This is a genomic window from Streptomyces sp. NPDC054849 (assembly GCF_053610945.1).
In genome coordinates, this window is record NZ_JBSGZI010000014.1 from 57,672 (window position 1) to 110,809 (window position 53,138).

Annotated in this window: 48 protein-coding genes (1 of these 48 only partly in view); 19 read left to right on the plus strand and 29 right to left on the minus strand. The window is 71.8% G+C overall.

All coding sequences use genetic code 11. From position 1 onward, the window contains the following. The 6 genes from ACWGIF_RS09255 to ACWGIF_RS09280 all read right to left on the minus strand — a co-directional run. A protein-coding gene (locus tag ACWGIF_RS09255; RefSeq protein WP_453493373.1) for an enoyl-CoA hydratase family protein crosses the window boundary here: on the minus strand, window positions 1-223 show its beginning. The gene continues 605 nt to the left of window position 1, outside the view; 223 of the gene's 828 nt are visible here — the first part of the coding sequence; the start codon lies at window positions 221-223; its stop codon lies beyond the left edge, outside the window. A 139-nt stretch (window positions 224-362) separates the two neighbouring features. Then, window positions 363-1,367 (minus strand): ornithine carbamoyltransferase, encoded by a 1,005-nt coding sequence (gene argF / locus ACWGIF_RS09260; RefSeq protein WP_453493376.1) that lies wholly within the window; start codon window positions 1,365-1,367, stop codon window positions 363-365. Between the two features lie 106 nt (window positions 1,368-1,473). Further along, window positions 1,474-2,703 (minus strand): arginine deiminase, encoded by a 1,230-nt coding sequence (locus ACWGIF_RS09265; RefSeq protein WP_453493379.1) that lies wholly within the window; start codon window positions 2,701-2,703, stop codon window positions 1,474-1,476. 46 nt (window positions 2,704-2,749) lie between these two features. Next, entirely contained in the window at window positions 2,750-3,256 is a 507-nt protein-coding gene (locus tag ACWGIF_RS09270) for a hypothetical protein (RefSeq protein ID WP_453493382.1), read from the minus strand. 156 nt (window positions 3,257-3,412) lie between these two features. Continuing rightward, window positions 3,413-5,986 carry a polynucleotide kinase-phosphatase gene (locus tag ACWGIF_RS09275; protein ID WP_453493385.1) on the minus strand — a complete coding sequence of 858 codons (2,574 nt, stop codon included), beginning with the start codon at window positions 5,984-5,986 and terminating at the stop codon, window positions 3,413-3,415. Next, on the minus strand, window positions 5,983-7,512 hold the full coding sequence (locus tag ACWGIF_RS09280; protein WP_453493388.1) for a 3' terminal RNA ribose 2'-O-methyltransferase Hen1: 1,530 nt from the start codon (window positions 7,510-7,512) through the stop codon (window positions 5,983-5,985). Before ACWGIF_RS09280 ends, ACWGIF_RS09275 begins: the two co-directional genes overlap by 4 nt. A gap of 118 nt (window positions 7,513-7,630) precedes the next feature. Here ACWGIF_RS09280 and ACWGIF_RS09285 point away from each other — a divergent pair, with 118 nt between their 5' ends. Continuing rightward, entirely contained in the window at window positions 7,631-8,200 is a 570-nt protein-coding gene (locus ACWGIF_RS09285) for a hypothetical protein (RefSeq protein WP_453493391.1), read from the plus strand. A 3-nt stretch (window positions 8,201-8,203) separates the two neighbouring features. Here the strand turns inward: ACWGIF_RS09285 and mmuM are convergent, their stop codons facing one another. Continuing rightward, complete coding sequence (gene mmuM / locus ACWGIF_RS09290) at window positions 8,204-9,112, minus strand: homocysteine S-methyltransferase (RefSeq protein ID WP_453493394.1); 909 nt, start codon at window positions 9,110-9,112, stop codon at window positions 8,204-8,206. A gap of 15 nt (window positions 9,113-9,127) precedes the next feature. Next, window positions 9,128-10,051: an LLM class F420-dependent oxidoreductase gene (locus tag ACWGIF_RS09295; protein WP_453493397.1), complete on the minus strand. Its 924-nt coding sequence runs from the start codon at window positions 10,049-10,051 to the stop codon at window positions 9,128-9,130. Window positions 10,052-10,251: 200 nt separating this feature from the next. Here ACWGIF_RS09295 and ACWGIF_RS09300 point away from each other — a divergent pair, with 200 nt between their 5' ends. Beyond that, entirely contained in the window at window positions 10,252-10,395 is a 144-nt protein-coding gene (locus ACWGIF_RS09300; RefSeq protein ID WP_453493400.1) for a hypothetical protein, read from the plus strand. A gap of 157 nt (window positions 10,396-10,552) precedes the next feature. Here ACWGIF_RS09300 and ACWGIF_RS09305 read toward each other — a convergent pair whose 3' ends face one another. The 4 genes from ACWGIF_RS09305 to ACWGIF_RS09320 form a co-directional block, all read right to left on the minus strand. Beyond that, on the minus strand, window positions 10,553-11,038 hold the full coding sequence (locus ACWGIF_RS09305; protein ID WP_453493402.1) for a DUF6099 family protein: 486 nt from the start codon (window positions 11,036-11,038) through the stop codon (window positions 10,553-10,555). A gap of 118 nt (window positions 11,039-11,156) precedes the next feature. Then, window positions 11,157-11,543 (minus strand): nucleotide pyrophosphohydrolase, encoded by a 387-nt coding sequence (locus tag ACWGIF_RS09310; protein WP_453493405.1) that lies wholly within the window; start codon window positions 11,541-11,543, stop codon window positions 11,157-11,159. Next, window positions 11,540-12,787: an ATP-binding protein gene (locus tag ACWGIF_RS09315; RefSeq protein ID WP_453493516.1), complete on the minus strand. Its 1,248-nt coding sequence runs from the start codon at window positions 12,785-12,787 to the stop codon at window positions 11,540-11,542. Before ACWGIF_RS09315 ends, ACWGIF_RS09310 begins: the two co-directional genes overlap by 4 nt. Before the next feature lie 415 nt (window positions 12,788-13,202). Further along, entirely contained in the window at window positions 13,203-13,598 is a 396-nt protein-coding gene (locus tag ACWGIF_RS09320; RefSeq protein ID WP_453493408.1) for a cell division protein SepF, read from the minus strand. Window positions 13,599-13,754: 156 nt separating this feature from the next. Between ACWGIF_RS09320 and ACWGIF_RS09325 the strand changes: the two genes are divergently transcribed. Together ACWGIF_RS09325 and ACWGIF_RS09330 are read left to right on the plus strand one after the other, a co-directional pair. Next, window positions 13,755-14,477 carry a DUF2470 domain-containing protein gene (locus ACWGIF_RS09325; RefSeq protein ID WP_453493411.1) on the plus strand — a complete coding sequence of 241 codons (723 nt, stop codon included), beginning with the start codon at window positions 13,755-13,757 and terminating at the stop codon, window positions 14,475-14,477. A gap of 130 nt (window positions 14,478-14,607) precedes the next feature. Next, window positions 14,608-15,528, plus strand: coding sequence for an NADP-dependent oxidoreductase (locus tag ACWGIF_RS09330; RefSeq protein WP_453493414.1), 921 nt, complete (start codon window positions 14,608-14,610; stop codon window positions 15,526-15,528). Window positions 15,529-15,635: 107 nt separating this feature from the next. On the opposite strand, the gene ACWGIF_RS09335 is transcribed toward ACWGIF_RS09330, so the two are convergent. The 6 genes from ACWGIF_RS09335 to ACWGIF_RS09360 form a co-directional block, all read right to left on the minus strand. After that, window positions 15,636-17,033: an LLM class flavin-dependent oxidoreductase gene (locus ACWGIF_RS09335; protein WP_453493417.1), complete on the minus strand. Its 1,398-nt coding sequence runs from the start codon at window positions 17,031-17,033 to the stop codon at window positions 15,636-15,638. Window positions 17,034-17,090: 57 nt separating this feature from the next. Beyond that, on the minus strand, window positions 17,091-18,140 hold the full coding sequence (locus ACWGIF_RS09340; protein WP_453493420.1) for an ABC transporter permease subunit: 1,050 nt from the start codon (window positions 18,138-18,140) through the stop codon (window positions 17,091-17,093). After that, entirely contained in the window at window positions 18,137-18,967 is an 831-nt protein-coding gene (locus tag ACWGIF_RS09345) for an ABC transporter ATP-binding protein (protein WP_453493423.1), read from the minus strand. Before ACWGIF_RS09345 ends, ACWGIF_RS09340 begins: the two co-directional genes overlap by 4 nt. Window positions 18,968-18,975: 8 nt before the next feature. Beyond that, the gene (locus tag ACWGIF_RS09350) at window positions 18,976-20,010 is read right to left on the minus strand and encodes an ABC transporter substrate-binding protein (protein ID WP_453493426.1); all 1,035 of its coding nucleotides are present in this window, start codon (window positions 20,008-20,010) and stop codon (window positions 18,976-18,978) included. 73 nt (window positions 20,011-20,083) lie between these two features. Then, window positions 20,084-20,641 (minus strand): NADPH-dependent FMN reductase, encoded by a 558-nt coding sequence (ssuE, locus tag ACWGIF_RS09355; protein WP_453493429.1) that lies wholly within the window; start codon window positions 20,639-20,641, stop codon window positions 20,084-20,086. 251 nt (window positions 20,642-20,892) lie between these two features. Further along, window positions 20,893-21,828, minus strand: a complete 936-nt coding sequence (locus tag ACWGIF_RS09360; protein WP_453493432.1) for a TauD/TfdA dioxygenase family protein — start codon at window positions 21,826-21,828, stop codon at window positions 20,893-20,895. 1,112 nt (window positions 21,829-22,940) lie between these two features. On the opposite strand from ACWGIF_RS09360, the gene ACWGIF_RS09365 reads away from it, so the two are divergent. The 4 genes from ACWGIF_RS09365 (at window position 22,941) to meaB (ending at window position 28,263) form a co-directional block, all read left to right on the plus strand. Then, entirely contained in the window at window positions 22,941-23,162 is a 222-nt protein-coding gene (locus tag ACWGIF_RS09365; protein ID WP_453493435.1) for a hypothetical protein, read from the plus strand. A gap of 61 nt (window positions 23,163-23,223) precedes the next feature. After that, window positions 23,224-25,089: a methylmalonyl-CoA mutase family protein gene (locus tag ACWGIF_RS09370; RefSeq protein ID WP_453493438.1), complete on the plus strand. Its 1,866-nt coding sequence runs from the start codon at window positions 23,224-23,226 to the stop codon at window positions 25,087-25,089. Then, a complete protein-coding gene (gene scpA, locus ACWGIF_RS09375) occupies window positions 25,086-27,269 on the plus strand; it encodes a methylmalonyl-CoA mutase (protein WP_453493441.1) in 2,184 nt (727 codons plus the stop codon). Before ACWGIF_RS09370 ends, scpA begins: the two co-directional genes overlap by 4 nt. Before the next feature lie 10 nt (window positions 27,270-27,279). Beyond that, the gene (meaB, locus tag ACWGIF_RS09380) at window positions 27,280-28,263 is read left to right on the plus strand and encodes a methylmalonyl Co-A mutase-associated GTPase MeaB (protein WP_453493444.1); all 984 of its coding nucleotides are present in this window, start codon (window positions 27,280-27,282) and stop codon (window positions 28,261-28,263) included. Window positions 28,264-28,350: 87 nt separating this feature from the next. Here meaB and ACWGIF_RS09385 read toward each other — a convergent pair whose 3' ends face one another. After that, window positions 28,351-29,352, minus strand: a complete 1,002-nt coding sequence (locus ACWGIF_RS09385) for an asparaginase (RefSeq protein WP_453493447.1) — start codon at window positions 29,350-29,352, stop codon at window positions 28,351-28,353. 127 nt (window positions 29,353-29,479) lie between these two features. Between ACWGIF_RS09385 and ACWGIF_RS09390 the strand changes: the two genes are divergently transcribed. From ACWGIF_RS09390 to ACWGIF_RS09405, 4 genes are all read left to right on the plus strand, one after another. Beyond that, the gene (locus tag ACWGIF_RS09390) at window positions 29,480-29,935 is read left to right on the plus strand and encodes an Lrp/AsnC family transcriptional regulator (RefSeq protein ID WP_355409708.1); all 456 of its coding nucleotides are present in this window, start codon (window positions 29,480-29,482) and stop codon (window positions 29,933-29,935) included. 56 nt (window positions 29,936-29,991) lie between these two features. Beyond that, window positions 29,992-32,088 carry a protein kinase domain-containing protein gene (locus ACWGIF_RS09395; protein ID WP_453493451.1) on the plus strand — a complete coding sequence of 699 codons (2,097 nt, stop codon included), beginning with the start codon at window positions 29,992-29,994 and terminating at the stop codon, window positions 32,086-32,088. Window positions 32,089-32,195: 107 nt separating this feature from the next. Next, window positions 32,196-33,131, plus strand: a complete 936-nt coding sequence (locus tag ACWGIF_RS09400) for a serine/threonine protein kinase (protein WP_453493454.1) — start codon at window positions 32,196-32,198, stop codon at window positions 33,129-33,131. A 4-nt stretch (window positions 33,132-33,135) separates the two neighbouring features. After that, on the plus strand, window positions 33,136-35,340 hold the full coding sequence (locus tag ACWGIF_RS09405) for a protein kinase domain-containing protein (protein WP_453493457.1): 2,205 nt from the start codon (window positions 33,136-33,138) through the stop codon (window positions 35,338-35,340). A 39-nt stretch (window positions 35,341-35,379) separates the two neighbouring features. Here the strand turns inward: ACWGIF_RS09405 and ACWGIF_RS09410 are convergent, their stop codons facing one another. Continuing rightward, window positions 35,380-35,880: an FBP domain-containing protein gene (locus ACWGIF_RS09410; RefSeq protein WP_453493460.1), complete on the minus strand. Its 501-nt coding sequence runs from the start codon at window positions 35,878-35,880 to the stop codon at window positions 35,380-35,382. Window positions 35,881-35,955: 75 nt separating this feature from the next. Between ACWGIF_RS09410 and ACWGIF_RS09415 the strand changes: the two genes are divergently transcribed. From ACWGIF_RS09415 to ACWGIF_RS09430, 4 genes are all read left to right on the plus strand, one after another. Further along, window positions 35,956-36,525 carry a TetR/AcrR family transcriptional regulator gene (locus tag ACWGIF_RS09415; RefSeq protein WP_453493463.1) on the plus strand — a complete coding sequence of 190 codons (570 nt, stop codon included), beginning with the start codon at window positions 35,956-35,958 and terminating at the stop codon, window positions 36,523-36,525. A 294-nt stretch (window positions 36,526-36,819) separates the two neighbouring features. Beyond that, the gene (locus tag ACWGIF_RS09420; protein ID WP_453493466.1) at window positions 36,820-37,971 is read left to right on the plus strand and encodes a sulfotransferase family protein; all 1,152 of its coding nucleotides are present in this window, start codon (window positions 36,820-36,822) and stop codon (window positions 37,969-37,971) included. A gap of 73 nt (window positions 37,972-38,044) precedes the next feature. Beyond that, entirely contained in the window at window positions 38,045-38,521 is a 477-nt protein-coding gene (locus tag ACWGIF_RS09425; protein WP_453493469.1) for a MarR family winged helix-turn-helix transcriptional regulator, read from the plus strand. A gap of 40 nt (window positions 38,522-38,561) precedes the next feature. Next, on the plus strand, window positions 38,562-39,797 hold the full coding sequence (locus ACWGIF_RS09430; protein ID WP_453493472.1) for a cytochrome P450 family protein: 1,236 nt from the start codon (window positions 38,562-38,564) through the stop codon (window positions 39,795-39,797). Between the two features lie 71 nt (window positions 39,798-39,868). On the opposite strand, the gene ACWGIF_RS09435 is transcribed toward ACWGIF_RS09430, so the two are convergent. Beyond that, entirely contained in the window at window positions 39,869-40,834 is a 966-nt protein-coding gene (locus tag ACWGIF_RS09435; protein WP_453493475.1) for an NAD-dependent epimerase/dehydratase family protein, read from the minus strand. A 34-nt stretch (window positions 40,835-40,868) separates the two neighbouring features. Then, a complete protein-coding gene (locus ACWGIF_RS09440) occupies window positions 40,869-41,915 on the minus strand; it encodes a ScbA/BarX family gamma-butyrolactone biosynthesis protein (RefSeq protein WP_453493478.1) in 1,047 nt (348 codons plus the stop codon). A gap of 59 nt (window positions 41,916-41,974) precedes the next feature. On the opposite strand from ACWGIF_RS09440, the gene ACWGIF_RS09445 reads away from it, so the two are divergent. Both ACWGIF_RS09445 and ACWGIF_RS09450 read left to right on the plus strand, forming a co-directional pair. Further along, window positions 41,975-42,676 (plus strand): ScbR family autoregulator-binding transcription factor, encoded by a 702-nt coding sequence (locus tag ACWGIF_RS09445; RefSeq protein WP_453493481.1) that lies wholly within the window; start codon window positions 41,975-41,977, stop codon window positions 42,674-42,676. 197 nt (window positions 42,677-42,873) lie between these two features. Then, on the plus strand, window positions 42,874-43,332 hold the full coding sequence (locus tag ACWGIF_RS09450; RefSeq protein WP_453493484.1) for a MarR family winged helix-turn-helix transcriptional regulator: 459 nt from the start codon (window positions 42,874-42,876) through the stop codon (window positions 43,330-43,332). A 65-nt stretch (window positions 43,333-43,397) separates the two neighbouring features. Here the strand turns inward: ACWGIF_RS09450 and ACWGIF_RS09455 are convergent, their stop codons facing one another. The 7 genes from ACWGIF_RS09455 to ACWGIF_RS09485 all read right to left on the minus strand — a co-directional run bounded on the left by ACWGIF_RS09455 (window position 43,398) and on the right by ACWGIF_RS09485 (window position 52,035). Further along, window positions 43,398-44,249, minus strand: coding sequence for a 3-hydroxybutyryl-CoA dehydrogenase (locus ACWGIF_RS09455; protein ID WP_453493487.1), 852 nt, complete (start codon window positions 44,247-44,249; stop codon window positions 43,398-43,400). A gap of 29 nt (window positions 44,250-44,278) precedes the next feature. Beyond that, complete coding sequence (ccrA, locus tag ACWGIF_RS09460; protein WP_453493489.1) at window positions 44,279-45,640, minus strand: crotonyl-CoA carboxylase/reductase; 1,362 nt, start codon at window positions 45,638-45,640, stop codon at window positions 44,279-44,281. Window positions 45,641-45,754: 114 nt separating this feature from the next. Then, complete coding sequence (locus ACWGIF_RS09465; RefSeq protein WP_453493492.1) at window positions 45,755-46,501, minus strand: 3-oxoacyl-ACP reductase family protein; 747 nt, start codon at window positions 46,499-46,501, stop codon at window positions 45,755-45,757. A gap of 80 nt (window positions 46,502-46,581) precedes the next feature. Continuing rightward, on the minus strand, window positions 46,582-48,222 hold the full coding sequence (locus ACWGIF_RS09470) for an FAD-binding oxidoreductase (RefSeq protein WP_453493495.1): 1,641 nt from the start codon (window positions 48,220-48,222) through the stop codon (window positions 46,582-46,584). A gap of 1 nt (window position 48,223) precedes the next feature. Then, window positions 48,224-49,459, minus strand: a complete 1,236-nt coding sequence (locus ACWGIF_RS09475; protein ID WP_453493498.1) for an MFS transporter — start codon at window positions 49,457-49,459, stop codon at window positions 48,224-48,226. A 66-nt stretch (window positions 49,460-49,525) separates the two neighbouring features. Continuing rightward, window positions 49,526-50,752, minus strand: a complete 1,227-nt coding sequence (locus tag ACWGIF_RS09480) for a cytochrome P450 family protein (protein WP_453493501.1) — start codon at window positions 50,750-50,752, stop codon at window positions 49,526-49,528. A gap of 65 nt (window positions 50,753-50,817) precedes the next feature. Beyond that, the gene (locus ACWGIF_RS09485; protein ID WP_453493504.1) at window positions 50,818-52,035 is read right to left on the minus strand and encodes an acyltransferase family protein; all 1,218 of its coding nucleotides are present in this window, start codon (window positions 52,033-52,035) and stop codon (window positions 50,818-50,820) included. 128 nt (window positions 52,036-52,163) lie between these two features. On the opposite strand from ACWGIF_RS09485, the gene ACWGIF_RS09490 reads away from it, so the two are divergent. Continuing rightward, complete coding sequence (locus tag ACWGIF_RS09490; RefSeq protein ID WP_453493507.1) at window positions 52,164-53,072, plus strand: NADP-dependent oxidoreductase; 909 nt, start codon at window positions 52,164-52,166, stop codon at window positions 53,070-53,072. Window positions 53,073-53,138: the final 66 nt, after the last annotated feature.

Sequence of the window (53,138 nt, forward strand, 5' to 3'; positions counted from 1 at the left end):
CGGAGCAGAAGCCGCGCCCCTCACCGCCCAGCACGAGGGCGCGCACGGAACGCTCGCGGGACAGCTCGGTGAGCAGATCGCGCAGGTCGGCGTAGGCGCCGAAGGTGAGCGCGTTCAGCTTCTGGGGTCGGTCGAAGGTGACGGTGGCGACGCCGTCCTGCCGGGTGATCCGGAGGTGGTGCCACCGTTCGGTCGCTGGTGTGGAACCGGTGAAGGGGCTCACACGATCGACGGTATCACCAGATCGTGACTACCGTCACAGAAACGCGACACGTTGAGCCGGTCGGCCGCCCCACGGGCCGGAGGCTCACCCCGCCCGCGTAGAGACCTCTGCGGTCGGCGTATGACCATGCGTCACTCCGTCAGGGCCTGCGGAGCGTGGCGACGAGCACGGCCTTGATCGTGTGCAGCCGGTTCTCGGCCTCGTCGAAGACGATGGAGTGCTCAGACTCGAACACCTCGTCCGTCACCTCCAGCGATTCGAGCCCGTGCCGCTCGTAGATCTCCCGGGCCACCTTGGTGCCGAGGTCGTGGAAGGCCGGCAGACAGTGCATGAACTTCACGTCCGGGTTCCCGGTGGCGCGCAGCACGTCCATGGTCACGGCGTACGGGGACAGCACCGCGATCCGGTCGTCCCAGACCTCCTTGGGCTCGCCCATGGACACCCAGACGTCGGTCACGACGAAGTCCGCCTGGGCGACGCCCTCGGCGACGTCCTCGGTCAGGGTGATCCGGGCGCCGCTCTCCGCCGCGAGCCGCCGCGCCGCGGCCACCACCGAGTCGGCCGGCCAGTAGGCGCTGGGCGCGACGATCCGTACGTCCATGCCCAGCAGCGCGCCGGTCACGAGGTAGGAGTTGCCCATGTTGAAGCGGGCGTCGCCGAGGTAGGCGAAGGCGATCCGGTTCAGCGGTTTGGCGCTGTGCTCGGTCATCGTGAGGACGTCGGCCAGCATCTGGGTGGGGTGCCAGTCGTCGGTGAGCCCGTTGAAGACGGGAACGCCGGAGTGGGCGGCGAGTTGCTCGACGGCCTCCTGACTGTCCCCCCGGTACTCGATCCCGTCGAACATCCGGCCGAGCACCCGGGCGGTGTCCCGGACCGACTCCTTGTGGCCCATCTGGGAGCCTGCGGGGTCGAGGTAGGTGGTGTGGGCGCCCTGGTCGGCGGCGGCGACCTCGAAGGCGCAGCGGGTCCGCGTCGAGGTCTTCTCGAAGATCAGCGCGATGTTCCTGCCCTGGAGCAGGCGCTGCTCGACCCCGGCCTTCTTGGCCGCCTTCAAATCGGCGGCGAGCTCGATCAGGCCGCGGAACTCGGCGGCCGTGAAGTCGAGCTCCTTGAGAAAACTGCGGCCTGTGAGGTCGGTGGCCATGGGGTCGCTCCAGCGTCACGGTGACAGGGGATGATGGAAGTCTATACGATCCTCCGTATTGATATACAGACCGGCTGCGGGATCTCCCGAAACCCCGACACCGCCGTCACGACACGGCGTCCCGCTCGACCGGACAGCTCATACAGCGCGGCCCGCCCCGGCCCCGCCCCAGCTCGCTGCCCGGGATCTCGATCACCTCGATGCCCTGCTTGCGCAGATGGGTGTTGGTCGTCACGTTCCGCTCGTACGCGACCACCACCCCCGGCTCCACGGCGAGCACGTTGCACCCGTCGTCCCACTGCTCGCGCTGCGCGGAGTGCACGTCCTGCGTCGCGGTCAGCACCCGGATCGAGTCCAGACCGAGCGCCGCCGCGACGGCCCGGTGCATGTGCTCCGCCGGGTGGTCGGTCACCTTCAGGTCGTGCGCCCCGTCGCCCGGCTCGATCGTGTAGGAGGGGAGCATCCCGAGCCCGGCGTACTGAGTGAACGTATCTCCGTCGACCATCGTCATCACCGTGTCCAGGTGCATGAAGGCCCGGTGCTTGGGCATGTCCAGCGCCACGATGGAGGTCGCCGAACCGGCGGCGAACAGGCCGCGCGCCAGCATCTCCACCGCCTGCGGCGTGGTCCGCTCGCTCATCCCGATCAGCACCGCGCCGTTGCCGATGACGAGCACGTCCCCGCCCTCGATGGTCGAGGGGTAGTCCACCTGACCCTGCGACCAGTAGTGGAAGGCGCCGGAACTGGTGAAGAGCGGGTGGTGCTTGTAGATCGCCTCGAAGTGGACGGTCTCACGCTGCCGGGCCGGCCAGCGCATCGCGTTGATGGACACCCCGTCGTAGATCCAGGCGGAGGTGTCGCGGGTGAAGAGGTGGTTGGGCAGCGGGCCGAGCAGGAAGTCGTCCGGATCCAGGGCGTGGAAGCGCACGGACACCGGCTCCGCGTGCCGGTCCAGGTACTCCCGCTTGGTCATCCCGCCGACCAGCGCCTCCGCCAGGTCGGCGGAGGGCAGTCCGTCGAAGACCGACCGCAGATGGTCGGTGGCGAGCGGCCCGTACTCCTTCTCGTCGAACACCCGGTCCAGTACGAGGTGTCTCGCCTCCGGGATGTCGAGGGCCTCGCACAGCAGGTCCCCGAAGAGGTGGACCGCGACGCCCCGGTCCCGCAGCACGTCCGCGAAGCCGTCGTGCTCCTGGCGCGCCCGGCGCACCCACAGCACGTCGTCGAAGAGGAGCGCGTCCTTGTTTTTCGGTGTGAGCCGCTTCAGCTCCAGGTCGGGCCGGTGGAGGATGACGCGGCGAAGCCGCCCGGTCTCGGAGTCGACATGGAATCCCATGCCGTACACGTTCCCAGACCGAACGGCCTTTTGACGTGGCGTCGGCTCAGCGGGGGGTGGCGAGGCCGAGAAGCGCCGAAGGGGCGCCGACGAGTTCCGGGGTGGTCAGGCCCAGTTCGGGCGCAGCCAGGTTCGGAACCCCGGAGTTGGAGGCGTCCGGCATCGTCAGGAGACCACCGGCGACCAGGCCGGGGGTCCGGGCCACCAGGTCGGTGGCCGGTGCCTCCACGGAACCCTCGCCGTCCGTCTCGGGCTTGCCCAGCAGGTTCGGCACCGGGGAGGTGACGAGGGTGCTGCCGAGCTCGGTGCCGATCGGGACCACAGGGAGCAGTGGGTTCGGGAGCATGTCCCCCTTGTGGAAGCGGGGCGCCTCGGGCGCTCCCACGACCGGCATCGGCACGCCCGTGCCCACGCGCGGGGTGTCCACGCCCAGCGTGGTCTTCACGGCGTCCAGCGGGACACCGACCGGCACCGACTGGGCCACGGCCGGGGTGGCCGCGCCGGCCGCAGCCATACAGGTCATGAGCGCCGCAATGCTTCCGCGCGCGGTCATCTTCATAGGTGACGTTCCGTCCTTCCAGGGTCGCGGACATTCCGCTGCCCTGGTTGAACGATCCCGCCGGTGGGTTTCCCGGAGTTCTCCGCGAAAGTTCCCCCATACGACCTAATTAGCGGCCGTACGGGGGTGTCGCCTTTACGTCGTGCTCCCTCAGAGCCGGGGGTCGACCGGCTCCGACTCCAGCGCGAGCACCGCGAACACGGCCTCGTGGACCCGCCACAGCGGTTCCTCGGCCGCCAGCCGGTCCAGCGCCTCCAGCCCCAGCGCGTACTCGCGCAGGGCGAGCGAGCGCTTGTGCCCGAGGAAGCGCTCGCGCAGCCGCTCCAGGTGGTCGGGGCGGGTGTACTCCGGACCGTAGATGATCCGCAGGTACTCGCGCCCGCGCACCTTGACCCCGGGCTGGACCAGGCGGCCCTTCCCGTCCCGGGCGTACGCCTGGAGCGGCTTGACGACCATGCCCTCGCCGCCGGCGGCCGTCAGCTCCAGCCACCAGTCGGTCCCCGCCCGTACCGAGTCCTCGTCCGCGGTGTCCACCAGGATCCGGCCGGTGCGGCGCAACAGCCCGGTACCGGCCGCCTCGTCCGCGGCGACCAGCCGGTCCAGCCAGAACAGCTGCTCGTCGTGGGGTACCGCGGCCAGCGACCGCCCGGCCGCCGCCAGCAACTGGAACGGCGCGAACCGTACGCCGTCCAGCCCGTCGGTGGTCCAGCAGTAGCGCCGGTAGGCGTCGGTGAAGGCCGCCGCGTCGGCCGCCCGGCCGCGCTGGCGCTCCAGCAGCTCGCCGGTCTCGACGCCCCGGGCGGCGGCCGCCTCCAGGGCGGCGACGGCGCCCGGGAAGACGGCGCCGGAGGCGGCGCCCACGGCGGCGTACTGGTTGCGCAGGAGACCGGTGGACTTCAGGGACCAGGGCAGCAGTTCCCCGTCGAGCAGCAGCCAGTCGGTGCCGAGCTCCTCCCAGAGGCCGGCGCCGGTGACCGCCGAGCGGAGCCGGGTGAGGACCTCCTCCGTGACCTCCGGATCCTTGAAGAAGGGCCGCCCGGTGCGGGTGTAGACGGATCCGGTCGGGCCGTCGACGCCGAACCGCTCACGCGCCGCGTCGGCGTCCTTGCAGACCAGGACGGTGGCGCGGGAGCCCATGTGCTTCTCCTCGCAGACCACTTGGGCGATGCCGTCCGTGCGGTACTGGGCGAAGGCCTCGGCGGGGTGCTCCAGGTAGCCGTCCTCCCGCGAGGTCGCGGTCGGCGCCATGGTCGGCGGCAGGTACGGGACCAGCCGGGGGTCCACCGCGAAGCGGCTCATGACCTCCAGGGCCGCCGCCGCGTTCTCCTCGCGCACGGTGACGTTGCCCAGGTGCCGGGTCTCCACGATCCGGCGCCCGTGGACGTCGGCCAGGTCGAGCGGCCGGCCGTCGTGGCCGCCGGGGGCCTCGGCGACGAGCGGCTTCACCGGCTCGTACCAGACCTTCTCGGCCGGGACGTCGACCAGTTCGCGCTCGGGCCAGCGCAGGGCGGTCATCTTCCCGCCGAAGACCGCGCCGGTGTCGAGGCAGATGGTGTTGTTGATCCAGGCGGTGTTCGGCACCGGGGTGTGGCCGTAGACCACGACGGCCTTGCCGCGGTAGTCCTCGGCCCACGGGTAGCGCACGGGCAGGCCGAACTCGTCCGTCTCGCCGGTGGTGTCCCCGTACAGGGCGTGCGAGCGGACCCGGCCGGAGGTGCGGCCGTGGTACTTCTCGGGCAGGCCGGCGTGGCACACCACCAGCTTGCCGCCGTCGAGGACGTAGTGGCTGACGAGGCCGCGGATGAACTCCCGTACCTCCTCGACGAACTCCGGCGGCTCCTTCTCCAGCTGCTCGATGGTCTCGGCCAGACCGTGGGTCCGCTGGACCTTGGAGCCGTTCAGGAAACGGCCGAGCTTGTTCTCGTGGTTCCCGGGCACGCACAGGGCGTTGCCGGACTTCACCATGCCCATGACGCGGCGCAGGACGCCCGGGCTGTCGGGCCCGCGGTCGACGAGGTCACCGACGAAGACGGCGGTGCGTCCCTCGGGGTGGACGCCGTCCTCGTAACCCAGCTTGGCGAGCAGGGTCTCCAGCTCGGAGGAGCAGCCGTGGATGTCGCCGACGATGTCGAAGGGGCCGGTGAGGTGAGTGAGGTCGTTGAACCGCTTCTCCAGGACGACCTCGGCGGTCTCGGCCTCCTCGACGGAACGCAGCACGTGGACCTTGCGGAAGCCCTCGCGCTCCAGGCCGCGCAGCGAGCGCCGCAGGTCGCGGCGGTGCCGCTGGATCACCGCGCGGGGCAGGCCGGCCCGGTCGGGGCGGGCCGCGTTGCGCTCGGCGCAGACCTCCTCGGGCATGTCCAGGACGATGGCGATGGGCAGGACGTCGTGCTCGCGGGCGAGCTGGACCAATGTGCGGCGGGCGTCGGCCTGGACGCTGGTGGCGTCGACGACGGTCAGACGGCCGGAGGCGAGGCGCTTGCCGGCGATGTAGTGCAGCACGTCGAAGGCGTCCCGGCTGGCGCTCTGGTCGTTCTCGTCGTCGCAGACCAGGCCCCGGCAGTAGTCGGAGGAGATGACCTCGGTGGGCTTGAAGTGCTTGCGGGCGAAGGTGGACTTGCCCGAGCCGGTGGCCCCGATCAGGACGACGAGGGACAGGTCGGTGACGGGAAGTACACGTGTGCGGTGGGTCTCGGTGCTGGTGGTGTCCGTGGAGCTGGTCATGCTGCCTCGCCCTCCTTCGGGGTGTCGGTGGTGCCGATGGTGTCGGTGGTGTCGGTCGGGGCGGTGGTGCCGGCGGTGTCGGCCTGGGTGAAGACGGCCATCTGGGTCGGCGGCCCGACCTCGGGGTCGTCGTCCCCGACGGGGACGTACGCGACCCCGTAGCCGTAGCGCCGCGCGACCTGGCCGGCCCAGGCGCGGAACTCCTCGCGGGTCCACTCGAAGCGGTGGTCGCCGTGCCGGACGTGCCCGGCGGGCAGGGTCTCCCAGCGGACGTTGTACTCGACGTTCGGTGTGGTGACGAGGACCGTGCGGGGGCGGGCCGAGCCGAACACCGCGTACTCGAGCGCGGGCAGCCGCTCCAGGTCCAGGTGCTCGATGACCTCGCTGAGCACGGCCGCGTCGTAGCCGGCCAGCCGCTTGTCGGTGTACGCCAGCGAGCCCTGCAGGAGGGTGACCCGCGCGCTCTGCCGCTCGCCCATCCGCTCCAGCCGCAGCCGCTTGGCCGCGATGTTCAGGGCCCGCACGGACACGTCCATACCGATGATCTCGGTGAAGGACACGTCCTTGAACAGGGCCTGGACCAGCTGGCCCTGGCCGCATCCGAGATCGAGGACCCGGGCGGCGCCCGCGCCCCGCAGCGCGGAGAGGATCGCCTCGCGCCGCTGCACGGCGAGCGGCACGGGCCGCTCCGCGGCCTCGTCGATGTCATCGCTCTCTGCGACCGCGTCGTCGATCTCCTCGACCTCGCTGCCGTCGGCCTCGGCGAGGCGGACCAGCTCCAGGCGCTCGATGGCGTCCTGGGTCAGCCGCTTGTGGCGGGCCAGGTAGCGCGAGCTGATCAGCCCGTTCTCGGGGTGGGCGGCGAGCCAGCCGTCTCCGGCACGGAGCAGCTTGTCGACCTCGTCGGGGGCGATCCAGTAGTGCTTGGCGTCGTCGAGCACCGGCAGCAGCACGTAGAGCTGGCGCAGGGCGTCCGCCAGGCGCAGTTCCCCCTCCAGCACGAGCCGTACGTAGCGGGAGTCCCCCCACTCGGGGAACCGCTCGTCGAGCGGTACGGCCTCGGCCTGTACGAGGTCCCAGCCGAGGGGCCCGAACAGCCGGTGCACCAGCTCCGCCCCACCGCGGGCCGGCATGACCGGGATCTCGATGCGCAGCGGCAGGGCCTGCTCCGGCAGCTCCGGGCGCAGGGCGCACTGCCCCTTGAGCGCGGTGCGGAACACCCCGCTCAGCGCGACGGCGAGCAGCGAGGACGCGGCGTACGGGCGGTCGTTGACGTACTGCGCGAGCGCCGCGTCGGGCGCCCCGCCCCGGCCCTTGCCCCGCCCGCGCCGCACGAGCGCGACGGGGTCCACCTCCAGCAGCAGGGCCGCCGTGCACCGCTGGGCCGTGGCCTCGGGGTAGAACACATGGGCGGTGCCGTGGGAGGTGGAGAACGCCTGCGTCTTCCCGGGATGCTTGTGCAGCAGGTAGCCCAGGTCGGTCGCGGGTCGTTCAGGGGAGCCGGTGGTGGAGATCGTCAGGAACACACGACCGAGTATCGTCCGCGCCCATGCCCGCCGACCAGGGATTTATCCCCGGCCTCACCCGGGTGCCGCCTGCGCGACATGTGCTGAGCTGACGTGCAATCAACAGCTGGGGGCTCCTTTGACCATATCTCTCGGTGAGCGACTCACCCTCGTGCCCGCCCGGCGGACACCGATCGACCCGGCCGAGACCTGCTCGGGCAGCTTCTCCGAGGGCACCGCCTCGGACTGGACGCTTTCGGTCCGGGGCCGCCCCGAGCTGACCGTCCGCGACATCCGCTGGCAGAACGGCGAACGGGACGTGCGGATGCATCTGCCGGACGTGCTGCCGGAGATGCCCAGGGCGCTGGCGAAGCTCCACGACCGGCGGCGGGCCGGCGTTCACCGCACCGACGCCGGTCGCTTGTGGATGACCGCCTGGTCCGTGCTGCCGGGCGCCGGCGACTGGCCGGCGTGGCGCAGGCCGACCGCGATCGGCGAGCTCGACGCGCTGTGCGGGGCCGATCGGCTGCAGGCCGTGCACGAGCACGGGGTCATCGAGATCGGCAGCAAGGAGGCTCTTCTGCAGGACGCGGGGCGGACGAGGAGGCAGCTGTGCGCCGTGCTGGACGGCGGTGTGGAGGCGGCGCCGGCCGCGCTCTACACCGTGACCCGTCTGGTGCCCGTGCTGGGCCACATCGGCTGGCTGTAGCCGTCAGACGCCGCGCAGCCTCCGGTCCAGGGCCGCGATCCGGTCGGGGCCGATGCGGCAGCAGCCGCCGATGAGGCGGGCGCCCGTGTGGTGCCAGGTGGGGGCGGGCCAGGGGGCTGCGTGTGCGGGGGCGTGCCAGGTGCGGGTGGCGGGATCCCAGACGGAGCCGTCGTTGGGATAGGCCAGGAGCGGCTTGCGGGTGGTGGTGGCGGCCGCTTCGAGGGCGGGCTGGACCTCCGCCGGGTCGCAGCAGTTGACGCCGAGCGCGATGATCTCCGGGGACTGCGCGGCGAGGGCGAAGGCCGCCGGGAGGGCCGCACCGGAGCGGGTGCGGCCCTCGGCGACGGTGTAGCTGAGCCAGGCACGGGCGCCCGTTTCCGCAAGGACGGCGAGCACGGCCTCGGCCTCGTCCGGGTCGGGGAGGGTCTCCACGGCCAGGACGTCTGGGCCGGCGTCGAGCAGCGCCTCGATGCGGGGGCGGTGGAAGGCGGCGAGCTCGCGCACGCTCAGGCCGTACCGGCCGCGGTACTCGGATCCGTCCGCGAGCACCGCCCCGTACGGGCCCACCGAGGCGGCCACCCACACGTCGTGGTCGGCGGCCTCGGCTGCCCGGGCGGCCAGGGCGACGCTGCGGTGCAGCAGGGCGGTGGTCTCGGCGCGGTCGTGGCCGTGGGCGGCGAAGGCCTCGTAGCCGACCTGATAGCTCGCGGTGATCAGCACCTCGGCGCCGGCCCGCGCGTACGCCGTGTGGGCGGCCTCCACCTGGTCCGGCCGCTCGGCGAGCACCCGCCCCGACCAGAGGCCGCCGGACAGGTCGCAGCCCTGGGCGGCGAGCTGGTTGCTCAGCCCGCCGTCCAGGAGCACGGTCCTGCGGCTCAGGGCTTCGGCGAGCGGACCGGACGCGCGCGGCATCGGTTCCCGTCCTCCCTAACGGAGCTGGGAGAGCACCTGGGCGGAGATCAGCTCCAGGTGGTCCAGGTCGTCGAGGTCGAGCAGCTGGAGGTAGACGCGGGAGGAGCCGGTGGCGCCGTAGGCTCCGATCTTCTCCACGACTTCGGCCGGGGAGCCTGCCAGGCCGTTGGCCTTGAGTTCGTCCACGTCCCGGCCGATGGCGGCGGCCCGGCGGGCCACCTCGGCGTCGTCCCTGCCCACGCACACCACGAGGGCGTTGGAGTAGACGAGGTCGTCGGGCTTGCGCCCGGCCTCCTCGGCCGCCTCGCGGACCCGGTCGAACTGCCGCTCGCTGTCCGCGATCGACGCGAACGGCATGTTGAACTCGTCCGCGTACCGTGCGGCGAGCCGCGGGGTGCGCTTGGCCCCGTGGCCGCCGACGAGGACGGGGACCTTGGCCTGGGCGGGCTTGGGGAGCGCGGGCGAGTCCTCCACCCGGTAATGCCGGCCGGCGTAGTCGAAGGTGGCGCCGGGCTCGGTGGCCCACATGCCGGTGACGATGGCCAGCTGCTCCTCCAGCCGGGACATCCGGTCCGCCGGGAAGGGGATCCCGTACGCCTTGTGCTCCTCCTCGAACCAGCCCGCGCCCAGGCCCAGTTCGATGCGGCCGCCGGACATCTGGTCGACCTGGGCCACCTGGATGGCGAGCACGCCGGGCAGCCGGAAGGTACCGGCCGTCATCAGGGTGCCGAGGCGGATCCGCCGGGTTTCGCGGGCCAGGCCGGCCAGGGTGATCCAGGCGTCAGTGGGTCCGGGCAGGCCGTCGGCGGAGCCCATCCGCAGATAGTGGTCGGAGCGGAAGAACGCGTCGAAGCCCAGGTCTTCGGTGGCCTTGGCGACGGTCAGGAGGGTGTCGTAGCTCGCGCCCTGCTGGGGTTCGGTGAAAATGCGGAGATCCATGTACCCATCCTGCACTTCCCGCCCCGGCAGGGTGAATCTTGGTCAACGGGACGCGCCGCCCCCGGACCCGCCAGTGACCACCACGGAGGGGGATCGTCGGCTCGGACGGAGCCGGACCGCCCGGCCCGCGCCGGCGGCCCTTCGCCGGTGAGTCCACGCCCCCTTCCGCCTCGGAAGGGCCAGGGCCCGAGGAGGCCGCCATGTCCCACGAGGCCGTGCCGCAGACCCCCCACCAGACCGGACAGACCGGGCAGGCAGCACACGACCGAGCAGGCCAGGAGTCCGCGGTACCCGCCCAGGGCGACGGCGCACCGAAGGGACTGCTGCAGCAGATGGAGAGCTGATGGCGGCGCTGAACGCCGACCTCTCGCAGCTCGACGCCGATCTCCAGTCCTCCTCGGACCGCACCCCCGAGGGCGAGCGCCCGTCCTACCGGTCGTCCTGACCGTGCGGGTCCCGCCGTGCACGGCGGGACCCACTCGAACCGCCTTCGCCGCCGCTTCAGGCCACGCCCGAGGCGGACCCCCGCTCGCGGACCGCCATGCGGCGAAGGATCCCCCGCACCCGGTCGCTCGACTCGTCGGCCGCGTCGATCGACTCTATGCACTGCCAGTACAGAGCCTCGTCGTCCGTCCCGCAGGCCACCCCGACCAGGGCTATGCCCACTTCGCCCAGCAGTGCCTGGAGCCCGAGCAGCGCCTGCCGGACATCCGACACCTCGCTCAACTGTGCCGCCCGCGGCGGATACTCGGGCGCACTGCCCTCGCCGCGCAGGGCCGCCCGGTCGAGCACCCCGCACCCTCTTCCTCCCGCTTCCCCCAGTCCCCGTGCCTCCGATCTCAGCTCCGGCGGCCCGGTGACCGCCAGAAGGCTCCCGATTCCCTGCGCGAGCGCCTGGGCCTGCCAGGCCTCGCCCACGATGTCCCACGCAGCCCCGCTCTGTGCCAGCGCGTGCCGGCCGACCGCGATGAGCCGTACCGCATCCATATGCCGTCCCCCGTCCGCACGACATTCCGTCACCCTCACCACTACCCAGAGTGAGGGCAACGAGTCAGCCAGGGGTATTCGGAAAATGTGGACACAAATGTGATTGTGGACGAGTCCATCACTCCGAAGAGTGACGATTCGGTGTCGGTGGCCCCGCCACGGGAAAGCGGAGTTCGTTCCTCTCGATCTTCGCGGTGAGCGCATCCAGCACATCCACCCCGAGAACCTCACAGAACTGCAGCAGATACGCGAGCACGTCGGCCACCTCATCGGCCACGCGGTGGGCGGACTCCGGCTTCTCCATGACCTTCGCCGACTGTTCCGGCGTCAGCCACTGGAAGATCTCGACCAGTTCGGCCGCCTCCACGCTCAGCGCCACCGCCAGGTTCTTGGGCGTGTGGTACGGCTCCCAGCCGCGCGCCGCCGCGAACTCCGCGAGCCGGCGCTGCAGTCGGTCCAGCCGTTCGTCGGGCCGCTGCTCGGGCGGCTTCTGCGTCTCGTTCATGCCGTCAGGTCTACCACCGCGACGCCTGGGAGGCGGCGGGCGGTGGCCGCCGTCTCCTCCCCCACCGCCGCGACGAGCCGGATGTGGCCGCGGCTGCCGGACAGCAGCGCGAGGCGCAGCAGCTCGGCGCTCTGCCGCCGGTCCAGGCCGCGGTCGAAGCCGTCGGCCAGCACCGTCAGGGCCTGCTGCGCGGAGAGCAGTTCGGCGGCCGGGTCCATGGCCAGCACGCCCGGCCCGGTCAGCAGGACCAGCGCGAGCGCGAGGAAGCGGAGTTCTCCCGCGCCGAGGCAGGCCAGTTCCGTGGCGGGCCGGGCGGGGCCTCGGTCCAGTACCGCCGTGACGGGGCCGCCCGCCGGAGCCCGTACGTCCAGCCCCGTGACGGGCCCCGCGCAGCCGGTGCGGGCGGCCCCGGCCAGCAGCGCGTGCCGGGTGCCGCATTCGTGGCGGGTCCGGCGCAGTACGTCGGCCAGGTTGGCGCAGTCGCCGAGCAGCCGGCCCTCCCCCTGCGGGACGGCCCCGCGCATCCGGTCCGGGCGCGGATCGCACGGGAACACCGAGCGCAGGGCCACCACCGCCTGCTCGGCGGCGGCCAGCACCTGCCGCTGCCCGGCGGTGGATCCGGCGACGCGGAGCGGGAGCAGCGCCGTACCGAGCCGGTCGTCGGGCAGCGGCGCCCTGGTGACGCCGATGGCGCCGCCGGTCAGCCAGGCGGCCTGCACCGAGCGGCGGCCGGGGTCGCGCAGGGCGGTGGCGAGCAGGATCTGCCCGTCCTGCGAAAGCCGTTCGCCGACGATCCGCAGCGTCGGCTCGGCCTGGACGGCGAGGTCGAGCCGGACCGGCCCGGCGGGTCCGTCGACCGTGCAGCCGAGGCGGAATCCGCGTCGCCGCTGCGCGTCGGGGAGGGCGCGGTCCGGGATGCGGGCACCCGCGTCAGGAAAGGCCTCCTCCAGCGTGGCGCCGGATCCCAGCGCGGCGAGGGCCTCGTAGGCGGCCAGGGCCTGGGATTTGCCGCTGCCGCTCGGCCCGGCGAAGAGGGTGACGGGCGCGAGCGGGAAGGCCGCCGACCGGTGCGAACCGAAGGCGGAGAGCCTCAACTCGGTGAGCACCGGCCGCCGGTGCGGCTGCTGCTGCTGCGCAGGCTCGACAGGACGCACGGAGCCGCCGGGGCCCGCCTGCGCCGGCACGGAGGGGGCGTCGGCCGATCCGGCGTCCACGGTCTCCTCGGCGGGCGGCCCGCCGTTCACCGCCTCCTCGGCCGGCCGGGCGTACCGGGCATGCGCGGAGGCCGGGCCCCGGCCCGCCGAAGAGGCCGGTGCCGTGGGAGGGCCAGGGGCGGGGGCAGGCCGCGCCGGGGGACCGGTCACCGCGGCGGCGGCACCGGCCCGTACGGAGACGGCGGAGGCGGCGGAGGAGAGTTCATCGGCCGGCCCCCCTCGGGCGGGAAAGGCGAAGGGGTCGGCTGACGAGGCGGCGGCGGCCCCGTCGGCCGGTCCCGCCTGTGCGGGAACGGTGAGGGGGGCGGCTAACTCGGCGGCGGCGGCGGTGGCGGTGGCGGTGGTGCGCCCCACCGCCGCGTCCAGGGTGGCGTCCATGCGCGGGACGGTACGGGCCGCCGGACCCCCCGCGGCCCCGGCGAACCGTTCCCTCGCGGGGACCTTCCTACGATCGGGGGACGGCCGCGGCCGCGATCCCCTCGACCTCGGTCCCCACCGGCGCCAGCAGGAAGACGTTCCGGTCCACCCGGTGCATCCCACTGCCCAGTCCGAAGACCACGCCGCTGCTGAAGTCCAGGATCCGCTTGGCCACTTCGCTGTCCGCGCCGGTGAGGTCGAGCAGCACCGGGATCTGCGCGATCAGGTACTCCGCCACCTCCCGCGCGTCCGCGAAGATCTGAACCCTGATCACCACGAAGCGCCGCTGCTCCGCCGCAGACGCGCCGGGCGTCTTCGGGATCGTGCGGTGGTCCACCCGGGAGGGCCATTCGTTGCGGCTGCGCAGGGGGACCACCTGCGCGAGCCCCTCCCACTGTTCGTCGGTGACGTCGTACCTGCTCACCGGGCCGCCTCGGCCGCGTGCTTCATGTGCATCCCCCCATCCTCTCGCGTTTCACCCGTTCAGCCCAACAACGACACGAACCACGCCGGGTACTCTCGAAGACCGAGATGAGTTAGGTTAGGCATACCTAAGTTATCGGACGATGGAGAGGTCCTCATGCGCATGTCCGGTGCCCCCGCCACCCCGGCCGCCCGGCCCACCGATGCCGAGCGCATCCGGTCGATCCTGACCGCCGCCCACTCCATGACCGTGGTCACCGACGGGCTGCGCACCGAGGTCCGGCACCTCGACGGCGCGGACCCGATGGGCCGGCTGCACCTGCACCCCGCCGAGCCCGGCGGCGACGCCGAGTACCGGCCCGCGATCCGGCTGGAGTTCACCGACGTCGCCCCCACCCCGGTACGGGACCGGGTGCGCGCCCGCGTCACCGTGCTGGGCCGCCTGCTGACCCCCTACTCCGACGCGGCCGCCGACTCCGGCGCCGACACCACCTGCATGGAATTCGACCGGGCCGTCCTCGAAACCCCGGAGGGCCGCTCGCACGTCGGCCTGGAAGAGCTGGACGCGGCCTGCCCCGACCCGCTCGCCGCGTACGAGGCGGGGATGCTCACCCACCTCCTCGACGACCACCACGACCTCGTCACCCTGCTGCTGCGCCTGGTCCAGCCGCCGCCCACCCCGGCCACGGTCGTCCGCGCGCTGCCGGTCGCCATGGACCGGTACGGGATCACCCTGCGGCTGGAGGAGCGGCGCGGGCACCGTGACGTGCGGCTGCCCTTCCCCTCGCCCCTCGACGACGTCGAGCAGGCGGGCGCGCAGATCCAGGCACTCTTCAGCGCGGCCCGGCGCCGCTCGCACCGCAACACCCTGCCGGCCTGACGGTCCGGAGAAGGAGGTCCGGAGAAAGGGGTCCCGAAAGGGGTCCCGAAAGGAGGTCCCGAGACGGACGACAGGAGGAGGACCGGAAAGCACCGGAATACGCCGCCGCGGACCCGCGTTGGAGGCGATCATGAAGGCCATCACGTACAGCGCATACGGAACTCCCGGCAGCCTCACGCTCGTTGACGTACCGCAGCCCAAGGTGGGGCCGGGCGAGGTACTCGTCCGCGTCAGGGCCGCGGGCGTCAACCCGGTGGACTGGAAGCTCGCCGCCGGATATCTCGATCCGATTCTCGAAGTCCGCTACCCGGTCATACCCGGCTGGGACGTCGCCGGCGTCGTCGAGGCGGTCGGTCCGGACACCTTCGACTTCGCCGTCGGCGACGAGGTGTACGGGTACGTCCGCAAGGAGTGGGTGGAGCTCGGCACCTACGCCGAACTGGTCAGCGCCCCGGTGCGCACCCTCGCCCGCAAGCCCCGCGGGCTGACCTTCGAGCAGGCCGCGGGTCTCCCGCTGGCCGGTCTGACCGCCTACCAGGCGCTGACCCGCGCGGGCCTCAAGGCCGGAGAAAGCGTGGTCATCCACTCCGCGGCGGGCGGCACGGGCTCCTTCGGTGTGCAGATCGCGGTCGCCCTCGGCCTGCGCGTCATCGGCACGGCCGGCGCGCACAACCACGACTACCTGCGCTCGCTCGGCGCCGAGCCGGTGCTGTACGGGGAGGGGCTGGCGGACCGGGTCCGCGCGCTGGTGCCCGAAGGCGTCGACGCGGGACTGGACTTCTACGGCGACGGCGTCATCGAGACGCTCCAGTCGCTGGTCAGGGAGCGCGACCGGGTGGTCTCCATCGCCGACTACGAGGCCGCGGCCAAGGGCGCCCACCAGCTGTGGGTGCGCCCCGACACCGCCGACCTGACCTTCTTGGCGGAACTGGCCGACGCGGGCAGGCTTACCGTCAACGTGGAGCACGCCCTGCCCCTCGCCGAGGCGGCCAGGGCCTGGGAGCTGAGCGCCGCGGGCCGCACCCGCGGCAAGATCGTCCTGACGGTCTGAGACCGCACGCGGGCGGGCCCGCCGGAACACCTCGGATCCGGCGGCCCCGATCCCGGTCCCGGCCGCGAGGGCGGGCGCGCGCGGCCCTGGTGCTCCGCTCCCGGGCCTTACGCGCCCTCAGCCCGGCCGGGCCGGGGCAGGGCGGTGTTGCGGTTGGCCGGGCGGGGCAGGCCGTAGTGGTCGCGGAGGGTGCGGCCCGTGTACTCGGTGCGGAAGAGACCGCGCCGCTGGAGGATCGGCACGACCTGGTCGACGAAGTCGGTCAGGCCCGTGGGCAGGACGGGCGCCATGATGTTGAATCCGTCGGCGGCGCCCCGCGTGAACCACTCCTCCAGCTGGTCGGCGATCTGCTCGGGGGTGCCGGCGAAGACGCGGTGGCCTCGGCCGGCGCCGAGGCGGGCGATCAGCTCGCGCAGGGTGAGGCCGTCGCGGCGGGCCAGTTCGGCGACGAGCGTGAAGCGGCTCTTGTTGCCGTTGATGTCCCGCTCCTCGGGCAGGTCGGGGAGCGGGCCGTCGAGGGGCAGACCGGTCAGGTCCACGCCCAGCATGCCGGAGAGCTGGGCGAGCCCGTACTCCGGCACCTGGAGGTCTGTGAGCTGCTGCTCCAGGGCCTTCGCCTCGGCCTCGGTGGACCCGATGACGGGGGCGATGCCGGGCAGGACCAGCAGGTCGTTCTCGGCCCGGCCGTACCTGGCCAGGCGGGACTTGAGGTCCTTGTAGAAGGTCTGGCCGTCGGCGAGGGTCTGCTGCGCGGTGAAGACGGCCTCCGCGTACTGGGCGGCGAACTCCTTGCCGTCCTCGGAGGAACCGGCCTGCACCAGCAGCGGGTGGCCCTGGGGCGAGCGCGGGACGTTGAGCGGGCCGGCGACGGCGAAGTGCTCGCCGCGGTGGGCGGCGGGGTGGAGCTTGTCGGTGTCGGCGTAGACGCCGTGCTCCTTGTCGAGGACGATCGCGTCGTCCTCCCAGCTGTCCCAGAGCCTCGTGGCGACGTCGAGGAACTCACGGGCGCGCTCATAGCGGACGCGGTGTTCCATGTGCTCGTCGCGGTTGAAGTTGCGGGCCTCGTCGACCGTGCCGGAGGTGACGATGTTCCAACCGGCCCGACCGCCGCTGATGTGGTCGAGGGAGGCGAACTTGCGGGCGGTGTGGAAGGGCTCGTTGAAGGTCGTGGAGACCGTGGCGATGAGCCCGATGTGGTCGGTGACGGCGGCGATGGCGGACAGCAGGGTGAGCGGCTCGAAGCCGCCGAGGGCGTTGTAGCGAGCCTTGCCCCAGAGGGCGAGCCCGTCGGCGAAGAAGATGGAGTCGAGCCGTCCGCGCTCGGCGGTGCGGGCCAGTTCCTGGAAGTACCGCAGGTCGGTGACCCGCTCGGGAGTGCTGTCCGGATGCCGCCACGCGGCGTCGTGGTGCCCGGCGTTCATGAGGAAGGCGTTGAGGTGGAGGGTCCGGGGTGCGGTCGGTGCGGTCGTTGCGGTCGGTGCGGTCGGTGCGGTCGGTGCGGTCATGACTCGTCCTCGTGTGATGGTCAGGGGTGTGCGGGGTGAGGGGTGCCGGTAGCGGCCTCAGGCCGGGACGCGCCAGGTGCTCAGGCGGCGTTCGAGCGTGACCAGCAGCTGGTTGAAGGCCACGCCGATGGCGGAGATGGTGACGATGCCCGCGTACATCTGCGGGATCGCGAAGTTGAACTGCGAGGCGTTGATCAGGTAGCCGAGGCCCGCCTTGGCGCCGATCATCTCGGCGGCCACCAGGACGAGGATGGAGACCGCTCCGGCCAGCCGGATTCCGGTGAAGATCGCCGGTACCGAGGACGGCAGGATGACCTTCTGGAAGAGCCTCGGGGTGGACAGGTCCATCGAGCGGGCCAGTCTGACGAGGGTGGGGTCGGCGTTGCCGACGGCGCTGATGGTGTTCAGCAGGATCGGCCACAGGCAGGCGTAGACGACGATCGAGACCTTCGAGGCCTCGCCGATCCCGAGCAGCAGCACGAAGACCGGCAGCAGGGCGAGCGCCGCCGTGTTGCGGAAGACCTCCAGCAGCGGGCCGAGCAGCGCGGCGACCGGCCGGTACCAGCCGATGAGCAGGCCGAGCGGGACCGCGACGGCGACGGCGATGCCGAAGCCGCCGAGGGAACGGGCGAGGCTGGCCCCCGTGTGGCGGCCGAGCTGGCCGTTGCCCAGCAGCTCCCACCAGGCCACGGCGACCTCGCTGACCGGTGGCAGGAAGGTGGCGTCGACCAGGCCCAGCCGGGGTGCGGTCTCCCAGAGCGTGAGCAGGGCGAGGACGGCCGCCGAGCGCAGGGCGCTCGCGCGCAGCCACCGCCCCAGTGCCTGGGCGGGACGCCGGGCCGGGCGCGGGCCCGGGCGCGGCGCCCGGCGGGCAGGCACACGCCCCGGATCCGCGGGGGCCGGATCCGCGGGAACCGGGTCCGCGGGAACCGCGGGGGCCGGCCGTTCGGCCTCCGAGGCGGCGGGCGGGGTCGCCTCGCCCGCGGTCGCCGGCGCCGCCGGGCGCGCGGAGCCGCGTACGTCCTCATCCTGCTCGGACGGGGCAGCGTCCGTCGCGGTCGCGGTGGCGGTGGCGGTGGCGGTGGTGGTGGTGCTGTGCGCGGTCATACGGTGGCCTCCTCCTTCTCCAATTGCTGAGCGCGGGCCACCTCGTCGTGGAGCAGCGTCCAGATCTCGTGGCGGTAGCGGGCGAACTCCGGGCTGGAGCGCAGGTCCTCGCCCTGGAAACCCGCGCCGCGGGCGCCGAACGAGACCTGGACGATCTCCTTGACGCGGCCGGGTCGGGAGGTCATGACGGCCACCTTCTGGCCGAGGTAGACCGCCTCCTCGATGCCGTGCGTGATGAAGACGACGGTCTTCCCCGTGCGCTGCCAGATGCGCCGCAGCTCGTCCTGGAGGGACTCGCGGGTCTGCGCGTCGAGCGCCGCGAACGGCTCGTCCATCAGCAGCACATCCGGGTCGTAGGCCAGCGAGCGGGCGATCGCGACGCGCTGGCGCATCCCGCCGGAGAGTTCGTGCGGGTGCCGGTCCTCGAAGCCGGTGAGGCCGACGAGGTCCAGGAACTCCCGGGCCCGGTCCGCCCGTCGGCGCCTCGGGACACCGGTGGCCTCCAGGCCGAATTCGACGTTTCCGAGCGCCGTCCGCCACGGCAGCAGGGCGTACTGCTGGAAGACGATGCCCCGGTCCAGGCCCGGCCCGGTGACGGGTTTCCCGTCGAGCAGGATCCGCCCGGACGTCGGCCGGGACAGTCCGCCGAGCAGGTCCAGGAGGGTGGACTTGCCGCAGCCGCTGGGGCCCACCACGACGACGAACTCCCCCGCCCCGATCTCCAGGTCGATGCCGTCGAGGGCGGTGAACCCCTCCGCGCTCCCCTTCCTGCTCCTTCGCTTCGCCGGGAAGGTCTTCGTCACTCCCTCGAACACGATCTTCGCCATGGCGGCCGTCACCCCTTTCCGTGGTCGTTGAACTCGTTGGTGTAGAGGTCGGCCGCCTTGAGCCGGCTCTCCTTGATGTCGCCGCGCTCCCCGAGCCAGTCCAGCCAGACCTGGAACTCCTTGTCGGAGATCCGGCCGCCGGTCTCGGCGACGCCGTACGAGCGCCAGTACTTGAGGGTGGAGGTGTCCTCGTTGCGGCCGCGCCGGGTGACGATGTCCGACATCCGCGCGATGACCTGGTCGTGCGGAGTGGCGCGGGACCACTCGACGGCCTTGGCCACTCCGGTGACGAAGGTCCGGACCGTGTCGGGGTTCGCCTTGATGAAGCGCTCGGTCATCACGTAGCTGCCGGCACTGAACGCGCCGAGCAGCTCGAAGTCGGTGAAGAGCGGGCGGATGCCCCCTGCGGCGAGGGCCTTGTCGCGCAGCACCCCGCCTAGCACGGCGACCTCGATCTGCTTCTGCCTGAGGGCCTGTTCGGTGTTGACCGGCGGGACCACCAGGGACTCGACCTTGGCCGCCTCCGCCTTCGACAGCCCGCTGCGGCGCAGGTATATCTCCAGCATGGCCTGGGCGTGTGCGCCCAGGGTGTTCATGCCGACCTTCTTGCCGATCAGGTCCCGGGCGGTCCGGATGGGGCTGTCCTCCAGCACGTAGTAGCCGCTGTAGGAGTGCTTGTCCGAGCCGTAGTAGGAGATGACGGCCTTGATCGGGGCCTTGCTCGCGGCCAGTTTGACCACGGCGCCGTTGAACGCGCCGCCGAAGTCGGTCTGGCCGGTGGCAGCCGACTGGATGTCCTGCGGGCCGCTGATGGTGTTGCCGATCCACTCCAGCTTGAGGTCTCCGAGATAGCCGAGGTCGGCGGCGAGTTCGGGGAGTGTGACCGCTCCGACCGCTCCCTGGTACTTCAGGGACGTGACCTGCGCGCCGGACCGGCCGCCGTTGGCGGTGGCCGTGCCGCAGCTGACCGCGGCCGCCGAGATGCCGAGCAGGGCGAGGAACTGGCGCCTGGAGGTGGTGGTCGAGGTGAAGGCTGCGGGCATGACGGGTCCTTGTCGGTCCGGTGTGCGGGATGCGGGGTGGCGGCCCCGGCTGGGCTATGGCGTGGCGGCCGGGTTACGGGGTGGCGGTGAGTGCGGCGGCGGGCGTCGAGCTCAGGGCCTCGGCGAATTCGTCGACGGCCTGGAAGAGGTCCAGCTCCACCTCGGGCCGCAGCCGGTCGGGGCCCGATCCGCGTTCGACGGTGGAGTCCAGGACGAACCGTCCGGCGGTGACGTGCCGGGCGCCGAGGGCGGTGAGCACCGGGCGCAGGGCGTAGTCGATGGTCAGGACGTGGGCGAGGCTGCCGCCCGTGACCAGGGGCAGCACCGCCTTGCCGGCGAGGCCGTCCTGCGGGAGCAGGTCGAGGAAGGCCTTGAGCAGGCCGGTGTACGAGGCCTTGTAGACCGGGGTCGCGATGACCAGGCCGTCGGCGTCGGCGACGGCTTCGAGCGCCCGGCGGATCTCGGGCTCGCCGCGCCGGGCGGCGAGCAGGTCGGCGGCGGGGAGGTCGCGCACGGCGAGCCGCGTGGTCTCGAAGCCGGAGTGGGACAGGCGGCGCAGGGCGTGGTCGGCGACGACGGCGGTACGGGAGTGGGCGGAGGGGCTGCCGGTGATGGCGAGCAAGCGGGGCACGGGGGCTCCTTGGGTGTCGTACGGGGAGCAAGGCGATCGGATGGGCTGAGGGACGGCGGCGGGACAGGCGGGACGGACGGGGCCGGCAGGACCGGGCCGGCAGGACGGGGCCGGCAGCGGGCCGGCAGCGGGCCGGCAACCCGGACGGTCGCGGCGCGACTGTCGCCTGGGCCAAGCGGGGAGGGCGCGGCAGCTCGGGCCGAGGCGGGCCGGGCCGAGGCGGTCATGCCACGGCGGTCATGCCACGGCGGTCATGCCACGGCGGATGCGCCCGAGGCGATGCCGAAGGCGGGGTCCGGGACGCTCTCCGGGCTGAGCAGCCGGGAGGGCTCGCCGTCGGGGCCGACCGGGACCTCGCCGTCGACGGTGACGCGGCGCAGCGTGCGCTCGTGGTCGTCGGAGTCGTCGACGCCGTAGTGCTGGGTGGCGCGGTTGTCCCAGATCGCGACGTCGCCGGCCCGCCACTGCCAGCGGACGGTGTTCTCGGGGCTCTCGATGTGCGCCTGGAAGAGGTCCTGGAGGACGCGGGAGTCACGGCCGGTGAATCCGTTGATGCGCTCCACGAAGTTGCCGAGCAGCAGGGTGCGCTCACCGGTCTCGGGGTGGACGCGGACCACCGGGTGCTCGGTGCGGAACGTGGTGGAGGTGAAGACGTCTCGATACTGGGCCAGGGCCTCGGGCAGGGCGTCCGGCTTGAGGGCGGCGTAGTCGTACTCGTTGGTGTGTACGGCGCGCAGGCCGTCGGCGAGGACCCGCAGCGGCTCCGGGAGGTGGCCGTAGGCCGTGGCGGTGTTGGCCCACAGGGTGTTGCCGCCGTACGGCGGGATGGTCACCGCGCGGAGGATGGAGAAGGCCGGGTAGGCGGGGACGAAGGTGACGTCGGTGTGCCACTGGTTGGCGCGGGCGCCGTGGTGGGAGTCGATGCCGAGGGCGTAGCGGCCGTCGGCGGAGGGAACGGTGGGGTGGGCGACCGGGGCGCCGAGCAGCTCGGCGAAGGCCTCGTGTCCGTCCTCGTCGAGGTGGTCCTGGCCGCGGAAGAAGACGACCTTGTGGGCGAGGAGCGCGGCCCGGATCTCGGCGACGGTGGCTTCGGACAGGTCACCTCCGAGGCGTACGCCGCCGATCTCGGCGCCGATGCGGCCGCCGATCTTGCTGACGGTGACGGTGGTGTGGGTGGCAGTGGCCATGAGGACTCCCTGTTCAGCGCGGCGGGCAGGTGATTTCCGCAGCGGAGGAAATAGAGCTACGAGGACGACGTGGTCGTGGGGGTTCCACGAAGGGGCCGCATGGGGGCATGCGGGCATGCGGGTGAGGTGTGGCGACGCACGACGCGAAACGAGTACGGGTACGGGGAGGAGTACGAGTACGGAGGTACGGGCACGGGTGCTGATCCGGCCAGGGGCCACCCGTACGGGCACGGGTGCCACACGGCAGGGCGGCGGCAGGGTTCCCGAACCGGGAACGGCCCTCGGGCCGGGGCGCGCTCCCCGGGGCGGCCGCGGTCTCAACGGACGGCGGGCGCCGGGGGCCGCGGGGCGGCCGGGGTCAGACCCGGCGCGGGGCCGGACAGCGGCCCGGACACCCGCCCGGCGCGGTACAGAGGCCGGTGGTGTGGAGCCGCGGGACGAGGAGTTCGTTCGCGGTCATGGGCTGGAGCCTGGCAGCGCTCCCGCCCTCGGTCAACCCCCGTCCGCCCCCACCCGAAGTCCGGTGGCGGAAACCTCCGAGCGTCCCGGCACACCCGCCGCGACCTGGCCTTTCCCCGTCCGGCGTACGGCACACCGGGCCACTTCGGCGGCCGAAAACCGTGGCCTGATTTCACGGTCCCGCAATGCGGCCGCCACGCCCCGGCAGCGCCCGGGCCGCGGCGAGGGCCGAACCCGCGGCTCCGGGCATGATCCATCGGAGGGCGCCTCCCGCCCCGAGACCGCATGGCCCGCGCCGAGCGCTTCTGCCGCCACCGCGGCACCGGGTGGTGCACGACGACGCCCTCGCCGGGACGGTGGTCGACGCCGCGTTCGGCATGGAGCGGACCGTGCAACCAGGGGCCGGGCTCGGCCGCCGGTGACGTGGCGCACCTGCCGGTGCCCGGATCAGCGGCGCCCCGCGCCTGGGGGGCGTACCGGCTGCCTCCAGGCGGCCGCCTTCGACCGCGCGCCGGCGCCGTGGCGGTGCGCCGGGGCATCGTGCCCGAGCCGTCCGACGACCTGCCGGCGGACGCGGCCGCCACCGGCGCTCCGCGGGCCGGCCGGCCGCTGTGGAGCGCGCCCGCGCCGTGGGCCGCGCGGCGGCCCTTCTGTTGGATGTCTTCAATCCGGTGGTCATGGTCGTGGCGGAGCCGTCGAGCATCCTGCACGCGGGATGCCCGGAGGAGATCCGGGGCGCCGCGACGGCGCTCTCGCACGTCTGTGACGACCCCGAGCGGAACGTCCCGCCGCACGCCGGCCCCGCCGTGCTTCCGCAGGCGGCGGCAACGGTGCTGCTCAGCCGGGTGTTCCGGGATCCCTTCGGCACGCTGTGAGAGGGGGAGATCACACCCAGCGGTATGGTGCCACCTGAGCGCCCTCCCCTACATTCGAGCCATGACGGTCCTGCCTGACGACGGGCTCTCCCTGGCCGCCGAGTTCCCTGACGCGACGCATGAGCAGTGGCAGCGCCTTGTAGAGGGCGTACTGCGCAAGTCGGGCAAGGAAGCTTCCGGCGAGGCCGCTGAAGAAGCGTTGTCCACCCCACTCGAGGACGGGCTCACCACCCGCCCGCTGTACACCGCGCCGCCCGACGAGGCGGCTCCCGACACCGGTTTCCCCGGCTTCGCCCCGTTCGTACGCGGTGGCAGGCCGGAAGGCACCACCGCGAACGGCTGGGACGTGCGCCAGCGCCTCGCCGGCACCGATCCGGCGCGCCTGAACGAGGCGGCCCTCGCCGACCTGGAGAACGGGGTCACCTCCCTCTGGCTCACGGTGGGCCGGGGCGGCCTCCCGGTCGAGGGCCTCGCCCGGGCGCTGGACGGGGTCTACCTGGACCTCGCGCCGATCACCCTGGACGCCGGAGCCGAATACGCCGAAGCCGCCCACGGGTTGCTGCGCCTGTTCACCGACAGGGCGGTGGCCCCCGAGGCCGCGCGGGCCTCGCTGGGCGCCGACCCCCTGGGCCACGAGGCCCGGACCGGCGAGGCGCTGGACCCTGCCGACGCGGTGGAACTGGCCCGGGAGGCCGCCGCCGGCTGGCCGGGGGTGCGCGCCCTGACCGTGGACGCGCTGCCGTACCACGAGGCCGGCGGCAGCGCCGCCGAGGAGCTGGGCCTGTCCCTGGCCACCGGTGTCGCCTACCTGCGCGCCCTCACCGAGGGCGGCCTGAGCACGGAAGCGGCACTCGGGCAGCTGGAGTTCCGCTACGCCGCCACCGCGGACCAGTTCCTCACCATCGCCAAGCTGCGCGCAGCGCGCCGGCTGTGGGCCCGTGTCGCCGAGGCCTCGGGGGCCCCGGAGGCGGGCGCCCAGCTGCAGCACGCGGTGACCTCGCCGGTCATGATGACCCGCCGCGACCCCTGGGTGAACATGCTGCGCACCACCGTGGCCTGCATGGCCGCGGGTGTGGGCGGGGCGGACTCGGTCACCGTGCTCCCCTTCGACCACGAGCTGGGCCTGCCGGACGCCTTCGCACGCCGGATCGCCCGCAACACCTCCACCATCCTGCTGGAGGAGTCGCACCTGGCCCGGGTGATCGACCCGGCCGGCGGCTCGTACTACGTCGAGCGCCTCACCGACGAACTCGCCCACGCCGCCTGGGGCTTCTTCCAGACCCTGGAGAAGGCCGGCGGCCAGGCCGCCGCCCTGCGTTCCGGGCTGGTGGCCGAGCGGCTCGCCTCCACCTGGGCCGCGCGCTCCAAGAAGCTGGCCAAGCGCCGCGAACCGATCACCGGCGTGAGCGAGTTCCCGCTGCTGTCGGAGAAGCCGGTCGTACGCGAGCCCGCGCCCGCCGGACCCACCGGGGGGCTGCCCCGCGTCCGGCGCGACGAGGCGTACGAGGCCCTGCGCGCCCGCAGCGACGCGCATCTGGCGGCGACCGGCAGCCGGCCGAGGATCTTCCTCGCCGCGCTCGGACCGGCGGCCGCGCACACCGCGCGGGCCACCTTCGCCTCGAACCTGTTCCAGGCGGGCGGCATCACGCCCGTGCACGATCCCGTGTCCGTGAACCCGGCGACGGCCGCCGAGGCCTACGCCGCGAGCGGCGCGGACGGCATGGCCGTGCTCTGCTCCAGCGACGCGCTGTACGAGGAGCAGGCCGCGGCGGTGACCGAGGCGCTGCGCGCGGCGGGCGCCACGACCGTCTTCCTCGCCGGCCGGCCGGGCACCGCAGAGGCTTCCGTGGACGAGTACGTCTTCGCCGGCTGTGACGCCGTCGCCGTGCTGTCCTCCGTACTCGACCGGATGGGAGTGCCGTCTTGAGCATCCCCGATTTCTCCGAGCTGGCGCTCGGCTCCTCCTCCGCCGGAGCCTCCGAGGACCAGTGGCGCGCCTCGGTGAAGGAGTCCACCGGCACCGCGGCCGCCGACCTGCTGTGGGAGACCCCCGAGGGCATCGGCGTCAAGCCGCTCTACACCGGACGGGACCTGGAGGGTCTGGACTTCCTCCAGACGTACCCGGGCGTGGCGCCTTACCTGCGCGGCCCCTACCCGACGATGTACGTGAACCAGCCCTGGACGATCCGGCAGTACGCCGGCTTCTCCACGGCCGAGGAGTCGAACGCCTTCTACCGGCGCAATCTGGCGTCCGGCCAGAAGGGCCTGTCCGTGGCCTTCGACCTGCCGACGCACCGCGGCTACGACAGCGACCACCCGCGCGTGACCGGCGACGTCGGCATGGCGGGCGTGGCCATCGACTCGATCTACGACATGCGGCAGCTGTTCGACGGGATCCCGCTGGACAAGATGTCGGTGTCGATGACGATGAACGGCGCGGTGCTGCCGGTCCTCGCGCTCTACATCGTGGCGGCCGAGGAGCAGGGCGTCTCCCCCGACAAGCTCGCCGGGACCATCCAGAACGACATCCTCAAAGAGTTCATGGTCCGCAACACCTACATCTACCCGCCCAAGCCCTCGATGCGGATCATCTCCGACATCTTCGCGTTCACCTCGCAGAAGATGCCTCGGTACAACTCGATCTCCATCTCCGGCTACCACATCCAGGAGGCCGGGGCCACGGCCGACCTGGAGCTGGCGTACACGCTCGCGGACGGCGTGGAGTACCTGCGCGCCGGGCAGGCCGTCGGGCTGGACGTGGACGCCTTCGCGCCGCGCCTGTCGTTCTTCTGGGCGATCGGCATGAACTTCTTCATGGAGGTCGCGAAGCTGCGCGCCGCCCGCCTGCTGTGGGCGCGCCTGGTCAAGCAGTTCGACCCGAAGAACGCCAAGTCGCTCTCGCTGCGCACCCATTCGCAGACCTCCGGCTGGTCGCTGACCGCGCAGGACGTCTTCAACAACGTGACGCGCACGTGCATCGAGGCGATGGCCGCGACCCAGGGCCACACCCAGTCGCTGCACACCAACGCCCTCGACGAGGCGCTCGCACTGCCGACGGACTTCTCGGCGCGCATCGCCCGCAACACCCAGCTGCTGCTGCAGCAGGAGTCGGGGACCTGCCGGTCGATCGACCCGTGGGGCGGCAGTGCGTACGTCGAGAAGCTGACGTACGACCTGGCGCGCCGCGCCTGGCAGCACATCGAGGAGGTCGAGGCGGCCGGCGGCATGGCGCAGGCCATCGACGCGGGCATCCCGAAGCTGCGCGTGGAGGAGGCCGCGGCGCGTACGCAGGCGCGGATCGACTCCGGCCGGCAGCCGGTGATCGGCGTCAACAAGTACCGCGTGGAGAACGACGAGGCCATCGACGTCCTGAAGGTCGACAACTCCTCGGTGCGCTCCCAGCAGATCGCCAAGCTGCGGCGGCTGCGCGAGGAGCGCGACGAGGCGCTCACCCAGGACACGCTGCGGGCGCTGACGAACGCGGCCGAGCGGGGCGACGGCAATCTGCTGGCGCTGGCTGTGGAGGCGGCGCGCGCCAAGGCGACGGTGGGTGAGATCTCGGACGCACTGGAGAAGGTGTACGGGCGGCACGCGAGCCAGATCCGTACGATCTCGGGTGTGTACCGCACCGAAGCAGGCGAGTCCCCGTCCGTGGAGCGCACCCGCGCCCTCGTCGACCGGTTCGAGGAGGCGGAGGGCCGCCGTCCGCGCATCCTGGTCGCCAAGATGGGCCAGGACGGCCACGACCGCGGCCAGAAGGTGATCGCGACCGCCTTCGCCGACCTGGGCTTCGACGTGGACGTCGGCCCGCTGTTCCAGACCCCGGCGGAGGTGGCCCGCCAGGCCGTCGAGGCGGACGTCCACGTGGTGGGCGTCTCGTCGCTGGCCGCCGGTCACCTGACCCTCGTACCGGCGCTGCGCGAGCAGTTGGCGGAGGAGGGCCGTGAGGACATCATGATCGTGGTGGGCGGTGTCATCCCGCCGGCCGACGTCCCCACGCTGCTGGAGATGGGCGCGACGGCGGTGTTCCCGCCCGGAACGGTCATCCCGGACGCGGCCCACGACCTGGTGACGCGGCTCGCCGCGGATCTGGGCCACGAGCTGTAGGCGGCCGCCGGTGCCGAAGATCGACATCGAGGCCTACGCGAAGGGGGTACTCGACGGGAAGCGCGCGTTCATCGCGCGCGCGATCACCCTGGTCGAGTCCACCCTGCCCGCTCACCGGGTACTGGCGCAGGGCCTCTTGACGGAGCTGCTGCCGCACTCGGGCCGGGCCCGCCGGATCGGCATCAGCGGGGTGCCGGGGGTGGGCAAGTCCACCTTCATCGACGCGTTCGGCACGATGCTGACGGGGCTCGGCCACCGGGTGGCGGTGCTCGCGGTGGACCCCTCGTCCACGCGCACGGGCGGCTCCATCCTGGGTGACAAGACCCGGATGGAGCGCCTGTCGGTGGACCCGGCGGCCTTCGTGCGCCCGTCCCCCTCCGCGGGAACGCTGGGCGGGGTCGCCAAGGCCACCCGCGAGTCGGTGATCGTGATGGAGGCGGCGGGCTACGACGTGGTCCTCGTCGAGACGGTCGGCGTGGGCCAGTCGGAGACCACGGTGGCGGGCATGGTCGACTCCTTCCTGCTGCTCTCCCTGGCCCGTACGGGCGACCAGTTGCAGGGCATCAAGAAGGGCGTCCTGGAGCTGGCCGACGTCCTGGCGGTGAACAAGGCGGACGGCCCGCACGAGCGCGACGCGAAGGCCGCGGCCCGGGAACTGTCGGGCGCTCTGCGGCTGATGCACCCGGTGGACGCGGCGTGGACGCCGCCGGTCCTGACGTGCAGCGCGCGGGAGTCGGCGGGGCTGGACGAGGTCTGGAACCGCCTCGAACAGCACCGGACCCTGCTGGAGGCGGGGGGCCGGCTGACGGCGAAACGGGCGGCGCAGCAGGTGGAGTGGACCTGGTCGATGGTCCGCGACGAGCTGCTGGAGCGGCTGCGCGCGGACCCGGCCGTACGGGGTCTCACGCCGGAGCTGGAGGCGTCGGTCCGGGCGGGCACGCTCACCCCGACCTCGGCGGCGGACCGCATACTGGCGGCGTTCGGGAACCGATGAGGGGACGGCGCCCGCAGGGTCGCGGGCGGCGTCCGGTCACTCACACGGCCGCGATACCAGGGGGTGCCGCTCCTGTTCGCGGAAGCGCTACGCCTCGACCAGCACCGAGCCCGTCGAGGTCAGCGACTCGCGCAGGATACGGAGTTGCTCGACCTCGTTGTCCGTGGCCAGCAGGGCGGACAGGACCGCGATACGGGCCTGTCCGGCGCGCAGCGTGCCGGTCGGGACGGCTCCGGCGGCGACCAGGTCGACCGCGCCTCCGTGCGTGTATATCTCTGTCACCGGACCGGCCATGACCCGGGTGCTCAGCGCCACCAGCACGCCCCGCCCGACGGCGGCCTTGACCGCGTCCACGATCTCCGGGGTGGCGTTGCCCGCGCCGGTGCCGACGAGGACGATGCCGCGCGCGCCGGCCTGGACGGCTGCGTTGAGCAGGACCGGGTCGCCGTCGGTGTGGTGCATCACCACGTCGACGCGCGGCGGGAGTTCCGGCATCGCCGGCAGCGGGAGCGGCGCGGGGCGCTGCGGGGTGCGCAGGATGGTGACCTTGCCGAAGCCGATCTTCCCGAACAGTTCCTTCGAGGGGTCCGCGAACGCGTCCAGCGCGACGGCCTGCGTCTTGACGGTGCCGCGCGCGGCGTGCACCCGGCCCGCGAAGGTGATCAGCACGCCGAGCCCGCGCGTGTTCGCGGCGGTGAGCAGCGCGTCGTAGAGGTTCTCCGGCCCGTCGCCGTCGGCGGTGCCCATGGGCCGCTGCGAACCGGTGAAGACGACGGAGCGCGGGTCGTGGTGGTGGAGGTCGACGAGGAACGCCGACTCCTCCAGGGTGTCGGTGCCGTGCGTGACGACGATGCCGTCGACGCCGGGGTCGGCGAGCACCTCGTGCACGGTGCGCAGCAGGGTGAGCTGGTGGGCGGTGGTGAGCCGGGGACTGTTGACGCTGAACAGGTCCACGACCTCGACGGTGATGCCCTCGGGCAGCGGCGCGGTCGCGATGACCTCGCTCCCGTCGGCGTCCGCGGCGAAGCCGGAGCCCTGCCAGCGGCTGGCTATCGTGCCGCCGGTGCTGATGACGACGATCCGTCCCATGGGTCCTGGCCACCTTTCACTCTGCTCGTACATATGTACCTAAAGCAGCAATGATAGAGCGATTTATGCGCAATGTGATTGCGTCTTCCACTCAAGCCGCCGCATGCCCGTGGGTGATAATTGCGTCATGGACGCCATCGACCGCGAAATCTTGCGCGAGCTGCAGGCCGACGGCCGCCTCAGCAACCAGGAGCTCGCCCAGCGGGTGGGTCTGACCCCGTCCCCCTGTATGCGCCGGGTGCGCCAGCTGGAACAGGACGGGGTGATCCAGGGCTACCGCGCCGTGATCTCCCCCGAGGCGGTCGGCCGCGGCTTCGAAGTGCTCGTGTCGGTCGAGGTGCGACGCGACCGGGAGGCGGTCGAGGCGTTCGAGGCGGCCCTCCAGGACATCCCCGACGTCGTCGAGGCCTACCGGCTCTTCGGCAGCCCAGGCTGCCTGCTGCGGATCGCCGTCGCGGACCTGCGGGCGTACGAGCGCCTGTGGATCGAGAAGCTGACGGCCCTCTCCGGCGTCACCGAGGTCAACTCGCAGATCATCATGAAGCGCATCAAGGAACCGACGGGCCTGCCCGTCGAGCGCTGACGCACCGCCCCGAAAGCGGGCCCGAAAACGGGCCCGGACCACAGGAAGCAGCACCCATGAAACCCCTCGGCGCCGGTGACCCCATCCGGCTCGGCCCGTACCGTGTCCTCGGCGTCCTCGGCGAAGGCGGTATGGGCAAGGTGTACTTCGGCCGGGACGACAGCGGCCGCACTGCGGCCGTCAAGGTGCTGCTGCCGGAGCTTGCACACGACCCGCACCTCGCCCAGCGCTTCCTGCGCGAGGCCCACACCGCACGGGCGGTCACCGGCGACGGCGTCGCCCGGGTCCTGGACGCGCGGACCGAGGACACCCACAACCGGCCCTGGATCGCCACCGAGTTCCTGTCCGGGCCCACCCTCGACGACGCCGTCCGTCTGCACGGGCCGTTCGGCCCCGACGGCGTCCGCGCGCTCGCCGCCTCGCTCGCCACCACCTTGCGGGACATCCACGCGGCGGGGCTGGTGCACCGCGACCTGAAGCCGGCGAACATCGTGCTCACCTCCGCGGGGCCGCGCGTCATCGACTTCGGCATTGCGCGCCCCGAGCACGGGCTGACGCTCACCACCACCGGCCAGGTGCCGGTCACCCCCGGGTACGGCGCTCCGGAGCAGGTGCTCGGCCTGCGTGTCGGGCCGGCCGCGGACATCTTCTCGCTGGGCGCGGTGCTGGCGTACGCGGCCACGGGGCAGCGTACCTTCGACGGTACGCACGTGGCCGCCGTGCAGTACGAGGTGGTGCACGGGCTGCCGCGACTCGACGCCGTGCCCGCCGAGTTGCGGCCGCTGATCGCACCCTGCCTCGCCAAGGACCCGTCGCACCGCCCGACCCCCGAGCAGATCGCGGGCGCGTTCGCCCCGCCGCCGGGAGCGGACCGGGTCTGGCGTACGGGGCCGCTGGCAAAGGACATCGAGCAGCGGGGATCCGAGGCCGCCCGGCACGCCACAGCCACCACGCGGGCCACCGGGGACGGACCCTCGCGCCGTCGGCTGCTGCGCACCGGGCTGGTGGCCGGGGGCGCGCTCGCCGCCTCCGGCGGGACCGCGGGCGCGTGGTGGCTGCTGCGCGAGGAGCCGCGCAGGATCCCTCCGGCCGGACAGGCCCGGGACGCCGAGCCGCTGTCGATACTCGTCGGGAGGCACGGGACGCCTCCGGGTGAGCTGTGGGGTCCGCTGCCCGTGGCGGCGGGACCCGTCGACGGCGTGGTCACCACCCCGCTGCCGGTACTCGACGTGGTCGTCTTCGCGGCCGCCGGCGGCGGCCTGGCGGCGCGCCTGACGACCGACGGCAAGGAGAAGTGGCGGCTGCCCGACGTCCGGGCGGAGGCCGGACTCGTGGGGCTGCCCGGGAACCGGTTCGTCACCGCGGGCTCCGGCGGGGCGCTGCTCTGCTTCGAAGCCTCCACCAGCAGGCAGGAATGGTCGGTGGCGGGCGCCGACACCGGCCGCGTCCTGGCCGCGGACGCGTCGGCGGTCTACCTGGTGACGCGCGGCGGGCAGTTGCGGGCCGTGGACACGGGCAGCCGCAAGGTCCGCTGGACGGTTCCCCTTCCGCAGGCCGCCGTACGGGCCCCCGGGCCGCGGGCTGCGGTCGGCACGGACCGGCTGGTGTTCTTCGGCGCCGACGGCGACGTCATCGCCGTCGACACCGCTTCCGGAGCCACGAGCTGGCGGGTCGTCGGCCAGGCGCGGTCCGCCGTGCAGCCGCTCGTCGTCAACGACGTCGTCTACCTCGGCGGCCGCAGCCTTTCGGCTCTGAACATCAGGACGGGCGACCAGGTGTGGAAGGGGATCACGGCCGCCGAGGCCCCGCAGCAGGGGGCCGGCGGCTGGGGCCCTGCGGTCCTCAGGAACGCCGGCGTGTTCGCGATGGACGGCACGGCGCTGACCGAGGTGAACATGGAGCTCGGCGGGCCGTTTCCGAGGGACCGCACCGCGCGGGGCCCGGTGCCGCACACTCCCCCGGTCGTGCAGGGCGGGACGGTCTGGGTCGTCCAGGGAGACGGGCAGGGCGTCTCGGCCCACTCCGTCGTCGCCGGCCGCCGGTTCTGGACCTGGTCTCCCGCATCGCGCGGCCCCTGGGGCATGGCGGGCGCCGGAAACCGCGTCTTCCTCGTCAACGACGGGAAGCTCACCGCCATGCCCACCATCGAGTGAGGCGCGCTCCCGTCCTGTTCCCGCGCCGATGCGGTTCCGCCCGGTTCGGCCGCCCCGACGGGCACCGCTTAGGCTCGGGGCCGAGCAACCGACCCGGGAGAGCCCGCATGGAACGCCTTCGTCACGACGACCCGTCGCACGTCGGGCCGTACGTGATCCTGGCCCGGCTCGATTCCGAGTCCGCCGAGCGCACCGTTCCGGACCGCCGCTACCTCGGGCGCACCGCCGACGGTGAGCGCACCGTCCTCGTCTGCGTGCCCCGGGTCGGCGCCGATCCGTCCCGGTGGGCGATCGAGGCCGAGGGCGGCCGGCGGCTGTCCGCGCCGCGGTTCCTCCGTATCGCGGAGGTGGGCGGCACGGCCGGCTTCCCCTGGTACGCGGCCCCGTACACACCTGCGCTGCCGCTGCCGGCCGTGCTGGACGCGTACGGCGGTCCGCTGCCCGAGGACACCGTCCGCAGGCTCGGCGCCGCGCTCGCGGAGGGACTGGCCGCCGCACACGCCCAAGGGGTGACGCACGCGGGACTGTCACCGGCCGCCGTGCTGGTCACCCCGGGCGGGCCGCTGCTGACCGGCTTCGGCGCCGTGCGGGCCGCGGCTCCCGACGGCACGCGGCGGGCGGGGCTGCCCGGGCTCGATCCGGGCTGCCTGGCCGTGGAGCAGGCGTCGGGGGGCCGGCCGCGGCCGCTCGGGGACGTGTTCGCTCTGGGCGCCGTGATGGCGTACGCCTCGACCGGCCACACCGTGCCCGAGCAGAGCGAACTGCCGCCGGGTCTGCGGACGCTGGTCGGATCCTGCCTGTCGTCCGACCCGGCGGTCCGGCCGCAGTCCGCGCTGGAAGTGCTGGGCGGACTCGTGTACCCGGGGGCGGGCCCCGCGCCGTCCGGGGAACCGTACGCGGGGGCCGCGACGGTCATCGACCCCGGAGCCGTTCCGCTGCCGGGCCGGGTCGTCGCCGCGCTCGCCGCCCAGTCCGCGGCGCTGCTCGCCGCAGAACTCCCCTCCCCGCAACAGCCGTTCGCCGCGGCCCAGAAGGTGCACTGACCCGATGTCCGTCCCGGCACCCCGCACACCGCTCGCACCGCTCACTCACGACGATCCACAGCACCTCGGCGGCTTCCGCCTGCTCGCCCGGCTCGGCAGCGGCGGCATGGGCACGGTCTACCTGGCCCGTTCGGCGGGCGGACGGACGGTCGCGCTGAAGACCGTGCACGCCCGGATCGCCGCCGACACCTCCTTCCGCACCCGATTCAGGCTGGAGTCGGACGCGGCCCGGGTCATCGGTGACCGGTACGGGGCGCGCGTCTTCTCCTCCGACGCGCTGGCGGCCACGCCCTGGCTGGCCACCGAGTACGTCATCGGGCCCCAGCTGGACGAGGCGGTCCGGCTCTGCGGTCCGCTGCCCGAGTCGTGCGTCCGCGCACTGGGCGCGGAACTCGCCCCGGCGCTCGGGCAGCTGCACCGCTCGGACGTGGTGCACCGCGACCTCAAGCCGTCCAACATCATGGTCACGGCCGCCGGACCCAAGGTCATCGACTTCGGCATCGCGCGCGCCCTCGGCGACGAGCGGCTGACCCGTACCGGGACGGCGGCGGGCACGCCCGCCTTCATGTCGCCGGAGCAGGCCGGCGGGCTCGAACACTCCCCGGCCGGCGATGTGTTCGCGCTGGCCGGCGTCCTCGTGTTCGCGGCCTCCGGGCACGGGCCCTTCGGCGGCGGGCAGGCCGCGGACCTGCTCTACCGGGTGCGGTACGCCGAACCCGACCTGAGCGGCGTACCGGCGGCACTGGCGCCGCTGCTCGCCCGCTGCCTGTCCAAGGACCCGGCGCAGCGCCCCACGACGGCCGAGCTGGCGGAGCTGCTCTCTTCCGGCGGCGGCCCGTTCGCGGACCGGCTGCCGCAGCCGGTGCTCGCGGACATCGCACGGCGCAGTGCGGCGGCGTGGCAGGAGCCGCCGCCCCGGCTGCCGGCGCCCCCTGGGGAGGCGGGCACCGTCGCCGCCGGGGACGTCGGCATGTCACGCCGCAGGATGTTCGCCCTCTCCGGGGCCGCGGCCGGCGCCGTGGCCCTCGCGACGGGAGGTGGGCTGTGGGCCTGGCTCGGCGGCAGCCGCGGCAGGGTCGGAAACGGGGACGGGTCGGCGGACGCCGCACAGCCCGCCTTGCCGCCACCGCCCGACGCGCTGTGGCAGGCCGACCTGGCGCACCCTCCGGTGGGCGGCACCCCGCTGTCGGTGAACGGCATGCTCGTCACGGCCGCGGGAACCACGACCGCCGGGATCTCCCCGCAGGACGGCAGGCACCTCAGGGACTTCCAGGGGTTCTCGGACGTCTGGCGCGTCGCCACCGACGGCAAGGTGCTGTACGCGATCAGGAAGCCGGACGCCGCGGACAAGGCCCTCGCGGTGGTACCCCTGTCCCTGGAGAACGGCCAGGAGCAGGCGCCCCTCGTCCAACTGCCCGCATATGACGGTACGAACGCGCTCAACCAGATCCTCGGCGTCGACGGCGACACCGTGTTCCTGTGCGCCAAGGCGGCCGGGAGCGATCAGTGGTCCGTGGTGGCCGCCAGTCTGAGGACCGGCAAGGAGCTGTGGCGGCAGCCGACGGCGGCCCCCACCCGGCAGCAGGTGCAGCTGGGGCGCCCCTCCCTCGTCCGCGCCAAGGCCGTACGCGGCGGGGTGCTGCTGTGGCAGCGGGCCGAGGCGGGCGACACCCTGCGGGTGTCCGTGCATGACGCCGGCAGCGGCGCCGAGCGCTGGGCCGTGTCGCTGGAGGCGCCGGGCGCCACGCCGGACCAGCCGGCGACGGATGACGACCGCGTGTACATCGGCGCCGAGAGCGTGCAGGCGCTGCGGCTCACCGACGGCGGATCCGCCTGGGTCTTCGGCGAGAACCGCGACGTGGGCGAGGTGGGCTCCCAGCGCCGGTACGGCATGCCGGCCGTCCGCGACGGGGTCGTCTACGCCGTGGAGGGCACGCGCGGCGTCGTCGCCATCAGCGCCGTCTTCGGCACGTTGCAGTGGACGGACATCCCGCCGGAGGGCACGAACCCGAACCGCGAGATCGCTCCCCTCGTCACCCCGAGCCACATCTACAGCATGGACGCGGCGGGACTGCGAGCCGTCCGCATCCGTACCCAGAGCACGGTCTGGCGCTACAAGACGAGCGCCGACGTCCTGACGCCGGATTCCGACGGCAAGCGGCTCTACCTCCGTGAGCAGAAGAAGCTGATCGCCCTCCCGCTCCCTTAGACAGCCGGGTCACGAACCTCCCCGGACCGAACGTGCGGGTCAGCCGGTCACCTTGGTCACGAAGGCGGCGACGTTCGCCACGGTCCGCCGGATCTTGTCCTCCAGGGAGATCGTCTCGTGCAGCCGCCCGCCTGCGCCCGCGTCCTTCCTGCCCCGCACGTACAGCGAACAGGCGAGGTCGCTGCAGATGTACGCGCCCACCGAGTTGCCCTGCCGGCCCGCCTTCCCGGTCTTCGGCGCGACCATCAGCGAGACCCCGCCCGCGTGTGCGGTCAGGCACATCGAGCACATGCTGCGCTGCCCCTGCCCCTGCCCCTGCGACGCGGGGGCGGCGCTGCGCAGCACCAGGCCCTGTACGCGGCCGTTCAGCTCGACGACGAGATAGGCGCGGGCCGGGGCCTGCGGGTCGCGCCAGCCGAGGTAGTCCAGGTCGCCCCACGGCCGTTGGGCCAGGTCACGGGGGACGGAGAGCCTCTTCGCCTCACCCTTGGTGCAGTTCACGAACGCGTTGCGGATCTCTCGCTCGGTCAGTGGTTCCATAGCGGCAGGCTAATTTGCCTAAACCCTTTAGGCAAATACATAATCGGCGAAGGCTGAGGAGAGGAAGGCGAGCCCATGGCACGCGCAGGACTGACGACGGAGCGTGTGATCCGCGCCGGGGCGGAACTGGCCGACGAGGTCGGCTTCGACCAGGTGACCGTTTCGGCGCTCGCACGGCGCTTCGACGTCAAGGTGGCGAGCCTGTACTCGCACGTGAAGAGCTCCCAGGACGTGAAGATCCGCATCGCCCTGCTCGCCCTGGACGAACTCGCGGACCGCGCCTCCGAGGCGCTGGCGGGGCGGGCCGGCAAGGACGCGCTGGCCGCGTTCGCCGACGTCTACCGCGACTACGCCCGCGAGCACCCCGGCCGCTACGCCGCGGCCCGGACGAGGCTCGACCCCGAGACCGCCGCCGCGAGCGCCGGAGTCCGCCATGCCCGGATGGCGCGGGCGGTGCTGCGCGGCTACGACCTGACCGAGCCCGACCAGACCCATGCGGTACGACTCCTCGGCAGCGTCTTCCACGGCTACATCGGCCTGGAGTTGGGCGGCGGCTTCAGCCACAGCGCTCCGGACACACAGGAGACGTGGGAGCGCATCGTCGACGCCCTCGACGCACTGCTGCGCAACTGGCCCGCCCGCTGACGTGCCCCTGACGCCCTCAGGGGAGGGCACCCGCACAGAACATGCACAGACGCCTGTTATGGGATCGAATTCGGTCTCCATCTCGTGGCTTCCGAACCAAAAAAGTAGGACACACCTTGCGATATAGGGAAATTACCCCCTCAAGAATCCCTACATCACAAGTAACTTGGCGAATTCACAACCAGCATGTAGGTTTTTTATGTCGACTGGGGGGGTCGGCCGCTATCCATGCCCCTCAGTCCTGGCGTCCAGCCATCCGTTGGTCCATGCCTGATCAGCAACTGAGGGGTCTTGATGAGGGAGCGCGCTACCGGCTACGCCGGATTCCTGGACATGGACGACCTGGTTCAGCCGTCTGACAGCGACACGCTGACGAAGGGGCGCGAAGCTCCCTTCCAGCACGCCTTGGAGCGGTTCGTCGATTCGATCAACTCCGAAGCACGACTGTCCCCCGCCGGCGTGGCCGCCGTCCGCTCCCGCATCAAGTCGTCCCTGGCCATGCAACGACGCATGTCCGCGCTGCGCCCTCCCTCATCGCCGGCACTGGACGCACCGGTGTTCATCACGGGCATGCCCGGCACCGGGGCGGCCCTGCTGCACAACCTGCTCGCCGAGCATCCCGGCGTCGACGCCCCCGCCATGTGGGAACTCGCCGACCCCGCATCCGGGGCGGAAACCCCGGGCGAGCGTCGCGCCCTGATCGCCCGCGGCCGGGCCCACGCGGTCGCCGGCGGACGCACCACCGCCGGCCGCGCCGTCGGCCTGCTGCGCCAGGCCACCCGCCCGGGCTCGTGCCAGTGGCTGCTCGCCAACACCTTCCACAGTCCCGCGCTCTCGATGGCCCACCGCGTCCCGAGCTACTCCGCGTGGATGGAGGAGCAGGACATGGTCCCCGCCTACGGCTTCCACCGCCTGCAACTCCAGGCCGTCTGCAACCGGGTCTCCGGCGGCGCACTCGTGCTTCGCGACCCGTTCCACGCCCCGTATCTGAGCGACCTCGTACGCGTCTACCCGCGGGCCCGCATCATCCGCATGCACCGGGATCCGGCCGACGTCCTGGCGAGCACCGCCGGGATCGCCTGGTCCCAGCGGATAGCGGACGCGGCCGGGGTCGTGGACCCCACCGAGGTCGGGGCCGAGTGGGCGGACTGGCTGGAGCGGCACTTCGCCGATGCCGAGGCCTCACGTGCGCGCATCGGAGAGCACCGGATTCTGGACATCCGACACGCCGACCTGGTGGCCGACCCCGTCGCCACGCTGCGCAGGGCGACCGCCTTCGTGGGCGTGCCGACGACCCCGGTGGTCGAGCAGAACATGGTGGCGCTGGCCCGGGAGGCCGCCATGTCAGCCCAGAGCGCCTGGCACTTCGAGCCCGAGGAGTTCGGGCTGTCACGGGGGGAACTCGGACGCCGCTTCGCCGAGTACCGCCGGACCTACGGAGCATGATCGCCCGCCTACACCGTTGGCGCATGCTTGCGAAAGCATTAGTATTGACGGACGCGCTGGTAGCCGGCCGGCCATGCGGTTTGCGGAGAGAGTCATGGTTGCTTCTGGTCGACGCCACGGTGCGGAGATCGAGATGTGGCGTCAGCTGACCCAGCTGACGGGTGTCCTTTCCAGCTCGCTCGACAAACGGCTCACACGCCGACATGGCGTGTCCGTCTCGGAGTTCACCGCCCTGTCGACCCTGACCGAAGCCGATCGCGGGGGCATCCGCATGCAGGACCTCGCCGACGCGATCGGGCTCAACCAGTCCACGGTGAGCCGGCTGATCGCCCGTATGGAGAGCAGCGGACTGGCCACGCGGGAGATCGGCGAACGCGACCGTCGATGTACCTACGCGGTGATCACCGACCAGGGACGGACGATCGCCGAAGAGGCCAGGGGAACCTTCCAGAAAGAATTCAACACCGCTTTGGACACGGCGGCGTTCGACGAGCGAACGGCCGTGGTCGTTGCACGACTGCGGCACGACCCCACGACCGCCCCGGAATAAGCGGAGACCGTCGCGGTCGACACCCGTATCGGAGACTTTTGTGCAGAGCCCTCAGTGCCCGTTCGCCATCGACCCCTCCGGAGCCGACATCCACGGTGAGATCGCCCGGATCCGCAAGGAAGGCCCCGTCGCCCGGGTCGAGCTGCCCGGTGGAGTCATCGTGTGGTCGGTCACCGGATACGACGTGATCAAGCAGTTGCTGACCGACCCGCGGGTCTCCAAGGACGCCTACCGGCACTGGGAGGCATGGAGGGCGGGCGAGATACCCCAGGATTGGCCCCTGGCCATCTGGGTCTCGGTCCAGAACATGGTCACCGCCTACGGAGAGGACCACGCGCGGCTGCGCAAGCCGGTGGCCTCGGCCTTCACCTCGCGCCGCGTCTCCTCGCTGCGGCCGCGCATCGAGGAGATCACCCAGGGTGTCCTCGACGGCCTCGCCAGCCTCCCGCCCGATCTGCCGGTGGATCTGCGCGAGGCGTTCGCCCACCCGGTCCCCAACCAGGTCATGTGCGAACTCTTCGGGATTCCGCAGCACATGCGCGGCGAGATCCAGCAGATCATCAAGGGCTTCTTCTCCACGGCCTCCTCTGCGGAGGAGTCGCTCGCGAACGCCACGCGCCTGTACGCCACGATGGCGGAACTGCTCGCCCTCAAGCGCGAGCAGCCCGGGGACGACCTCACGGCCGACCTGATCGCGGTACGAGACGAGAACGACGAGCAGTTGAGCGAGAAGGAGCTCGCCGACAATCTCATCCTGCTCTACACGGCCGGGTACGAGACGACGGTCAACCTGATCGACAACGCCGTGCACGCTCTCCTCGGCCACCCGGACCAGCTCGCTCTCGTGCTCGGCGGCGGAGCGACGTGGGACGATGTCATCGAGGAGACGCTGCGCCTGGAGGCGCCGGGTGCCCATTCGATCCTCCGGTACGCCGTGGAGGACATCGCCGTCGGTGACGTGGTCATTCCCAAGGGCGACCCGATCATGATCGCTTACGCCGCCGCGGGACGCGACCCCGAGCGTCACGGTGACACGGCGGACCGGTTCGACGTGACGCGGGCCGCCCGGCGCGAACACCCGGCCTTCGGCCACGGGGTGCACTACTGCCTGGGGGCTCCCCTGGCACGGCTGGAGACCGCCGTCGCCCTCTCCGCCCTGTTCGCCCGGTTCCCCGGGATGTCGCTCGCGGTGGCGCCCGAACAGATCCGTCCGCAGGCGTCGTTCATCTCGAACGGCCACCTGGAGTTGCCCGTACTGCTCGGTCCCGCCGCCTGAGACCGGCCTGCCCTGCCGGTGCGTACCGGCAGGGCGGGTCCCGAGCGAGAGTGCCGAGTGACAGGACGCCCTCAGGAGCGGCGGGCCGCGAGGGCGTCGCGGTACCAGGGCGCATACCGCCCGAACGCCTCGGCGAAGCCCGGCCCGGGCCGGCAGCCCGTCAGCTCCCACAGCCTCGTGCTGTCGTACCAGTGGTCGACGGTGAGCAGCGTGAGCCGCCGGGATCGGACCGGATCGCCCTCCACACCCAGCAGTCGGGCGGCCCGAGCAGCCGAGACCTCGCCCTGCGGCAGCGGCAGCCCGAGGTGTCCGGCCACCACCGACACCAGCTCGCTCACCCGGACGGGTTCGGGATGGCAGGCGTGGAGGACCTGACCCGCGATCCCGGGAACGGGACGCAGGACCAGGGCGGCGACGGCCCGTGCCAGGTCGTCGGCAGCGACCATGGAGACGAGCGCCCGCCCTCCGTCCACCCAGTGCGGAATGCGCCGTACGAGATCCGCCAGTGCCGGCACCGCCCAGACGTCGCCCACCCCGTAGACGAGGTGGGGGCGCAGCACGGTCCCCCCTGCCTCCAGTACGCTCCGCTCGCCGGCGAGGCGGGTGACGCTGGTGGGCGAGAGGGGTGCGACGGCGAGCGCGCCCTCCGCCTCGCCCCGGTGAGGGCCGTTGCCGTAGACCGCTGCGGTGCCGAGCTGCAGTATCCGACCGACGCCGGCGCGTGCCGCCTCCGCCAGAAGGGACGCAGTGCCCTCCGCGTTGACGGCGTGGCAGCGTTCCTCGTCGCTGCCGATGCGTGCGGCGAGGTGGAGGAGCACATCCACCCCGTCGCATACCCCGCGCAGCGACGCGGGGTCGGACAGGTCGCCGTGTACCGTCGCGACCCCTGGCGGCAGGGCCGCCGGAGCCGTGCGCCGACGGGTCAGGAGACGTAGGGCGGGCGGGGCCGCACCATCCTCGGGCGAGGACAGACGGCGGAGCACATGGGATCCGATGAACCCGGTGCCTCCCGTGACGAGCACCCGGGGTGCGGGCATGCGGGTCCGGCCTTTCGGTGATGAGGGCAGCGCTCTACGCGACATGGTGCGGGCTGTCGGACGGGGCGCCGGCAAGCATCGCGACGAACACCGGCTGACCGTCCTGGTGGCCCGCGACCCGCACAGAGGAGCCGGATCCCCCGCATCCGCCCACGACCCGCGCCTCGATCCAGCACGGCGAGGAGAACTCGGCGTAGCGGCTGAAGCGGATGCTGCTGGACACCGGATAGAACGTGCCGGAGCCGGTGACGGCCCGAGCGGCCTGCAGCGCCGCCGCCACCAGCACCATGCCCGGGTAGTGGTCGTTCGAGCGGCCGTACACGGAAGGGTGCTGGTGGTCGGTGCGCAGTCGCCAGCGCCCCGGTCCCGCGGCGGAAGCGAGCATGACCTCCCTGGCGTCGAGCAGTGCGGCGACCTCCGGCGCGGGCGGCGGCGGGGTGGCAGGCAGCCGCTCGCCGAGCCGGACCGCCCGTATCCTGCGGTATGCGGCCGGCGAGGTGATGGTGAGGTCGCCGCCGCCGGCGGCCACGGTGTCCGCTCCGATGCGGATCGTCATGTGACAGTGCATGCCCGCCAGGCGGCCGCCGCGGCTTCGGACGTCCGAACAGTCGACCTCCACCGTCACCTCAGCGGGCGTGGGGCCCACGCGCAGGTGCTCCGGCCGGGCGGTGTGGCTGATGTCCCACATCACGAAGTGGTGGTCCATCGGAACCCCGAACTCCGCGTGCGCCAGGAGCATCGCGGTCTGGCGCAGGGTCTCGGAGATGACGAGGGGTGAGTACCGTCCGGCCACCGGCCTGAAGGACGGGTGGTCGTGCGGCCACCGGACGGTGGCGAGGAAGCGGGTCTCACCGGTCCGCTCCCAGGTGACGGGCAGGACGTCGGTGGCCGAGGTCCGGTGCACCAGCCGCTCCGGGACCCTTCGCGCCTCGGCCCGAGGCTGCGGCACCAGGATGTTCGGTGCCTTCTTATGCCGAACACGGTCCTCAAACGTATGCAAGGCCATGGTTCCCCCCATTGGCAGACAAAAAGTAGCGCACCCATTCAAGATCATCTGCGCTGGCTGATATAGTACGTGCATGCCGGTTTTAATTCCAACGGCTATCCATCTGGTGAGACACCACACGAGAGGAACGACACGTGGCACAGCAGGACCGCGCGATCAGAACGCGTCAAGCGATCCTGCAGTCGGCCGGAGCCATCTTCGCGGAACGCGGATACGAAGGCGCCACGATCAAGGACGTTTACGACAGGGTGAATGTCACCAAAGGAGCTTTCTACTTCCACTTCAGGTCCAAGAAGGACCTCGCGGAAGCCGTACTCGGCGCCCAGGTCACGAACTCGAACTTCCCTGTGATCCCCCGGGCGTTGAAACTGCAGGAACTCATCGACGCGGGCATGGTGTTCGCCCACCTCCTCACCCATGACCCGGTCCTCCAGGGAAGCATTCGGCTGTCACTGGACCCCGCCATGGCCGACACGGACCGCCGCCAGCCCTTCCAGGCCTGGATCGACCAGAACCACCGGGCACTCCAGGCAGCTCAGGAGCACGGCGAGCTGCACCCGCACGTCGACGTGGCGGACATTGCCCACCTGATGGTCGGCGCCTTCTCCGGAGTCCAGCTGCTCTCGCAGGCGATGACCGATCGCATGGACCTGGAGAGCCGAATCTCCGTGCTGCTCACGCACCTCTTCCCCACGGTCACCGTTCCCGGAATTCTCGCCCGCCTGGATATGGCTGCCGACCGGGGAGTTCGCGTACTGACCGAACTGCAGGGGTCCCCCCGACCCGTTGTCGGCGAAACGGGGGCCCCCGGAGCGACCCCTCGGGCCGGTTGCTGAAAACCGGCTCGGGAGCACGGTCCGCGGGTGCCGATCCCTGCGGAAAACGGTTTCCGTCGGGGGCGCACGCCATTCCGTCGGCCAGGTCACCATGCGCTGCCTCTTTCCGCCCTCCCCTACCTTTGCCCAGATATTTGCGCGAGCATTAATATTGCGCGAACATTGACGGGTAACCAACGGCGCTGGGGAAAGAAGACATGGCTGCTGCTCAAGCACGTCGCGAGGATGAACTCGACACCTGGCGCCGCCTCATAGTGCTCACCAACCAGATCTCCAACACCCTCGACAGGCGTCTGCAGCGCGTACACGGCGTGAGTGTCGCCGAGTACACGGCTCTCGTGGTCCTGCAGGAGAACAAGCGTTCCGGCGGCATCCGCATGCAGGATCTCGCCGACACCATCGGGTTGAGCCAGTCCACGGTGAGCCGGCTGGTGGCCCGCCTGGAGAAGGACGGCCTCGCCGAACGGACGATCGGGGCCGAGGACCGCAGGGTGACGTACGCGCACGTCACCGAGGCCGGCGAGACCGTGGTCGACGAGGCCGCCGGCACCTTCGCGAAGGAGTTGCACACTGCGATGGACGTCGCGGCCTTCGACCACCGGACCGCCTCGCTGGTGGCCCGTCTACGGCACGACCCGGCTGCCCCCGCGGGCTGACCCGGGGCTCCGGGGCGCTGCGGGGGCAGCCGGGCTGCGGTGTGTCGCGCGGCGAACGGCGGCGCTCAGTAGGTGTGGAAGCCGCGGCCCGACTTCCGGCCGAGCAGTCCGGACTCCACCATCCGCAACAGCAGCGGCGGGGGCGCGTGGAGCGGCTGCTTGGTCTCTTCGTACAACGCCTGCGCGATGGAGACGGTGGTGTCCAGACCGATGAGGTCGGCAAGCCTGAGAGGCCCCATCGGATGGGAGCAGCCCGACTCCATACCCCGATCGATGACTTCAGCGGTGGCCAGCCCGCTGTCCACCATCCGGATCGCGGACAGCAGGTACGGGAAGAGCAGCGCGTTGATCAGGAAGCCGGCCCGGTCCGGTGCCTGGATGACGGTCCGTCCGAGGGTGTCGGTCAGGAACGCGTTCGCCCTGGCTACGATCTCGGGAGCCGTGAGGACCGAGGGTACGAGTTCGACCAGCGGGAGTACCGGGACCGGGTTGAAGAAGTGGATCCCGACGACGTGACCGGGACGGCCGGTCGCCGTGGCCAGCCGGGCCACCGACAGCGAGGAGGTGTTCGTGGCGATGATCGCCCCGTCGTCCTCGAGGACCTTGTCGAGGGTGCGGAAGACCTCCAGCTTTGTCTCCTCGTCCTCCCGGACGGATTCGATCACGAGCTGCCGGTCGGCCAGCTGCCCCATGTCGGTGGTGAAGGAGATGCGACCCAGCGCCGCCGACCGGTCTGCGGCGGTGATCCGCCCGCGGGCCACGCCACGGTCGAGGGAGGTGACGATCCTGTTCAGCCCCCTGAGCCGGGACTCCTCCGAGCCGACCGCGACCCGTACGTCGAGCCCGGACCTGGCCGTCAGCTCGGCGATTCCGGCACCCATGATGCCGCAGCCCACGATTCCCACCGTTTCCACCATGGCCGTCCTGCCCTTCTGATCTGCGCCGGTCAGTCGGCGAATACGGGTGTGCGGGCTGCGCGGTCGGCGCGCAGGGGATTGAGGCGGTCCTCGCCGATGCGGGCGCGCAGGGCGGGATCGGTCACGCCGAGGCCGGTCTCGGGGGCCAGCGCCAGGACGCCGACCTTCCCGGTGTGCCGGTTGAGCTGGACCCGGCGTGCGGCCTCGGCGCTCTCCTGGAGCGAGTGCACCTCGGAGAGGATCGGCATCAGGCGCCCCAGTCGGAACAGCCGGTTGCACTCCCACTGTTCCTGGAGATTGGCGGCGTGGCTGCCGATGATGCGCTTGAGGTTCATCCACAGGTAGCGGTTGTCGAAAGTGTGCTGATAGCCGGTGCTCGAGCCGCAGGTGACCACGGCCCCGCCACGGCGGACGACGAAGACGGAGATGCCGAAGGTGGCCTGACCGATGAAGTCGAAGACCACGTGGGGGTCTTCGCCCACCCGTTCACGAATGGCCCGGCCCAGCCTCTTGCCGAGTTCGATGGTCCGCTCGGGCGTCAGCGGCTCGTCGCCCCCCAGACCGATCTCGTTGCGGTTGATCACCACGTCGCAACCCATCCGGCCCAGCAGTTCCGCCTTCGCCTCGGAGCCGACGACACCCACCGGGATTCCGCCGGCGTTCTTGACCAGTTGGACCGCGAAGCCTCCGAGGCCGCCGGTGGCACCCCAGATGAGGACGATGTCCCCCTGCTTGATGCGTGCACCCCGGTCGCTGACCAGCATCCGGTATGAGGTCGCGGCGGTGAGCATGGTGCTCGCCGACTCCTCCCACGTGAGGTGCGCGGGCTTCTCCAGCAGCTGGCTGGCCCGTACGACGCTGTAGTGGGCCAGTCCCCCGAAGTTCGTCTCGAATCCCCAGATCCGCTGTTCCGCGCCCATCATGCCGTCGGCGTGGGTGGCCGGCTCCTGGTCGTCGACCTGGACGCAGGACACCACCACGTGGTCGCCGGTCTTCCAGCGCCGCACGCCGGCGCCCACGCGGACGATGACGCCGGAGGCGTCGGAGCCGAGCACGTGGTACGGCAGGTCGTGGCGGGCTGCCCAGCCACCCTGCTGGGCGAAGCGCTTGAGGAAGGAGTAGGTCGGTACTGGCTCGAAGGTGGCCGACCACACCGTGTTGTAGTTGATCGAGGACGCCATGACCGCCACGAGGACCTCGTCGGGGGCGATCTCCGGCATCGGCACCCGGCCGACGTGGAGGGACTTGCGCACGTCCTTGTCGGCGACGCCGCGGAACATGGCCGCGTCGTCCGCCAGAGTGTGAACGGCGAGGTAGTCGCTCGGGAGTGGCTCGCGCTCGAGCTGCTCGGCGGTGGCACCGTTCAGCACGGCTTCGGCCAGGGGATCCATGTCAGTCCTTCGTCGTCGGAGCGGGGCGGCCACGGGCGGTTGGCTTGGAGCGGGGTGCCGGGGTGCGGACGGAACGCGGGGGACGGTCCCGTCCGCACCTGCTCGGGGGAAGCGTCAGACGACGAGGCCGCCGGCGGCCGCGATGTACTGACCCGTCACATAGCGGGCGTCGTCACTCGCCAGGAAGCCGACGATGTCGGCGACGTCTTCCGGCTGGCCGATGCGTCCGAGCGGCATCATCTGGGCGATGGTGTCGAACTGGTCCTTGATCGGAGCCGTCTGATCGGTCTCGATCAGACCCGGCAGCACCGAGTTGACGGTGATCGCGCGACCACCCAGCTCCTTGGACAGCGCGAGGCCGAGGGCCTCGACGGCCGCCTTGGTGGCGGCGTACGCGCCGACGCCCGGGAAGGCGGCGTGCGTGTAACCGGTCGAGATGTTGATGATGCGACCGCCATCGCTCACCTTGGCCGCAGCCTGGCGCAGCGAGTAGAACGTGCCCTTGAAGTTGACGTCGACGACCTTCTCGAAGGTCTCGTCGTCCAGTTCGGCGATCGGGCCGTTGCCCGCAATGCCCGCGTTGTTCACGACGATGTCGAGCTTGCCGAAGGAGTTGAGGACCTCCTTGTAGACACTCTCGATGTCGTTCTTGACGGCGAAGTCGGCCTTGATCGCAATGGCCTTGCCGCCGGCGGCGACGATGGTGTCGACGACCTCCTGGGCGGCGGCCGCGTTGCTCTGGTACGTCACGGCGACTTCAGCGCCGTCCGACGCCAGGCGCAGGGCGATGGCACGGCCGATGCCGCGGGAAGAAGCGGTGACCAGAGCGGACTTGCCCTGCAGGCGACCCGTGGAGCTCATGAGGAAACCAGACCTTTCGGCGGGGTTGGAAGGGATGACATGAAACTTACCCGGAGATAGTTTCATTCGCAAGCATGTAATCAGGAAGGAAGTTCCACGGAGAGCGCGTGGCGGAAGACGTTGCGGGGGTCCCACTTTGCCTTGACCTGGCGCAGCTTGGGATAGTTGTCCTTGTAGTAGAGGCGGTGCCACGGAATGCCCGAGGAGTTCCAGGCCGGGTCCTTCACGTCCGCGTCCGCATAGTTGATGAACATGCCGTCCGTGACGCCGTCGAGACCGGGCACGCCGCCCGTCTCGCTGTAGAGGTCGCGGAAGAACTCCCGCAGCCACGCCAGGTGCTTCGCGTCGTCCGCGGGATCGGTCCACAACACGGCGGTCTGCACCTTCAGGACCGAGTCCCTCTGGGCCACCGCCGTGGCATCCGGGGCGAACGTGTTGACCTTGCCGCCGTACGCGGAGATCAGCATCAGTGCGCCCCCGTAGGAGTAATCGGTGCGCGTCAGGTGCCGGTACATCGCGTCGATCTGGGCGTCCGTGAAGTTCTTCCGCTGGTAGCCCGGCTTGCCCTTGAAGCGGAACAGCGGGTCCGGGCCGGTGAACCCGGACCACTGGGTGGCGTGCAGCCAGGTCACCTTGCGGTGGTCCGCGACCTGCGCCGTGACGCCGACGCCCGCGCCTACGTAGGCGATGAAGTCCTGGAGCATCTTCTCGGCGTTCGGGGCGCCCGCGTCGACCTGGGTGGTCAGCGATACGGCTCCCCCGGCCTTGTGGGCCGGCTTGAGCTCGCTGAACAGCGCGAGCTCCGGGGCGTTCGGGCCGCTGAACCGCACGTGCCAGTCGCCGTAGTTCTTCATCAGCTGCGTGAACCCTGCGCGGGTCAGCTCGGACCAGGACCAGGAGACGGTCGAGATCCACACTTCGGAGGGCGGCTGCGGCAGCAGCTGCGCCGGGTTGCTTCCCGAGACCCCGGGGGTGCGCAGCCAGTAACGGGTGACGACACCGAAGTTGCCGCCGCCCCCGCCCGTGTGGGCCCACCACAGGTCGCGGTTGGGGTCGGAGGGCTCCCGCGTGGCGATCACCGCGCGCGCCGTTCCGGCGCCATTCACGGTGACCACCTCGACGGCGTACACGTAGTCGCTGATCAGGCCGAGCTTGCGCGACAGGGCACCGTATCCACCGCCCTGGATGTGACCGCCCGCGCCGACCGTCGGGCAGGCGCCGCCGGGAACCGTCACTCCCCAGGTCTTGAAGAGGATCTCGTAGACGTGCCCGAGCTTGGCGCCGGCCTCGACGACGAAGGCGTTGCGGCCGGTGTCGAAAGAGACGGCGTTCATCCGCGACAGGTCGATGACGACCTTGACGTCGGCGTTGGCGACGAAGTCCTCGTAGCAGTGGCCGCCGCTGCGGACCGCGATCCGCTTCCCGGCGCCGACCGCCTCCTGCACTGCGCTGACCACGTGCGCGGTGGTGGCGACGACGCGCACCGATTCCGGGGCGCCGACGAAGCGTGCGTTGGTGCCGCGGACCAGGTCCGGGTAACGCACATCGGACGGCCCCACCGTGGCCGCGCCGCCGGAGGTCGCGGCCGACGCCGTCGGCTCCGTTCCGGCCGCGAAGGCGGACCGGGCTCCGATCAGCCCCGTGCCGCTGCCGAGGACCGCGGCGCCTGCGCCGACGGCGGTTCCCGCGACAAACCGTCTGCGGGTCGTTGTGTTGCTCACGTCATACTCCTTGGCTATCGGTCGAATGTGCGGCAGTCCGCCCGCCGGGCGTTGCGGGAGCGGGGGTCGCGGAGACGTGGAGGAGCTGTACGGCGGCCCGTCGTTCGCCGCGCCACTCCCACCACGCGATGACGCCCCCGGCGCAGGTGAGCAGCGATCCGGCGGTGAAGACGGCCGTCAGCCCGAGCCCGGCGTCCAGCACCCGTCCGCCGAGCCAGGAACCCGCCGCGATCGCGGCCTGGACGGAGGCGATGCTCATCGACACCGCGAGGGTGGGGGCGCGGCCCGCCGCCGAGTTGAGGATGCGCGCGCCCAGACCCGGGTTGAGGGCGAAGAACAGCACGCTGAAGGCGATCAGTGCCGGCACGGCCGCGAGAGGGTGGGACGCGACGGCGGCAAAGACCAGGAGGACCAGGGTGAGGAGTCCGAGGAAGACGGTGAGGGATCCCAGCAGCGCGCGGTCGGCCAGTTTTCCGCCGAGCGCACCGCCCGCCAGCGATCCCAGCCCGAAGAGGAACAACAGCACGGTGACGGCCTGGGGGCCGAAGCCGCTGACGTGTTGCAGTACGGGGGTCAGGAAGGTGAAGGCGCCGAAGCCTCCGGTCATCGCGACGACCGTCATCAGCAGGGCCACCAGCACCCGGCGGTCGCGCAGTACGCCGAACTCCGCCGAGACGCCGCCGGAAGGTGCCGCGGTACGGGGAACCAGGACCACCACGGCCACCAGCGCGGCCAGGCTGAGAAGAGTCACCCCCCAGAACGTCGCGCGCCAGGTCCACTGCTGGGCCAGCATCAGCCCCAACGGCACCCCGAGGATGGTCGAGAGGTTGACGCCGATGATGATCCGGGCCACGGCGCTGCCCGACTTCGCGGGTCCCGCGATCTCCGAGGCCGTGACCAGGGCGATCGCGAACATCGTGCAGTGGGCGAGGGCAGAGGCGACCCGCGCGGCCATCAGCGTCCCGTACCCCGGTGCCAGCGCCGCGGCCAGATTGCCGGCCGTGAACAGGACCAGCAGCCCGATGAGCAGGGGACGGCGGTGAAGCCTGCTGGTCAGCAGTGTGACGAGCGGACCGCCGACCACCACGGTCACGGCGTAGCCCGAGACCAGCAGCCCCGCCTGGCTGAGGGACACTCCGAGATCGGTGGAGAGCTGGGGAAGCAGTCCGGCGATCACCGACTCGGCGGTGCCGAGGCCGAAGACGCTGAGCACGAGGGCGAACAGGGGCGCCGGCATGAGGAGGTCCTCCCGGAGGGATGTGCTGCGGAGCGGGGAGCGAGGGGATGTGAACCGCACGGTGGATCAGCGCAGGTGCACAGGGAGTTCGAAGAGCCCTCGGATCAGCAGCCCCTGGCGCCAGCGCAGGCGCTCGGCCGGTGCCGCGAGCCGGATGCCGGGGAAGCGGCTGACCAGGCTGCCGACGGCGATCTGGCCCTCCATCCGGGCCAGCGGGGCGCCGAGGCAGTAGTGCAGGCCCTGGCCGAAGACGAGATGCCCGGAGTCGCCCCGGGTGATGTCGAAGGTGTCCGGGTTCTCGAAGCGCTGCGGGTCGCGGCTCGCCGAGGCGAGCGAGATCAGGACCGGTGCCCCTTCGGGTATCAGGACGCCGCCGACGTCGATCGGCTCGGTGGCGAAGCGCCACGTCGCCACCTCCACCGATCCCTCGAAGCGCAGGAACTCCTCGACGGCCCCCGTGATCAGCGAGGGGTCCTTCTGCAGCAGTGCCATCTGGTCGGGGTGCTGCATCAGCGCGAGCATTCCGTTGGCGATCAGGTGGACGGTGGTCTCGTGACCGCCGACCAGGATCAGGAAGGACATGGCGGTCAGCTCCGCGTGCGAGAGACGCCGACCGTCGTCACGCGCTTCTATGAGGGCGCTGATCAGGTCGTTGCCCGGGTGCTCGGCCTTGTGCTCGATCAGTGTGGCGATGTAGGTCCCGAGCTGGAGCGAGGCGTCGGCGACGCGGGCGTGGCCCGCCTCGTCGGCGACGAGGGTGGAGAGCGCGGTCGACCACTCGTGGATGCGGTCGACGTCGTCGAGGGGGACGCCGAGCAGCTCGCAGATCACGGTGACCGGCAGGCGGAAGGCGAATTCCTGGAGCAGGTCGACCGGGCCCTCGAGGCCCTCCATGTGGTCCAGCAGGTCGTCGGTGATCTGCTGGATCCGGCTGCGCAGTGATTCGATCCGGCGTGGGGTGAAGCCCTTGTGCACCAGCCGCCGCAGCCGCGTGTGGTCCGGCGGGTCGACGTTGAGCAGGTGCCGTACGAGGGAGGCGTCCTCGCCGTCGGTCGGCTGGGCGACGGTGGCCCGCCACTGCGGACCGACGCGGTTGGGGTCCTTGCTCAGCCGGTCGTCCGTGAGCGCGTCCTTGGCGTCCGCGAAGCGGGTGACGAGCCAGAACTCTCCGCCGTCCGGCAGGGTCATGTGGCTGACCGGGGCCTGGGCGCGGAGGCGTGCGTAGAGCGCGTACGGATTGGGCTCGCCGCCGAAGCCGATGGATTCGGGCTTGCTGGATGTTGCCGTGGTCATGGGGTTCTCCCGAGGGCTGAGAGGTGGTCGTGGTGGCGCCGTCGGACGGCTCGGTACCGGCCCGATCAGACGGTTCGGGCGGGCTCGCGTCCGGCCCCGGTACCGGCATCGGACCCGGGCAGCGCGCCGGCGTCGGCCCCTGCCGCGGGGACGGACGTCCGGTGCGCGGGCGCGCGGTCGGCCTTCGGCTTGCTCCAGCGCCGCATCGCGGGGTTCTCCACCCACGCGTGCAGGGCCCAGGCCACGAGGAGGCTCAGCACGAGACCGCCGGCCAGCAGCAGGATGCCGGTGGCGACGTCCCATCCCTGCGGATGGCCGAGCTTGCCGCGCACCCAGATCAGCACGACCACGTGGACCAGGTAGAAGGCGTAGCTGACCTCGCCGAGCCACGTGGCGACGCGGCCGCGCAGGAAGGTGCGCCTGCCCTCGGTGTCCGCGACGGCGGCGGCGGGGACCAGAAGGGCCAGAGGGATGATGGTGGCGGCGTTCAGCCCGTAGACGTACGGGAGTTCACTTGCCAGGGCGTAGCAGGCGAGGAAGAGCAGCGCGGCCGGTCCCAGGCCGATCCGGATCCATCGGCCGTTCATCACGAGCTTCGCCAGCAGGATGCCGAGCAGGAAGTCCAGGGCGCGCACGGGCGGGAAGGCGTAGACGAACCAGAACTGATACAGGCCGATCGGCTGACCGTCGGGCATGGCCGGGTCGGCCGGCAGGACGAACTGCGCGAAGACGGCGACCGCGAAGACGGCGGCGACGGTACCGCCGGCCCACCACCACAACCGCTCCACGCGGATCTTGTTCACCCAGCGCAGAAGCAGGGGGAAGGACAGGTAGAAGAGGGCTTCGCAGGCCAGCGACCAGCTCGGCGGGTTGACACTGAACAGCACGTCGTACCGGGGGAACCAGGACTGGATCAGGAGCAGGTTGGGGACGGCCTGGTGCCATTGGGTGGCCGTGGAGAGCAGCAGGAGCGCGGCCACGAAGGTGACGACGTGGTTGGGGTAGACCTTTGCCACGCGGCGGCGCAGGTAGCGGCCGAACGTGTCCTTCTTGCGGGCGGACCAGGTGAGGACGAAGCCGCTCAGGATGAAGAAGAAGGAGACGCCTACGTGTCCGGCGTTGATGAAGAGGTCCCGGTAGAACGACACGACGTCCTGGTCCGAGAACACGTTCACCCAGATGCCGTGGTGCAGGAAGACCAGGACGGCGGCGATGAACCGTATGCCGGTCAGCGAGGGCAGCCGGCTGCTCCCCGTCGCAGGGGATTCCGTGGTTCTGGGCATGGGGGAGGAACCTCCAGGAGGGCAGGGGGCTTTGGGGCGGTGACACCATCCTAGGAAGAGTAATATGCTTGTGCAAGCATTTATGATGCAGGAGTTCGTTCGTTCCGACCCGTCGAAAGGCACCCACCATGCGCGCGCTGACCCTGCCCCAGTACGGCGACCCCGACCAGCTGACGGTCGCGGAGGTACCCCGTCCGGCTCCAGGGCCCGGGCAGATCCTCGTCCGCACCGCGGCGACGGCCGTGAACCCCGTCGAACTGCTCGTCCGTTCGGGTGCACGGGCCGACAGCCTCACGCACCCCTTCCCGCTCATTCTCGGCTGGGACCTGTCCGGCACCGTCGAGGCCGTCGGCGAAGGGACGGACCGCTTCGTCCCCGGTGACCGGATCGTGGCCATGTCCGCCCAGTACGCGACCGGTGTGGGCACCCACGCGGAGTACGTCGCCCTGGACGCCGCCCTGGCCGCCCCCGCCCCCACCACCGTCGACCTGGTCCACGCGGCGGCGCTGCCCCTGGGCGGTCTCACGGCCTACCAGGCACTGGAGGGGGCGGCGCTCCGGGACGGCGAGACTCTCCTGGTCAGCGGCGCCGTCGGGGCCGTCGGCGGGTTCGCGATCCAGCTCGCCGCCTCCAGGGGCACGCGCGTGATCGCGCTCGCCCGGCCCGAGGACGCCGAACTCGCGCGCGAACTGGGAGCCGAGAGCGTCATCTCCTCGTCCGAGCCCGTCCCCTCCGGCATCGCCGACGTCCTGCTGGAGACGGCGGGCATCGCACCGCGCGTCATAGGCGCGGTGCGGGACGGCGGGCGCGCGGTCTCCGTCTACGCCCCCGAGCCGCCCAAGGAGGAGCGCGGGATCACCGTGTCCCAGACCTTCGTCGAGCAGGACGGCGACCAGCTCGCGATCCTTTCCGGCCTGGTGGACGAGGGCGTCCTCACGCTGCGTGTGGCCGCGGTGGGCGACTTCACCGAGGGCCCTGAGGCACACCGCCGGCTGGCCGCCGGCGGTACCCGCGGCAAGCTCCTGCTCACGCCCTAGCAGGAGCGCCTGTGAGGCCGGTGACTCCACCGGCCTCACAGGCTTGCTCGCGCCCCACCATGCACG

What these genes read in the sequence shown, in the direction of transcription:
- ACWGIF_RS09345 (WP_453493423.1), bottom strand. Translation starts at nt 18,967, where the DNA reads ATGGCGAAGATCGTGTTCGAGGGAGTGACGAAGACCTTCCCGGCGAAG.
- ACWGIF_RS09475 (WP_453493498.1), bottom strand. Translation starts at nt 49,459, where the DNA reads ATGCCGGCGCCCCTGTTCGCCCTCGTGCTCAGCGTCTTCGGCCTCGGC.
- ACWGIF_RS09490 (WP_453493507.1), top strand. Translation starts at nt 52,164, where the DNA reads ATGCGCGCGCTGACCCTGCCCCAGTACGGCGACCCCGACCAGCTGACG.
- ACWGIF_RS09340 (WP_453493420.1), bottom strand. Translation starts at nt 18,140, where the DNA reads ATGACCGCGCACAGCACCACCACCACCGCCACCGCCACCGCCACCGCG.
- ACWGIF_RS09325 (WP_453493411.1), top strand. Translation starts at nt 13,755, where the DNA reads ATGCGCATGTCCGGTGCCCCCGCCACCCCGGCCGCCCGGCCCACCGAT.
- ACWGIF_RS09295 (WP_453493397.1), bottom strand. Translation starts at nt 10,051, where the DNA reads ATGGATCTCCGCATTTTCACCGAACCCCAGCAGGGCGCGAGCTACGAC.
- ACWGIF_RS09425 (WP_453493469.1), top strand. Translation starts at nt 38,045, where the DNA reads ATGCGGTTTGCGGAGAGAGTCATGGTTGCTTCTGGTCGACGCCACGGT.
- ACWGIF_RS09435 (WP_453493475.1), bottom strand. Translation starts at nt 40,834, where the DNA reads ATGCCCGCACCCCGGGTGCTCGTCACGGGAGGCACCGGGTTCATCGGA.
- ccrA (WP_453493489.1), bottom strand. Translation starts at nt 45,640, where the DNA reads ATGGATCCCCTGGCCGAAGCCGTGCTGAACGGTGCCACCGCCGAGCAG.
- ACWGIF_RS09420 (WP_453493466.1), top strand. Translation starts at nt 36,820, where the DNA reads ATGAGGGAGCGCGCTACCGGCTACGCCGGATTCCTGGACATGGACGAC.
- ACWGIF_RS09310 (WP_453493405.1), bottom strand. Translation starts at nt 11,543, where the DNA reads ATGAACGAGACGCAGAAGCCGCCCGAGCAGCGGCCCGACGAACGGCTG.
- ACWGIF_RS09360 (WP_453493432.1), bottom strand. Translation starts at nt 21,828, where the DNA reads ATGGCCACTGCCACCCACACCACCGTCACCGTCAGCAAGATCGGCGGC.
- ACWGIF_RS09305 (WP_453493402.1), bottom strand. Translation starts at nt 11,038, where the DNA reads ATGGATGCGGTACGGCTCATCGCGGTCGGCCGGCACGCGCTGGCACAG.
- ACWGIF_RS09395 (WP_453493451.1), top strand. Translation starts at nt 29,992, where the DNA reads ATGAAACCCCTCGGCGCCGGTGACCCCATCCGGCTCGGCCCGTACCGT.
- ACWGIF_RS09330 (WP_453493414.1), top strand. Translation starts at nt 14,608, where the DNA reads ATGAAGGCCATCACGTACAGCGCATACGGAACTCCCGGCAGCCTCACG.
- ACWGIF_RS09465 (WP_453493492.1), bottom strand. Translation starts at nt 46,501, where the DNA reads ATGAGCTCCACGGGTCGCCTGCAGGGCAAGTCCGCTCTGGTCACCGCT.
- ACWGIF_RS09415 (WP_453493463.1), top strand. Translation starts at nt 35,956, where the DNA reads ATGGCACGCGCAGGACTGACGACGGAGCGTGTGATCCGCGCCGGGGCG.
- ACWGIF_RS09485 (WP_453493504.1), bottom strand. Translation starts at nt 52,035, where the DNA reads ATGCCCAGAACCACGGAATCCCCTGCGACGGGGAGCAGCCGGCTGCCC.
- ACWGIF_RS09265 (WP_453493379.1), bottom strand. Translation starts at nt 2,703, where the DNA reads ATGGGATTCCATGTCGACTCCGAGACCGGGCGGCTTCGCCGCGTCATC.
- ACWGIF_RS09480 (WP_453493501.1), bottom strand. Translation starts at nt 50,752, where the DNA reads ATGACCACGGCAACATCCAGCAAGCCCGAATCCATCGGCTTCGGCGGC.
- ACWGIF_RS09390 (WP_355409708.1), top strand. Translation starts at nt 29,480, where the DNA reads ATGGACGCCATCGACCGCGAAATCTTGCGCGAGCTGCAGGCCGACGGC.
- ACWGIF_RS09335 (WP_453493417.1), bottom strand. Translation starts at nt 17,033, where the DNA reads ATGACCGCACCGACCGCACCGACCGCACCGACCGCAACGACCGCACCG.
- ACWGIF_RS09400 (WP_453493454.1), top strand. Translation starts at nt 32,196, where the DNA reads ATGGAACGCCTTCGTCACGACGACCCGTCGCACGTCGGGCCGTACGTG.
- ACWGIF_RS09450 (WP_453493484.1), top strand. Translation starts at nt 42,874, where the DNA reads ATGGCTGCTGCTCAAGCACGTCGCGAGGATGAACTCGACACCTGGCGC.
- ACWGIF_RS09275 (WP_453493385.1), bottom strand. Translation starts at nt 5,986, where the DNA reads ATGACCAGCTCCACGGACACCACCAGCACCGAGACCCACCGCACACGT.
- ACWGIF_RS09410 (WP_453493460.1), bottom strand. Translation starts at nt 35,880, where the DNA reads ATGGAACCACTGACCGAGCGAGAGATCCGCAACGCGTTCGTGAACTGC.
- ACWGIF_RS09370 (WP_453493438.1), top strand. Translation starts at nt 23,224, where the DNA reads ATGACGGTCCTGCCTGACGACGGGCTCTCCCTGGCCGCCGAGTTCCCT.
- ACWGIF_RS09300 (WP_453493400.1), top strand. Translation starts at nt 10,252, where the DNA reads ATGTCCCACGAGGCCGTGCCGCAGACCCCCCACCAGACCGGACAGACC.
- ACWGIF_RS09385 (WP_453493447.1), bottom strand. Translation starts at nt 29,352, where the DNA reads ATGGGACGGATCGTCGTCATCAGCACCGGCGGCACGATAGCCAGCCGC.
- ACWGIF_RS09270 (WP_453493382.1), bottom strand. Translation starts at nt 3,256, where the DNA reads ATGACCGCGCGCGGAAGCATTGCGGCGCTCATGACCTGTATGGCTGCG.
- ACWGIF_RS09405 (WP_453493457.1), top strand. Translation starts at nt 33,136, where the DNA reads ATGTCCGTCCCGGCACCCCGCACACCGCTCGCACCGCTCACTCACGAC.
- ACWGIF_RS09350 (WP_453493426.1), bottom strand. Translation starts at nt 20,010, where the DNA reads ATGCCCGCAGCCTTCACCTCGACCACCACCTCCAGGCGCCAGTTCCTC.
- mmuM (WP_453493394.1), bottom strand. Translation starts at nt 9,112, where the DNA reads ATGCCGCGCGCGTCCGGTCCGCTCGCCGAAGCCCTGAGCCGCAGGACC.
- ACWGIF_RS09440 (WP_453493478.1), bottom strand. Translation starts at nt 41,915, where the DNA reads ATGCACGTACTATATCAGCCAGCGCAGATGATCTTGAATGGGTGCGCT.
- argF (WP_453493376.1), bottom strand. Translation starts at nt 1,367, where the DNA reads ATGGCCACCGACCTCACAGGCCGCAGTTTTCTCAAGGAGCTCGACTTC.
- ACWGIF_RS09455 (WP_453493487.1), bottom strand. Translation starts at nt 44,249, where the DNA reads ATGGTGGAAACGGTGGGAATCGTGGGCTGCGGCATCATGGGTGCCGGA.